The organism is Nocardioides sp. NPDC127503, from assembly GCF_040302165.1.
In the GTDB taxonomy this organism is placed as follows: Bacteria; Actinomycetota; Actinomycetes; order Propionibacteriales; family Nocardioidaceae; genus Nocardioides.
Map to the genome: position 1 here is coordinate 395,834 of NZ_JBEORH010000004.1, position 55,912 is coordinate 451,745.

Consider the following 55,912-nt stretch of genomic DNA (forward strand, 5'->3'; position numbering starts at 1 on the left):
CACCGGTGAAATCGAAGACCGGGTCGGTGACGGCGACCGCGGCCAGATAGGGAACCAGCGAGTAACCGCGCCGCTGCCGGAACTCATCGAGGAAGTCACCGGTCCAGGAGCGGACCTGTTCACCGTCACGGTTGAGCTCGAGAGAGTCGAAGAACATCGAGCCACCGCTCGCCTCGAGCGCCGCCCTCAACTCTGGCGTGAGTACGTTGTCGTCCCAGTAGTCCTCGACGGACTGGAATCCCGACCGGTCGAAGTGGTCGACGAGGTAGGTCGTGTCCTTGGTTCTTGCCAGCCCGACGGTCTGACCGGTGCCGTGCATCCAGGCGGCGACGAGCACGTACGTCGCACCGGCCGGAGAGCTGGGCGCGGTCCACGAGATGCGACCGTCCACCACCTCCTCGGTGAGATCGACAGCGGTATCGGCGTCGAGCACAGGGACCGAGGCCTCCTCCCCTGCCGGCGTCTCGCAGTGCTCGACGCACCGGTAGGCCACCAGACCCTGCAGCACTCGCTCAGTGACGCCCGACGGCAAGGACGTCGTGGGCAAAGCGTCGCTATAGGTCGCGCCGGCGTCGACCCGCTGCCGCCCGAAACTGATCTCCTTGGCCGACCCCACGCCGTCGGGGTCCACCGTCTGTGTCCCGGCCGACCAGCCGGGCGTGTAGATGCCGTCAACCCGGAGACCTTCGGACTTCCCGGCCTCGAAGAGGCTCGTCCAGGCCTCGGTCCATCGTTGCGTACCCCACCCCATGGTTGCGGCGTCGTAGCCCGCAGCCTGCTCGACAGCACCGGCGAGCTGATTGGCCTCGTAGCCGCCGGCACCGGACGACCGGATCTGTTCGGCCTGCTGCTCGACGGATTCGGCGGTCATCAGGCCGCCGGTGTTCCAGAACCGGTAGAGCGGACGGTTGGCGAGGGACGGGTTGGCGAAGGCATCGCCGTCCCGGCCGGTCGAGCGGTCCGTGATGGGGTTGGCGGACGAGCCAGCGGCTGCGGCAGGTGCCGCGGTGGCCAGGCCCCCTGCTGCGACAGCGAGCACGACGAGACCAGCGGTGATACGTCCGGCGGACAGGAACCGGTCGGTGCGGAAGCGAGGCATGGGGTCCCTCTCGTGAAACGATTCATTGACCTTTGGCCAGGCTATGACCAGCGTCACATCAGGTCAATAGTGAACGCGAGTTCCTTACGTGCGTGGCCTCATCCGGCCGCGCCGGCGGCCGCATGGATCGCCGGGGTCCAGATCGCGTGCACGATCTCGGCGATGTCCTGCCCGCTCGGCGGAGTCACATGGAAGAGGAAGCGCTGCAGGAGCAACGCATGCCCGACGTTGACGACGCTCGCCGGGATCGCGCCGGGACCAATCTCACCCTGGTCGCGGGCGTGGTCGATGATCGCCAAGGCCACCCGCACCGGCTCCGTGTCGTCGAACACGACCCGGTCCGCCGCGGGGATGGACGGAAGCTCCGCCGCCAGCGCCCGGGCAACCGACCCGAACGGCCCTTGCAGAAACTCCGCCGTGCCGAGCAGGAGGAGCTCGAGGTTGTCGCCTAGCGAGCCCGACAGGTCCAACGGCCCCGGCACCCGACCGCCCTCGCGCTTGGCAGCCGCGGCGACCAACGTCGCCTTGTTGGGCCACCGCCGGTAGAGCGATGCCTTGCCGGCTCCGGCGCGCGCCGCGACGCGCGGGACGCTGAACGAGGACCATCCGTGTTCGACGATCTCGACCCACGCCGCCGCGAGAATCGCCTCCTCGAGGTCAGCACCACGACGGCGCTGTCGATCGGTGGGCGTCCGCGGCACGATCACGATTCTGCCAGCCGCGCCGCGGAGGGGGCGCAACGATGCCGCATCATCAGGCTTCGGGACGTCATCTCCCATCCTGCCGATCACACCACATCTCCGCGCCAAGAATCCGGCGCTCGAACACGGGTTGGCGTGCGGTCCTGGACGCCCTCGCTACCGAGTGGGGGGACTCCAGCAACACGGGCGCCCGGACCGCACTCGGAAGTGATAGCACGCATCCTGCGTCGAGCGTCGCCAAACCTCTACATCTGGTAATCGATGTTCTCATCCGAGCCGGCTGTGGACGTCTCCAAGAGATGGCCCACGAGCTGGGCCGACGCGTCCTCCTGGAGGAGGTGGCCGGCACCCTCGATCCACGACAGTTGCGCATGCGGAACGCGTTCGTGCAGCCAGTGCGCGTACTCGGGCGGAAGTATCCGGTCCTGACGTCCCCAGATGATGCGTACGGGGAGCGACAGCTCGGCCAGCAGGGGCTCGTACTCGACGGTGTCGGCCTGGTTGATCTGGCTGTACTGGCGATAGAAGGCGGCCTGTCCTTCCGGTCCGCGCCACGGATCGAGGAACGCATCCAGGACACCGGGACGGAAGCCGACCTCCGTCGCGTTCCTCAGGTGGCTCGCGACCAGCGCTTCGTGAGCGTAGGACGGGAGCTGATCGAAGACGTCGGCATGGTTCAGGATGAGGCGGAAGAGACCGCGTTCCCACTCGCCGCCGCTGACCGCGTCGAAGAGAGTGAGGTCGCGGTAGGCGGCGCCTTCGATGAGCAGCGCGCGCAGCGCAATCGCGCCCCCGATGTCATGGGCGACGACGCTGGGGCTGGACAGCCCCCAGTGGTCCAGCAGTCGCGTGAAGTTCTGCGCTTGGGCCGCCAGGCCGAGATCTTGGCCTTCGTGCTTCTCCGAGGCGCCGTAGCCGAGATGGTCGAAGACGTAGACCGTGCGCTGACGTGACAACGCTGGAGCGATGTCGCGCCAGAGATAGGACGAGTACGGGGTGCCGTGCACGAAGACGACTGGATCACCCGTGCCATGTACGGCCCACCGCACCGTCCCACCCGGCGTGAGGAACTCGTTGTCCAGGACCCAATCCACTGCTCTCGCCTCCCGTAACTCGCAGCGGGTGCCTCGTAGCAACTCAGATCGACGTTACCCAGCGGCTCAAGTCAGGGTGAAGGTGCTGGAGCGCCGTCCCGCGGCGCCGCCGATGCTGAGCGCACCACGGTCGTGCTGGAGGTAATCGCCACGGTCCGTGGCCACCTGCAGCGAGATCCCGCCCTTGGCCGGGATCCGGCGGAAGCTGGCCTCAGCTGCGTACGCCGGGCCCGACTCGCCCGGGTCGATCCGGACCGTGCCGCCGCTGACCCGAACGTACCGGTCGGGGAAGTTGACCGACTGCAGCGACTCCGAGCCGTCGCCCGCCAGGCCGGGGACGAAGCGGAACTGGCTGTCGGCGAGATCCTTCGGGGCATGGTCCACCCTGAGGGCGTACTCGTAGTGGCGTACGAACGAGCCCGGCGCATCCAGCGGGCTGAGCCGCACGATCGGCCCGCCCTTCCCGACCGGGACCCCGAACATGGGCGTGCCGTCCGCGTGCCACACCACCTTCTGCACGCGAGCGTGCCGATTCGGGTCGTAGAGGGGATCGCCGGTGATATCGCGGTAGTCCCGGGCGTGGTAGACGAGAACGTCGGTCACGCCGTCCTCGGCGACCGTGAACGAGTTGTGGCCCGGGCCGTACTGCCCGGTCTGCACGTTCGTCGTGAACACCGGATCGGGGCTCTTGACCCACGACGCCGGGTCGAGCAGGTCGGCGTCCGCGGGCGCGGTGAGCAGGCCCATGCAGTAGCGCGAGTCGGTGGCGCTGGCCGAGAACGTCATGAAGACCCGGCCGTTGCGGACCAGCACGGCAGGCCCCTCGTTGACCTTGAAGCCCTGCACCTCCCAGCTGCGGGTCGGAGTCGCGATCCGCGCCGGGAAGGTGCTGATCGCGAACGGGGAGCTCATCTCGGCGATGTAGAGGCTGGTGTTGACCGCGATCTCGGGCTCGCTCTGCGCCCAGACCAGGTAGCGGCGGCCGGCGTGCTCGAACGTGGTGGCGTCGAGGGCGAAGCTCTGCCACGGCGTGATGATCTGCTGTGGTGCGCCCCAGCCCGCGGGGTCGCGCGGGTCGGCGAGCGTCGACTCCATGACGTACATCCGGATCCGGAAGACGTCGTCGGAGTCGCCGGCCGCGAAGTAGACGTACCAGCGGCCGTCGATGCGGTGCAGCTCGGGCGCCCAGATGTGGCCGCCCATCTTTCCGCTGGCGGGGCGGCGCCAGATCACCGACTCGGCTGCGGTGGCGAGGCCGGCCAGCGACGCCGACCCGCGGAGCACCAGACGGTCGTACTCCGGTACGGAGCCGGTCAGGTAGTACATCCCGTCGACGGGCGGGGTGACGAACGGGTCGGCCCGACGCTCGACGAGCGGGTTGAGGGTCGGCACTCCCCAGATCTCGGCGTCGCTCGGCGTCGGCGTGGACGGAGCCGCTGCGGCGGGCACGGCGTACCCTGCGACGGCAGCCGCCGCCCCGAGACCGACCCCGGCCTGCAGGAGGTGGCGCCTGCTGAGGCCGGCCCGGAGACTGAGGTGGTTCAGGTGATCGGACATGGGTGCTCCCCTACCGGGTCTGGATGCGGATGAAGGTCACGGAGTACGGCGCGAAGGTGCGCGTGAAGGTGCTGTCGACGCCGCGGATGGTGCTGGTGACCGGCTTGATGGGCTGCGCCGTGCGGGTGTTCTGGGCCTCCGGGTCGCCGCTGATGACGGTCATCTCCGCCCTCGAGGCGACCTTGACGCCGAGGTCGAGGCGAGTCACCGCCGGCTCGGCCTGGGCGTTGACGACCTTGACGAGCAGGTCGCCGGTCGCCTCGTCACGGGTGACCACCTGCGCGAACGGCTCGGTGACCTGGTCGTCGTCGAACTCCTGGAAGAGCTGGCCGTCGAGGAAGAGCCCGACATGGGTGCCGCGGACCTCGATCCGTACGTCGTAGGTGCGTCCGGTCTCGACCGAGTGGCCCTCACGGGCGACCAGGGTCTCCTTGCCGCCGTTGGTGGCCTTCTCGACGACGGTGCGGGTGTTGTTCCAGCCGCCGATGTTCCACCAGTAGAGGTTGTTGGTGTCCTTCACCCCGAACGCGAGCAGGAAGCCCTCGGAGCCCGACAGCTTCTTGGCCTTGAGCTCGATGTCGTAGTCGCTCGCGGTGATGTCCGAGCCCTTGACCAGGGTGTTCTGGGCGGTCGCGTCGGTCTGGGTATAGGCGCCGTCGACGACCGACCAGGTCCCACTGTTGGCCAGGGAGCTCCAGCCCTCGGCGTTACCGTCCTCGAAGTCGTCGGCGAACAGGGAGGTCCCGTCGGGTGCGGTGACCGACACGTCGTCGTACGCCGCGGAGGTGGCCCAGGTGGAGAGGCCGACGGCGCCGGTGATGGGCTTGGCCTCGATCACCTTGCCGGTCGCCTCGCTGGGTACGACCCGGTCACCGACGTTGTTCATGAACAGCTTCTGGACCTCGTAGCTCGCAGAGCTCCAGGACTGGTCGTTGTCGAACCAGATCATGTCCGGGCGCCACTGCACGTGATCGATGTTGGCCAGCAGCGGGGCATAGGAGGCGAGCTGCACGACGTCGGCGTTGCGCTCGAGACCGGTCATGAACGCCGCCTCGGACAACGCGTTGAAGAGCTTGTTGTCCTGGGAGGCGTACTCGCCGAGGAAGACCTTCGGCCCGTTGCGGTCGTAGCTGTCGTAGCGGTCGTTGTTCTGCAGGAACCAGGTCGGGGAGTTGTAGTAGTGCTCATCGACCATGTCGACGCCGGCGGCCCTGTTCTGCGCCCAGTGCTGGTCGAAGAGTGCGCCCTGGTCGTCGGGACCGGAGTTGCTGATGATCGTGATGTCCGGGTAGCGCGCCTCGATGGCCGCGCGGAACTTCTCGAACCGCTCGAAGAACTCCGTAGGCAGGTTCTCCTCGTTGCCGACGCCGAGATGAGTGAGCCCGAACGGCTCCGGGTGCCCCATCTCCGCGCGCAGGGCGCCCCACTCGGAGTCGACCGGGCCGTTGGCGAACTCGATGAGGTCGAGGGTGTCCTGGATGTAGCGCTGCAGCAGGGCCTCGTCGTCGGTGACTCGGTTCTGGCCGCAGCCGGTGACCAGCGCCGGCACGACCGGCAGCGGCATCGCCCCGACGTCCTCGGCGAACTGGAAGTACTCGTAGTAGCCCAGTCCGTAGGACTGGTTGTAGCCCCAGAAGTTGGCGTTCGTCGCGCGCTCCTCGACCGGGCCGACGGTGTCCTTCCACTGGTAGGACCGGGCGCGCTGCCATCCGGAGGCGGCGTCGTAGCCGGACATGCTGCCGGTGTTGACGAGACAGCCGCCCGGGAAGCGGACGAACTCCGGCTCGAGCGCCGCGATCTTCTCGGCGAGGTCCTTGCGCAGGCCGTTCTCACGGCCCATGAAGGTGTCCTCGGGCATCAGCGAGACCATGTCGAGACGCAGGGTGCCGACGCCCTCCCCCTGCAGCCACAGGCGTGCGGAGTCGGTCTTGGCGTTCGCGGTGAAGGTGCCGGTGTACTTCTTCCAGGTGTCACCGTTCACCTGGATTCGGACCGGATCGGCGTACGAGGTGGCGCCGGACTCGTCGCGCAGCGACACGGTCAGCGGCGTACCGCCGGCGGTGTCCGAGCGCGCCCAGACCGAGAAGTCGTAGCTCTTCCCGGCCTCGAGCGCGACGCCGTTGTTCCAGCCTCCGTTGGAGACGCCGTACGTCCCACCGGCGGTGTTGGCCAGGGATAGCTGCAGATAGGTGCGGTTGCGCTCGTTGAGCCGGGAACCGTCGTTGACGGGGGTCGCGGTGCCGCTGCCTCCGCCCTCTCCTCGCGGGGTCCAGGCGGTCATCCCGGTGTAGGAGCGGTTGTCGGCCGGGAGGAACTCGAAGGACCGGTTCCGCACCAGCTCGGCGTAGAGGCCGCCGTCGGCCGCGTAGTTGATGTCCTCGAAGAAGACGCCGTACATCGAGTCGCTGATCTCGGGTCCGGACTGACCGGCGTGGGCCGTGATCGTGTAGTCGGGTTCGGGCGCAGCGGCTCGTCGGTCCGCGCCGAGGCTGGGCGCGGCGTAGGCCAGGGGCAGTGCGAGGACGGTGGCGGCGGACAGGACGGTCAGCAGACGGATTCTGTGCACGATGGTCTCCTCAGAACACGCGGTAGGCGGTGCGGATGCGGTCCAGCTCGGCCTCGGTCACCGGCAGAACGGTTCCGTGGCGGGGGCGGCTGGGAAGCTGGTAGTCGCTGGAGATCCGGAAGAATCCCGAGTCCAGGTCGGTGGTCTCGAACGGCACGTACCCGCGGCCGCCGAACTCGTCGATGAACAGGTACCACTTGTCCTCGGTGTTGGACTTGAAGATCGTCGGTCCCTCACCGCGGTCGATGCCCGGGTTGTCGGTCGTCGCCTTGCCGATGCACTCGGCGACGAAGCTCCAGTTCAGGTCGAGCAGCGAGGTGGCCTTCTCCTCGACGATGAACTTGCTACAGGGCGTGGTGGAGGTGTTGTTCCGCTCGTCCTTGGTGAACCGGTAGTAGGTCCCCTCGTGCTCGACGACGGTGGAGTCGATCACCGAGTAGCCCGGGTCGATCCACACCTGGGGCTCGCTGAAGGTCCGGAAGTCCCTGGTGGTCACGTAGACCATCCGGTTGTGGGTGTTGCCGGCATGCTCGGGGTCGGACTCGTCGTAGAGCTTGGAGGCCCAGAAGACGACGTACGCGCCGATCCCCTCGTCGTAATAGGCCTCGGGTGCCCACGTGTTCCCGGCCTGCGGCGAGGACACCCGGACGTGTCGCTGCTCGGACCAGTTCACGAGGTCCGTGGACTCCCAGATCTCGATGTAGCGGCTTCCGCGGCGCTGTGCCGCGTCCCAGTCCCCGTTGCCGTGGATCTTCAGGTCGGTGGCGATCAGGTAGAACTTGTCGCCCTCCGGGGAGCGGATGATGAACGGGTCGCGTACGCCCTTGTCGCCGTGCTGCGACCGCAGCACCGGTTGGCCGCCGTTGAGCTCGTCCCAGTGGAGCGGGTCGTTGCCCCTGCTGGCGGCGAGGTAGACCTGCTCGCCGTCGGCCGTCCCCTCGCCCGTGAAGTAGGCGAAGGAGTAGCCCTCGAGCGGCTCCTTCTTCGGTAGCGGCAGGACCGTCAGCCGGAACTGTCGCTTCTCCTTGACCTTGCCGAGGCTCACGGTGGCATTGAGTGCCAGGCGGACGGCCTTCTCACCGTACGCCGGCCGGTCGACCTCGCCGGTCGGGGTCACGACGGCGGGCTCGCTGGACGTCCAGCTGACGGTCGTTCCGTGCAGGCCCTTGGTCGGCAGGGTGATGTTGCCGCGGATCCCGTCGGCGTCCCAGACCTTGAGCGCGGCCGCGGCGCGGGTGACCTTCTCCGCGTCGCTGATGTCGGCCGGCACGTTGATGGTGAAGTCTTCGGACCGGCTGGCGGAGCCGTGGGCTGCGGTGCCGGTGAGCGTCACGGTGGCGTCGGGGCTGCCGTAGGGCGGGCGCGTGACGGCACCGGTCGGGGAGACGACGGCAGGGTCGGAGGAGGCCCAGGTGAAGGTGGAGCCGTTCGGGCCGCTGCTCGGGACCGAGAGGTCACTGACGACGCGGGACGTGTCGCCCAGATCGAGCCAGGCGAGGTCGCGCTCGACGCGCTGCTCGTCGGTGACGTGGCCCATCTCGTGGACCTCTGCTGCCGTCAGCGCGCGGTCGTACATCCGGAAGTCGCGCAGCTGTCCCTTGAGATGGCGGTCGCCGCTGTAGACGGATCGGCCGAGATAGTTCGCGGTCGTGACCCCGTTGCCGATCTGACCGGGAGTGATGGTCACGCCGGTGCGCCGGGCGACCTCGACACCGTCCTCGTAGAGCACCGCGGTGCCGTCGGCGAGCGTGTAGCTGATCGTCTTCCAGGTGTCGCGGACCAGGTTGCGGCCGGCCGTGACCGTCTGCTCGGTGCTCCAGTTGCCGGTGGCGATCGATGTCCGGTAGGCGTTGCCGGTCGTGAACAGGTAGCCGTTGCCCCAGCCGTTGGAGCCGGTGTTGCCGAGTCCCCAGATGAAGTACGGCGTCGCCTGGTCCGCTGCGATCTTCACCTCGAGCGAGACGGTGATCGACGTCAGGCCGGCCATCACGTCGTTCGGCAGCCTGACGTGCCCGTTGGTGCCACCGAGGGACAGCCCCTCACCGCCGAGCCAGGTCGCGTCACCGGCCAGCGTGCCGTTGCGACCGGCGCCCGACTCGTCGACGACCGTGGTGCCAGTGGTCTGGTCGAGGGGGTAGTGGACTACGAGCCCTGCGTCGCTCGCGCCTTGCGCCGGCGCGGTGGCCACCATGCTGGCCAGAATCAGGGGCAACGACGCAAGCGCCGCCAGGGTGCGCCCGAGATGCTTCCGGCGCTGGGTGTGGGGGGTCATGTTCGACTGGTCCATCTGCGCTCCAGGGTCAGCTTTGGACAAACGCCGGGCCATTCATGTGTGACTGCGATCACATGAATGTGAGCGCTAACATAACCAGGGGTTTGACGCTGCCGTCAAGAGTCGTCAGGCAACTCACGTGAGCACTCAGGCCCACTGCTCCCCGACGGGCGCGGTGGACGAAAACGAAGAACCCCCCGCCGTTCCTGCCGTGTTCTGGCTGGTCAGACGAGGGTTTTGGTGGAGCCGCCTGTCGGAATCGAACCGACGACCTTCTCATTACGAGTGAGACGCTCTGCCGACTGAGCTAAGGCGGCGCACCGTCATCCGTTACCGCATGAAGCGGTCCTGGCTGAGCGGACCGGATGAGTGTACCGAGACTGCGCGCTCGACACTAAAACGGTGCGCCTCGACGTGCTCGTCGATGGTGATGCGGGTGGGCTTGCCCTTGCCGATGAGGCGGCCCAAGCGGCGTACGCCGTGCTTCATTGTTGCTTTGCTCTTCTCTGAACGCGGGTCAACCACCGACTGCGGACACAGGGGTGGTGATTCAATGATGACCGCTGACGATTCATAGAGGTAGACGATCTTTCCTTGGAAAGTCATAGGATGTCTCTATGTTGTCGCTGCACCAGCTCCGCGTGTTCCTCGCGGTCTACGAGCATGGCTCGCTGACCGCGGCGGCCGAGGAGCTCGGGTATGCGCAGCCGTCGATCTCGGAGCAGGTCAGAAGCCTGGAGCGTACGCTCGGCGTCCAGCTCTTCCTGCGCGTCGGGCGCGGGGTGGTGCCGACCAGCGTGGCCGACGAGCTGAGGCCGCACGCGGAGCGTTCGGTCGCGGCCGCCGAGGACGCGCGCAAGGCCGTGCAGGCGGTGAAACAGTTCGAGACCGGAACGATCCGGTTCGGGATGTTCGGGATCGCGCGACTCTACGGCGGCGCCGGCCTGGTGGCCGACGTGCTCGATCGATACCCGGGCGTACGAGTCGAGCTGATCGGGCAGAACTCCGCCGAGGTCCAGGACGACCTGCGGCGCGGACGGCTCGAGGCGGCGATGCTGCTCGTCGGCAGCGTCTCCGGTCCGGGACTGAAGGTCACGCCCGTGGCTCGCGACGAGCTCGTCTACATCTCGGCCGACCCCGCCCACCTGGCCACGCCGGTCACCCCGCACCGGCTCTCGCTGGCCACGCTGGTCATGTCCGACACGAGCTGGAGCTCGGAGGATCCCACCCGGGTCACCATCCGCAACCTGCTCCACGAGACCGGCCGCAATCCACCCAGCCGGGTCGAGGTCGAGGACATCGAGACGGCCGTGGAGCTGGTGGGGATGGGCTACGCCGACAGCGTCATCGCCAAGGGAGCAGCCGAACAGCTGCTCCCCCGGCTGGCACCGAAGGCCGGCTGGGTGTCACTGCGCCCCCGGACGTACGACACCTTCGCCGTCGTCCATCGCACCGACGCCACCCTCTCCCCCGCCGCCACGTTGATGATCGAGCTGGCCACCAAGCGGATCCAGGCCATCGCGGACCCGGTCCACCGGCGCTAGCAGTTCCTCCAGCAGGGTATGCAGCCGAAGGCTCACATCCCGTGCGGAGTTCCGCTGGGGATGTGAGCCCCGGCCTACATACCCTTCGACAAGCTCAGGACACCGCCTTGACGAAGGCTCCGGGTCACTCGCAGCCGTAGCCGTCGTTGTCGGCGTCGAGGCGCCACGGGTCGGAACCGTGGACGCGTACGGGCTTCTTGTAGCCGGGGATCTGGCCGCAGTCGAGGTCGTTGGTCGAGGTGGCGTTGTAGACCGTTGCGCCGTTCTTGTAGGTGTAGTCCAGACTCGATGCGGTGCTGGTTGTGCCGCGCTTCTTCAGGTAGAACGACGCGGATACATCGGCCTTCCTGATGGTGTCCCCGCGGAACTTCCAGCGGTAGTAGCGGCTGGCCGCCGGGGTCGTGATCACCGAGCACTTTCCGTACGTGTTCGTCACGCAGGACGTCACGTTGCTCCAACTGCCGCTGTACTTCTTCTGCAGATAGATCCGCTTGCCCTTGACCGCATTCCCACCCGCGGTCAGCTTTCCGACGACGCGATACGACTTGGACCCGTACTTGCTCACGGACACCTTGACGACGGACGTGGTGATCTTCGGGACATAAACCGCGGAGCTGTACTTGCCCCCATAGGTGAACCTGTACGTCGCGCCGCGTACGCCGACCGCGGAGACCCAGCCAGTTGAGCTGGTCGTGCGGTGCGCCACCGTCTTCCAGGTGGTCCCGGACTTCCGCTGGATCGCGACCGACCTGCCGACAACAGGCGTGCCGTAATCCTTCACCTGCGACTTGATCGTCGTGCCCGACCGGCTAGCCGAGAGGGTGTAGCTGTGGGCGGCCCGGATCGTGAACGCATCGGTGACCTCGGCCGAGTCGGTCCAGGTGCCCTCCGCGTCCGAGGTGAAGACGAAGGCGACGGCTCGATAGCTTCCGGCCGGAAGCAACGAACAGAGGTCGCCATCGGCCGATCCTTCGGCGAAGCCACCACCCTCGATGTAGTTGGTCACGTCGTCTCCGTCGGAATCGAAGACGGTGACCTCCCAGCTGACAGTGGGGTTGGTGAACTCGTCGCTGTAGTTCTCGCCGAACGAGACGTCCACCGAAACCGGGATGTTCGTGCCCTTGACCCCGTAGAGGTCACAGTTCTGGGCCTTCGTCACGTCGTTGACGGTAAGTGTGGCGGCGCCACCGATGTACGGCAGTGGGGCCGTATCAGCGTGTGCTGACTGCGTACCAATCACAGGCGCTACCGCGACCGCCAGAGAGGCGACTGCGGTGGCAGCGAAGGCTCTCGTCATTGAACGGATTCGCTGACTCATGATCACTGGATAGTGACCCTTCTTCTCGAAGTTAAATTCCGAGAAGTGATCCTCTGAGTCAGAGGCGTACTGCGGTCGGACACGCCGAGAACCCACCCCACATCGGGTAAATCCGTGAAGTCATCGGCCGAGTCGTCACCTGGGTGACGACTCGGCCGACGTGGTTGACGTCTCGGCTTACGTGGGTGACGTCTCGGCGAGCGGGGTCAGCACTCCAGGCCGTTGTCGGGGACCTTGCCGTCGACGAGGTAGTCGTCGATGGCGTCGTCGACGCAGCCGTTGCCCTGCATGTAGCCGGTGTGGCCGTCGCCGTCACGGGAGACGAGTACGCCGTTGTCGAGAGCCTTGGCGAGGTCCTCGGCCCACTCGTAGGGGGTGGCCGGGTCGCGGGTGGTGCCGACGACGACGATCGGGTTGGAGCCCTCGGCGTCGATCTCGGGCTCGGGCTCGGTGGCCTTGAACTTCTCCGCGGCGCAGCCGTTGAGCATCCAGGCGAGAGCAGCACCGAAGGTGGGGGCGGCCTCCTCGAAGGCGGGCAGCTGCTTGCGTACGTCCTCCGGGCTCATGCCGGAGGAGTCGTCGAGGCAGTTGATCGCCCAGTTGGCCTCCATCGTGTTGTTGATGTAGCCGCCCTCGGGGTCACGGCCCGCGTAGTTGTCCGAAAGGCTCATCAGCTGGGAGCCGTCGCCCTTCAACGCCGCCTGGAGGGCGTCGGTGAGGTAGGGCCAGTAGGACTCGACGTAGAGCGGGGTGATCAGGCCGTAGAGGGCGTTGCCGGCGGTCAGCTCGCGGTCGCCGGCGGGCAGCGGCTCGGCGTCGATGTCGGCCATCAGCTTCTGGACGCGCTCGACGCCCTCGTCGACGGAGTCGCCGAGGAAGCAGCTGCCCTCGTCAACGCAGTTCTTGACGTAGGAGCGGAGCGCGACCTCGAAGCCCTTCGCCTGGGCGAGGTTGGCGTCGAGGACGCTCAGCCCGGGGGCGATCGCACCGTCCAGCACGAACCGGCCGACCCGGTCGGGGTAGAGCTCGGCGTAGGTCGAGCCGAGCTGGGTGCCGTAGGAGGCGCCGAAGTAGTCGAGCTGGTCCTCACCGAGCGCAGCCCGGAGTACGTCCATGTCCCGGGCCGCCTCGACGGTGCTGACGTGGTCGGAGATGCCGTCCTTCTGGGCTGCGCAGCCGTTGGCCATCTCGACGCCGGTGTCGACGTACGCCTTCTCCTCGGCCGGGGTGTCGGGGTCGGGGTCGACCGCGACGTAGGCGTCCAGGGTCTCGTCGTCGAGGCAGTCGACCGGGGTGCTCTGACCGACACCGCGCGGGTCGAAGCCGACGATGTCGTAGGAGTCGCGGACGGTGGAGCTGAAGGACTGGTTGTTGTAGAGGGCGTACTCGATGCCCGACCCGCCCGGGCCACCCGGGTTGATCGCCAGCGAGCCGATCTTCTCCTTGTTGGCCGGGTCCTTGATGACCGAGACCTCGATGGTGCGGCCGGTGGGGTCGGAGTAGTCGAGCGGGACCTCGAGGGTCGCGCACTCGAAGGCGCCGTTGCACTCCTTCCAGTCGAGCTTCTGGTTGTAGAAGGTCTGCAACCCCTCGCTCGGGGCCGCGGTCGCCTCCGCGCTCGGACTCACCTGGTCGGCGTCGGGGGTGCCGCCGTCGGCACCGCAGCCTGCGGTGATCACGGTCAGAGCGGTCAGCGCGGCGGCGCCGGTCACTGCTTTGAGTTTCACTGATCTCCTCCGGGCGGCAACAGCGCCACCATCATGGCTTCCAGCACCAACTGGGGCTGCACGTTGAACTCCAGCAGCTGCTCGCGGGCTTCGAAGATCGCCCCGATCCGCTGCAGGTTGAGCTCGGGGGTCGAGGCCGCGACGAGCTGCTCGATCTCGCGCCGGTGCTCCTCGTTGACCAGGGTCACCGGAGCGCCGGCGGCGATCGTGATCGCGTCTCGATAGACCGAGACCAGGTCCATCAGCCCGCGGTCGATCACGTCGCGGTGGCGGCGGGTCGCTCGGCGCTTCTGGTCCTTCTCGAGCGCGGACAGCGCGGGACCGTATTCACGCGGCCGACGGCCTCGATCGACCACTCCGTAGCCCGCGTCGAGGTCGGCCTTCTCCCGGGCGTCGAGGTCGGCGGTGACCGCGTCGGCCTCCTCCTTCGAGACCGCGGCGAGCTCGCCGGCGGCTCTGAGGGCGTCAGCGAGGGTGTGCAGCCGGGCCGGGTAGGCGACCACCTGCTCGCGCCGGCGCCGAGTGTCGTCGTCGCGGGCCAGCGCCTTGGCCCGTCCGATGTGGCTCTGGCTCGCGCGCGCCGCGTAGGCCGCGCGCGCCTCGTCGACACCGAGCGTGCGCTGGAGGAAGGCGGTCACGTCGGGCGCTGACGGGGTGGTCAGCGTGACCAGCCGGCACCTGGACCGGATGGTCGGGAGTACGTCCTCGACCGTCGGCGCGCAGAGCATCCAGACCGTGCGGGCGCCGGGCTCCTCGACGGCTTTGAGCAGCGCGTTGTTGGCCTGCTCGGTGAGCCGGTCGGCGTCCTCGATGATCAGGATCTGCCAGCGGCTCCCGGCCGGGCTCAAAGCGGCCTGGCGGACGAGGTCGCGGATCTCGTCGACGCCGAGGGTCAGCTTCTCGGTGCGGACCAGGTTGACGTCGGCGTGGCTGCCCGCGAGGACGGTGTGGCAGGCGTGGCACTGGCCGCAGCCGCCGTTGGGGCACTGGAGCGCGGCTGCGAAGGCGATGGCGGCGTTGGACCGTCCGGAGCCCGGAGGGCCCGTGAAGAGCCAGCTCTGGGTCATGCCGTGGCCGGCCGCGGCGGTCTTCAGCGTGGAGATGATGTGGCGCTGGCCGACGAGGTTGTCCCAGACCGAGGTCGTGGCGACGTTCATGCGCTCACCGCCTGGGTGAGCAGCGGCTCGAGGCGCGCCAGCACCGCGGCGTGGATCTCCTCGACCGGAGCGCGGGCGTCCAGGACCAGGTAGTGATCGGGATTCCGCTCCGCCAGCCCGACGAACGCGGATCGCACCCGCTGGTGGAACTCGACCGACTCCTGCTCCATCCGGTCGCGCTCCTCGAACCGGGTGAAGCCGGCCGTCGGATCGAGATCGAGCAGCACGGTCAGGTGGGGTCGCAGGTCGGCTGTCGCCCACCGCGCGACCTCCTCGAGCTGCGCGGCGTCCAGCACCCGGCCGGCGCCCTGGTAGGCCAGCATCGAGTCGACGTAGCGGTCGGTGATGACCACCTCGCCGCGCTCCAGCGCCGGACGGACCATCGACTCGATGTGCTCGGCCTTGTCGGCGGCGAACAGGAGCGCCTCGGTCCGGTCGTCGAGGTCGCCGGTCTCCGGGGACAGCACGATGCGGCGTACGTCCTTGCCTACGGCCGTGTCGCCCGGCTCGAAGGTCAGCAGGACCCGGTGGCCGCGGGCGGTCAGGGCCTCGTGGAGCAGCCGCGACTGGGTCGACTTGCCCGACCCCTCGCCGCCCTCGAAACAGACGAAGACGCCGTGCTCTGCGTAGACACCCGGAAACCTCACGAGGCAAACCTACGGGGTGGGACCGACAACACCTGAGTACGCCGCCCGCGGGTGGAGCGATTCAGGCTGTCGAAGCTCGCACCACCAGGTTAAGGTTCGGGTCGTCCTCACGCTGAACCAAGGAGTCTCCGGTGATCTACGTCCTGATCGTCCTGCTGCTGGCCGCCCTCGCGGTCGCGGCCTACCTGCTCTGGAAGAGCCGGCAGCAGCCGACGGCGCAGAAGGAGCCCGACGACTTCATCGGCGACCAGCACAAGCACGCCTCCGACCAGCTGCGCCAGGTGCGCAACGGCGACGTCATCGAATACCTCGGCCACAACTGGTTCGTCCGCGGACGGATCGACTTCGACGAGCACGGCTACCGCTGGACCGAGCACATGCTCGACGACGCCGAGGGCAAGAAGTGGCTCTCCATCGAGGACGACGAGAGCTTCGAGGTCTCGCTGTGGCACGCGATCCCGCTCGGCGACATCGAGCAGGGCGCCGTCGGTGACCGCGACATCATCGTCGGCGGCGTCGCCTACCGGCTCCAGGAGAAGGGCTCCGCCGCCTTCACCGCCACCGGCGCGACCGGCACCGCGCCGTCGGGCACGGCCGAGTACGCCGACTACAAGTCGGTCGACGGCAAGCTGCTCGGCTTCGAGAAGTGGGGCAGCAACTGGGAGCCCTCCCTCGGCGAGGTGCTGCAGCCGTTCGAGCTGACCGTCTACCCCTCCACCGACCGGCCCGCGACCCTGGACGACGAGTGACGCTTCTCGACGTCCCGTTCGCGGACGTACGCGGCGACACCCTGCGCTGGACCCTCGCACCGATCCCCTGCACCCCGCTGGCCTCCCGGACGGTGAACCTCGGGAGCAGCCTCACGGTGACGCTGAGCGTCCTGGGCGCCAGCCACCAGGTCGTCGTACGCCGCCACGACCGCCCGCTCCTGCACGAGACCATCGCATGCGGGATCGCCGAGGCCGCGCCTCTTCCCGAGGCGCACGCGGCCGGCGGCTACCGCCTTGCCTCGCACGTGGAGGAGATGGGACCCGAGGAGCTCGCGGCGCAGGCGTCGCGGCTCGTGGAGCGGCTGAGCGGGCGTACGGATGCCGTCGTCGCGCACTTCCCGGGTGACCCGCACGCGGTGACCGCGCTGGCCTTGGACCGGTCCGGCGACGGGGAGATCGTCTGGAACACCTGGCACACCTACCCACAGACCGGCGAGATCGTCGCCACCACCACCAGCTACCGGCCCGAGGAGGGCACAAGTGTCTGAACCAAGCGGCTCCGGCGGCCCGAACCGCAAGCTGATCGGCTGGGCGATCGTCGCGGCGTGCGTCGCGCTCGCCATCATCATCGCCATCGCCGTGTCCGGCGACGGGAACAGCCCCGAGAAGTACCTGCGCAAGAACTTCGACCACGTCAGCGGCACCGACCCCGACAGCGAGGCCGGGATCGTCTTCGAGGACGACGGCACGGTGAGCTCGGTCGCCAATCAGATCGACAGCGGCACCGACGCGGACGAGAACCGGGCCGAAGGATCCAGCCACTACCTGCGCTACGACGACGACTGGCTGGTCGTCGTGGAGCCGCGTACGCCCTCGGGTTCGACGATCACGCTCTACGAGTACGACCGCGGCTACCGCCACCACGCCACGGTGATCGGGCTGTGGGGCTGGAACAGCTACTACGGCCGCAACAGCGGTAGCGGCAGCAGCGGCGACTCCTTCCGCGGCGGCGGCAGCGGATCCGGCAAGTGACCACCCTCAGACTGGAGAGATGAACCGATGACTGACCTTGTGAGCGGACTGCTGTCCACCGTCGCCTTCGCCGCCCTCGGGCTCGTTCTGCTGATGATCGGCTTCTACGTGATCGACCTGCTGACGCCGGGCCGGCTGGGGCAGCTGATCTTCGTCGAGCACCGCCGCGACCCGGCGCTGCTGCTCGGCTCCTCGGTCGTCGCGATCGCGACGATCGTGGCCACCTCGATCTACACCGCGGAGGCCGACACCCTCCAGGGGCTCGCCGAGACCGCTGCGTACGGCCTCATCGGGATCGCCCTGCTCGCGTTCGCGTTCGTGATCCTCGACCTGCTCACCCCGGGCCGGCTCGGCGAGCTGATGACCGACGACAAGGACGACCCGGCGATCTGGGTCGCCGTCGCGGTGCAGCTGGCCGTCGGCGTGATCGTGGCGGCCTCGATCACGTGAGCCTGACTCTCCCCTCGTTGTCCGCGCTGCCCGAGGGACGGGCGGCCCGTCTGCTCGTCCTCGCGGCGGTGTTCGTCTGCGCGGCGTGCGGCCTGGTCTACGAGCTCGCACTGGTCACGCTGGGGAGCTATCTGCTCGGCAACTCGATCGCGCAGACGTCGCTGGTGATCGCGGTGTCGATGTTCGCGATGGGCATCGGCGCGGTGCTCGCCAAGCCGCTCATCGCGCGGCCGCTGCGCTCGTTCGTGGGCGTCGAGATCGCGCTGGCCGCGGTCGGCGGCGCCTCGGTGCCGGCGCTCTACGCGTCGTTCGCGTGGCTGCACCTCTACACCCCGATGATGCTGCTGGTGACGTTCCTGATCGGCGCGCTGGTGGGTGCCGAGATCCCGCTGCTGATGGAGCTGCTGCAGCGGCTGCGGCGCCAGCAGGCCTCGCACGCGGTCGCCGACATCAACGCGGTCGACTACGTCGGGGCGCTCATCGGCGGACTCGCGTTCCCGTTCCTGCTGCTGCCGACCTTGGGGCTGCTGGTGGGGACGGTGGCGACGGCCGCCCTGAACGTGATCGCCGCCTGGACGGTCGGGGTCGCCTTGGCCGGCTCGCGCCGGCAACGTGGGGCGGTCACGGCCGTCTGCGGCGCCCTCGCGGTCGCCCTCGGCATGACCGCGGTGACGGCCGACTCCTTCGAGCTCAACGCCCGGCAGGCGCTCTACCGCGACCCGATCATCCACTCCCAGCGCTCGGACTATCAGGAGATCGTGGTGACCCGCGGCGCTCCGGTCGGGCCGGCGTTCGACGACGTACGCCTCTTCCTCGACGGTGACCTGCAGTTCTCCTCGCTCGACGAGTACCGCTACCACGAGATGCTCGTCCACCCGGCGATGAACGGGACGCACCAGCGGGTGCTGATCCTCGGTGGCGGTGACGGGCTCGCCGCGCGGGAGGTGCTGCGCTATCAGTCGGTCTCGTCGGTGACGCTGGTCGATCTCGATCCTGCTGTGGTGTCGTTGGCGCGCTCCTTCGAGCCGGTCTCGTCGCTGACGTCGGGTTCCTTGGAGGACCCCCGGCTGACGTACGTCGCCGACGACGCGTTCTCCTGGGTGCGCGACTACTCGGGGGCTCCGTTCGACGTGGTCATCGCCGACTTCCCCGACCCGGACTCGACCGCTCTGGCCAAGCTCTACTCCGTCGAGAACTACAGCATGATCGCGCGGCTGCTCGCCCCGTCCGGGCGGATGGTCGTGCAGTCGGGCAGCCCGTTCTTCGCGCCGGACGCGTTCTGGTCGGTACGTCACACCCTCACCGAGGCCGGCTGGCAGACCACGCCCTACCAGGCGGACGTACCTTCCTTCGGGAACTGGGGCTACGTCCTCGCCTCCCGCGACGGGTCGGCCCCTGAGCTCGCTCTCGACGACGAAGCGCCGGGCGGGCTGCGCTACGCCAGCGACGCCGTGCTCGCCGCCGCCACATCGTTCCCGCCGGACCGTGCCGAGCGACCGACCTCGGTCACCACGCTGCTGGATCCGGCGATCCTGGACTACGCCCGGAAGGGCTGGGTGGGCTACTGATGTTCTTCTTCATTCGACTGGCCCGGCGCACCTCGCGGCACTACGCCTGGGTGCTCCCGCTCGCGATCATCGGCTTCGTCTTCGTCACCGGCTGGATCGCGATGGCGCTGGCCCAGCCGGGCAGCGACATCGTGCGCCCCACCAACTACTGGTGGTGGTTCCTGGTCACCGCGACCACGGTCGGCTACGGCGACCTATTCCCGGAGACCACCGGTGGCCGGCTCGTCGGGGCGTACGTCGTCTTCGGCTCCATCACCACCCTCGCCATCTTGTTCAGCCGGATCTCAGCAATCATCGAGAACGCCAAAGGACGCCGCATGCGTGGAGAGATCAGCTTCAGCGGACAGAACCACATCGTGTTGCTCGGCTACACCGCCGGGCGCACCGAGCGGATCTTGGAAGAACTGCTCTCCGAGCCCGAACGGGAGGTCGTGCTCGCGACCTGGGAGGACCAGCTCTCCGAGCACCCGATGCCCGGGGAGGACCGCCTTCAGTTCGTACGTGGCGACATCACCGACCTCGACGTGCTCGCTCGCACCGGGCTCACCGGCGCGCACAGCGTGCTGATCGACGCACGTGACGACAACGAGGCGGTCACGCTCACCGTCGCCGCCAACACTGCGGCTCCTGCGGTGCACACGATCGTGGCGCTGCGGGATCTGCGGGTGCAGCGCACCATCTTCCGCGTCGACACCACCGTCCACTGCGTCCAGTGGCACAACACGCAGCTGATCGGCGAGGAGCTCAGCGACCCCGGCATCGCGGAGGTCTACCAGGAGCTTGCCACCGCGGGCGGCAAAGGCACCTACTCGCTCACGGTGCCCCCTTCGGCCGCGACCGTGGACGTCGGTGCCTGGCAGGCCGCCCTCGGCCGCTCGCACGGCGCCACGCTCCTGGCCGTACGCACCGTCGACGGCATCCAGGTCAGCCCGCCCTGGGACCTGCCGGTCTCCCCCGGCGCGCGGCTCTTCTACATCGCCGCCGACCGGCTGGACTACGACGAGGTCGTCGGGTCGCTCGGCTGACGGGGACCTCGCGATGGACTGCTACAACTGCCGCAACAGCGCCCTCGAGTCGCTGCCTCCGCGCGAGTCGATCGTCCGTACGCAGCACTGGCGGGTCTGCCACGCCTTCAACGTCACGCTCCCCGGCTGGCTGGTGATCGCGCCGATCCGGCATGTCACCGCTCTCGACGAGCTGCCCGCCGAGGCACATGCCGAGCTCGGCACGCTGCTCGGCTCGCTGTCGGGGGCGCTGCGTGCCGTGACCGGGTGCGTGAAGACGTACGTCATGCAGTTCTCCGAAGCCGAAGGCTTCGAGCATCTCCACGTGCACCTGGTTCCGAGGATGGCCGACCAGCCGGCGAGCCTCAAGGGGCCGAACGTGTTTGGCTACCTCACCGACGACGAGACCCAGTGGCTGCCCGAGACCGAACGCGACCGGCTGGCACTGGAGCTGCAGGGAGCTCTCGGCTGACAGATTCCCGCCAAGGCGGGATTGTGCGGGGCTCTACGACCTCGAGCGGCGGCAGAACCCCGCCATGGCGGGAAAGTGCCCCGCGCCCCAACCCCAGACAGCGACAGAACCCCGCCATGGCGGGGTTCTGTCAGTTGAGCCGCGGCGTACGGCTCACGACTTCTTGGTCGCGGCCTTCTTGGTCGTCTTCTTGGCGGTCGACTTCTTCGCCGGGGACTTCTTGGTCGTCTTCTTGGCGGTCTTCTTCGTCGCCCGCTTGGTGGTCTTCTTCGCCGGGCCCTTGGCGCGCTTGTCGGCGAGAAGCTCGGCGGCACGCTCGGCGGTCAGGGTCTCCAAGTCATCGGCGGCCCGGAGGGTGGCGTTGTATTCACCGTCGGTGACGTAGGGACCGAAGCGACCGTCCTTGACGACCATCGGCTGCCCGGAGACCGGGTCGGGGCCGAGCTCCTTGAGCGGCGGCTTGGCGGCGGCACGGCCGCGCTGCTTCGGCTGGGCGTAGATCTGCTCAGCCTCCTCCAGCGTGATCGTGAGCAGCTGGTCCTCCGAGCTCAGGGTCCGGGAGTCGGTGCCCTTCTTCAGGTAGGGCCCGTAGCGGCCGTTCTGGGCGGTGATCTCCTCGCCGTCGGCGCCGGTGCCGACGACCCGGGGCAGGGTCAGCAGCTTGACGGCGTCCTCGAGCGTGATGGTCTGCAGGCTCATCGACTTGAAGAGGCTCGCGGTGCGGGGCTTGGCGTTCTTCTTCGCGTCCTCGGGGAGCTGCTCGGTGACGTAAGGACCGAACCGGCCGCTCTTCGCGACGACGGTGAGACCCGTCTCCGGGTGGACGCCGAGGTTGAGCTCCTCGCCGGCCGGGTTGGCGAAGAGCTCCTTGGCCTTCTCCAGGGTGAGCTCGTCGGGCGGCAGGTCGTCGGGGACGTTGGCCCGCACCGCGAACGGGGTGCCGTCGTCGCCGGGGCCCTCGATGTAGGGACCGTAGCGGCCGACCCGGAGGTTGACCCCGGCGTCCGGAGAGCCGACCGGGAAGGTCGCCAGCTCGCGGGCGTCGATGTCGCCGAGACCGTCGACCAGCGGCTTGAGGCCCATGACCCGCTCGGAGCCGAAGTAGAACTCCCCGAGCTCGGTGGTCATGTCCTTGTCGCCCTTGGCGATCTCGTCGAGGATCTCCTCCATGCTCGCCGTGAACCGGTAGTCGATCTGGCGCGGGAAGTGCTCCTCGAGCAGCCTGACCACCGAGAACGCGACCCAGGCGGGAACCAGCGCGGTGCCCTTCTTGAAGACGTAGCCGCGGTTGATGATGGTCTGGATGATGCTCGCGTAGGTCGACGGACGGCCGATCTCACGCTCTTCGAGCTCGCGGACCAGGGTCGCCTCGGTGTAGCGAGCAGGCGGCTTGGTCTCGTGGCCGTCCGAGGTGAGGCTCGCGGCGTTCACCCGGTCGCCCTCGTTGAGGTTCGGGAGGCGGGTCTGCTGGTCGTCGGAGGTCTGGTCGGCGGAGTCGGTGCCCTCGACGTACGCCTTCAGGAAGCCGTGGAAGGTGATCACGCGCCCGGTCGCGGAGAAGACGACGTCCTCGCCCGTGGCCGCCGAGGCGCCGAGGCGGATCGCGACCGAGTTGCCGACCGCGTCCTTCATCTGGGAGGCGACGGTGCGCATCCAGATGAGCTCGTAGAGGCGGAACTGGTCGCCGGTCAGCCCGGTCTGCGCCGGAGTGCGGAACGAGTCACCCGCGGGGCGGATCGCCTCGTGGGCCTCCTGGGCGTTCTTGACCTTGGAGGCGTACGTCCGGGGTGCGTCCGGCAGGTATTCGGCACCGTAGAGCTCCCGGACCTGAGCGCGGGCCGCGCTGACGGCGTCTCCGCTCAGGGTCGTGGAGTCGGTACGCATGTAGGTGATGAAGCCGTTCTCGTAGAGACGCTGGGCGACCGACATCGTGGTCGACGCGCTCATCCCGAGCTTGCGGCTCGCCTCCTGCTGCATCGTGGTGGTGCGGAAGGGGGCGTACGGACTGCGCTTGTAGGGCTTGGACTCGACCGAGCGGACCTCGTAGGTCTGGCCCTCGAGGCCGGCGACGAGAGACTCGGCGCGGGTGCGGTCGAGGTGGACGACCTTGTCGCTCTTCAGCAGGCCGTCGGGGCCGAAGTCGGTGCCGCGGGCGACGCGGCTGCCGTCGACGGAGGTGATCCGGGCCGGGAACATCCGCGGCTCGTGGTCGGAGCCGGCGTCGAAGGTGCCCGCGAGATCCCAGTACGAGGCGGTCCGGAAGGCGATCCGCTCACGCTCGCGGTCGACGACGAGCCTGGTGGCGACCGACTGGACGCGGCCCGCGCTCAGGCGGGGCATGACCTTCTTCCACAGCACCGGGGAGATCTCGTAGCCGTAGAGACGGTCGAGGATGCGGCGCGACTCCTGGGCCTCGACGAGGTCCATGTCGAGCTCGCGTGGGTTCTCGGCGGCGGCCAGGATCGCGGCCTTGGTGATCTCGTGGAAGACCATCCGCTTGACCGGGATGCCCTTCTTCGGCTTCAGCTCGTCGAGGAGGTGCCAGGCGATCGCCTCACCCTCGCGGTCCTCATCGGTGGCGAGGTAGAGCTCGTCGGCGTCCTTGAGGAGCGACTTGAGCTTGGCGATCTGCTTCTTCTTGTCGCTGGGCACGACGTAGTAAGGGGTGAAGCCGTTGTCGACATCGACGCCGAAGCGCCCCCACGGCTTGTCCTTGATCTTGGCAGGGGTGTCTGCCGCGCTCTGCGGAAGGTCGCGGATGTGCCCGACGGATGCCTCGACGACATACCCCTGTCCGAGGTATCCGCCGATCTTCTGAGCCTTCGCCGGGGACTCGACGATCACCAACTTGTGTGCCACTGACGTCCTTATCTCACTGCAGCAGAGCCTGGCACCACTGACAAGCTCTGGCGAGACACGTTAGCGCGTGTCTCCAGCCGGCATGGGTCCAGTCACCGCGGTTCATGCGGCACTGAGCTCTCGGACAACATGGCGTGTTGCCTTGGGCGCCGCGAAGACAATACCTAGCACGCTGGGGAGCGGGAGCGTGAAATCGGTGTCTCATCCGGCCATGTCCAAAAACTGTCGGTGCCCGTCCGTATGGTGGCTTTCGAGGACGGCGAGACCAATCCGAACCGAGAGGTCTCTGCTGATGATCGACGCCGAATACATCGACTACATAGAGGGTCTGGCCACGCCCCCGGAGCACCTGGTCTGCTCCGAGTGTGCGCAGCTGCTCACCCGGACCAACGTGATCCTGGAGCGCCTGGAGGCCGAGCTGACCCGGCCCCGCTGGGCGGAACCGGACACGCCGCCACGACCCGACCACGAGGTGGCCCTGGACTGGCTCGCCGCGCTGTGCGGCGGCCACGAGGCGGTCACCGCGCTGGATGCCGCGCCGCTGGTCGAGGACGGGCTGGACCTGCCGGTCGTGGAGGATCCGGCGGGACGTACGCAGTTGGAGGCGGTTGCCGCGCTGCTCGACGAGGTCGCGGCCGACTTCCCGGTCGCGGAGGTGGGCTTCGCGCTGCGGCGGGCGCTGCTGCGGCTGTGGGAGATCGACCCGCTGGTCGTCGACCGGCCCACCCAGCCGGCCCAGGTGGCGGCTGGGATCGTGTGGACGGTCCTGGGCGCCAACGGGCTCGCCGGGCCGGGCGGCCTGGTCACCGCGACCGAGCTCAAGGAGCGGCTGGGCGTGAACTCGACGCCCTCGGCCTACGGCAAGCAGCTGGCGGCCGCACTCCGTGGCTTCTGGCCGTGGCAGACACAGCGGCCGTGGGGCATGCGCGACCTTCCCGATCTCGAGCCGCTGGGCTATCCGGACCTACTGGTCTCGAGCGTGCGCAGGCGCCTGATCAGGCTGCGGGACCAGGCGTGCCTTGCGCGGGACGGAGGAAGCCCTCGTTGACCAGCTCCTGGGCGATCGGCAGATAGCTGCTGCGCACGACCGCGGGGTCGCGGTCGAGGATCTGTGCGAGCGCGTCGAGGATCTGGCCGACGGCCAGGTCACCGTCGCACGCGCCCGCGAAGGCCGCCTCGATCGTGTCCGCCTGGCGCGCGCGGCGCAGGCCACGCTGCTGGCGCAGGATGACGGTGCTGGGGTCCTCGGCGCCGGGCTGGCCGAGGGTCTCCTGCTGGATGTCCTCGATGAGCACCAGCGTGGAGTCCTCGGTGACCTCGACGCGGGCTGCCTCGCCCCACGCCGCGAGCGCCGGGGCGATCGGCTGCTCGACGTCGTAGGGCCACTCGAGAAGCTCGCGCTTCGGGTTGGCTGTGTCTGTGCGGTGCAGGTTGATCCAGCCGAACCCGACGCCCTCGATCTTCTGCTCCTCGAACCAGGACAGCCAGGTGTCGTAGCGGGTCAGGTAGTCCTGGGCGCCGTGGTGGCCGGAGTCCTTGAGCCAGAGCTCGACGTACGCCGCGGGGTCGAGCACCTCACGCTGGACCACGAACGCGTCGACCTCGTCCCCGAGCCATCCCTCGAGACGGTCGTCCCAGGGCTGGTCCTCGGAGATGATCCAGTTGCCCAGGATCTGACACCAGCCGCCCTCGGTGAGCATGCCGGGAGCGGCCCTGACGATGTCCTCGACCACCCGGTCGCCCGGGAGCCCGGAGTCGCGGTAGACGAGGCGCTCACCGGTCGCCGGGCTGATCACGAACGGCGGGTTGGTGGCGATCAGGTCGAAGCGCTCACCGGCGACGGGCTCGAAGAACGACCCGTCGCGTACGTCGATCCGGTCCGCCACGTCGTTGAGGGCGGCGTTGAACGCGGTGATCCATAGGGCTCGCTGGTTGACGTCGGTCGCGACCACCCGGTCGCTGTGGGTGGCGAGGTGGAGGGCCTGGACACCGCAGCCGGTGCCGAGATCGAGCGCGGTGCCGACCTGGTCGCGGATGGTCAGCTGGGCCAGGGAGGTCGAGGCAGGGCTGATCCCGAGCACGTGCTCGGGGCCGACGCGCTGCGGGCCGCCATCGAGCCCCGGCGTGAGGTCGGAGACGACCCAGAGGGCGGTGTCATCGGTGGCGTACGGACGTACGTCGAGGCGGGCCGCGACTTCGCCGACAGACTGCTCCAGGATCCCCTCGACGGCGAGCCGGTCGACGAGCCCGGGCAGGGCTGCCTCGGCAAGGTCCAGGGGGACGGTCGTCTGCAGCAGGAAGAGCCGGATGAGGGTCTCCAGCGGAGTGCCTCCGTGAGTGCGCCGCCGGCCCGGCAGCGTCTCGTTGCGACTCAGTGCGCTGTGCGCGGTCGGACCGAGCAGCTCGGCGACGGAGTCGTAGGAGAAGTCGGCCTGCTGGAGGGCGTCACGGAGCCGGTGCGGGAGGTCACTCACACCTGGAGCCTAATGTGGGCTCGGGTCAGCCCGCTGCCGCGCCCTCGGCGCTGGCATGGATGTCGAAGACCTTGGCGAGGCCGGTGATCCGGAAGATCTTGAGCAGCCGCTCCTGGGTGCAGACCAGGCGGAGCATGCCGTTGTGCTGGCGCACCTTCTTCAGGCCACCCACCAGGACGCCGAGGCCGGTCGAGTCGAGGAACTCCACGGCTTCGAGGTCAACGACGATGTCGTAGTGACCGCGGGCGACGAGCTCGGTGATCTTGTCCCTCAGCTTCGGCGCGGTATAGACGTCGATCTCGCCGCCCACGGCCACGATGGTGGCCGAGTCGAGCTCGCGAGTCGCAAGCGTCAGATCCACTTCGAAGTTCTCCTGCCAAGGAACGTGAGACAACCAGCTCCGGTCGGCATGCCTGGTGTCCGATACCCGGAGTCGATCGTAATGTAACCACGGCTCACCAGGATGCGCGCAAGAAACTCGCAACGTCTCGGCCACGATGCGGGGCCGTGAGCGTGGCGGCCACCAGGATTCTGGGAGAATAGATAGGTGTTGACGACAGCGACCGGTGATCTCATACGCCGGCTCGCGGACGTCCCAGGCCGCGAGGACCGGCTCGCCCACCTCGAGCAGGTCCCGCCGCGAGAGGCCGTCTTCGCCGACTGGCCGACGTGGGCTTCGGCCGATGTGGTCGCCGCCTTCGCCGCTCGTGGGATCGAGCGTCCTTGGCAGCATCAGGCGGTGGCCGCCGAGGCCGCCCACGAGGGCAGCCACGTGATCGTCTCGACCGGCACCGCCTCCGGGAAGTCGCTGGCCTATCAGCTGCCCGCGCTGACCGCGATCCGAGACGGACGTGGTCCACGTGGTGAGCGCGGCGCCGGCGTCCTCTACCTCGCACCCACCAAGGCGCTCGCCCAGGACCAGCTGACCGGGCTGCGCGAGCTGGGCGTCGACGTGCGCGCGGTGACCCACGACGGTGACAGCACCCGCGAGCAGCGAGACTGGGCACGCGACTTCGGCGAGTACATCCTGACCAACCCCGACATGCTCCACCGATCGCTGCTTCCCGGTCATCAGCGGTGGACGTCCTACTTCCGCTCGCTGCGCTACGTCGTCATCGACGAGTGCCACCACTACCGCGGCGTCTTCGGGGCGCACGTCTCGCACGTGCTGCGGCGGCTGCGGCGCATCTGTGCGCTCTACGGGTCATCGCCGACGTTCATCCTCGCCTCGGCGACCGTCGCGGAGCCGTCGATCGCCGGCGAGCGGCTCACCGGCCTTCCGGTCCTGCCGGTGACCGCCGACGCGTCGCCCCGCGGGGAGCTCTCGATCGCCCTGTGGCAGCCGCCGCTGACGTCGCACGCGGGCGAGAACGGCGCTCCCGTACGCCGCGCGGCCTCGGCCGAGACCGCCGACCTCCTCGCCGATCTGGTCTCCTCGGACGTACGCACCCTGGCATTCGTACGCTCCCGGGTCGGCGCCGAGCAGGTCGCCCTGACCGCGGCCGCCGAGCTGGAAGAGGTCGACCCCTCGCTGCCCGGGCGGGTGGCGTCCTACCGCGGTGGCTATCTGCCCGAGGAGCGCCGGGCGATCGAGGCATCGCTCCGCTCCGGCGAGCTGCTGGGACTGGCGGCGACGAACGCGCTCGAGCTCGGCATCGACATCAGTGGCCTGGACGCCGTCGTGCTGGCCGGCTACCCCGGCAGGCGCTCGGCCTTCTGGCAGCAGATCGGCCGAGCAGGGCGGGGCGCCGGCGACGCGCTCGGCATCCTGGTCGCCCGCGACGACCCGCTGGACACCTATCTCGTCACACATCCGGAGGCGCTTCTCGGTCAGCCGGTCGAGGCCACCGTCTTCGACCCGGCGAACCCGTACGTCGTCGGCCCCCACCTGTGTGCCGCCGCGCAGGAGCTGCCGCTGACCGAGCCGGACCTGCCGCTCTTCGGACCGGGCGCCAGGGAGATCCTGGACAACCTGGTCGCCTCGGGACTGCTGCGTAAGCGGCCTCGTGGCTGGTACTGGACCGACCGCCGCCGCGCGGCCGACCTCGCCGACATCCGCTCCTCGGGTGGGTCTCAGGTGCAGCTGATCGAGGCCGATACCGGCCGGGTCGTCGGCACGGTCGACGCGGCGAGCTCACACGCGAGCGCGCATGCCGGCGCCGTCTACGTCCACCGTGGCGAGACCTATCTCGTGCATGAGCTCGACCTGGACGAGAACGTCGCGGTCATCTCCCGCGACGACCCCGGCTACTCCACCTTCGCCCGCGAGATCACCGAGATCTCGATCGTCGCCGAGCGGGAGCAGGTCGCGTGGGGAGATTGCCGCCTGGCGTACGGCGACGTCGACGTCACCCACCAGGTCGTCTCCTTCCTGCGCCGGCGACAGCCGAGTGGCGAGGTGCTGGGTGAGGAGCTCCTCGACCTCCCCGAACGTACGCTGCGCACCTCCGCCGTCTGGTGGACCGTGCCCGCCTCGGCTCTCGAGGCGGCCGGCCTGGAGAGCGCGGACATCCCGGGTGCCGCCCACGCCGCCGAGCACTGCTCGATCGGACTGCTCCCGCTGATCGCGACCTGCGACCGCTGGGACATCGGTGGCGTCAGCACCGCGTCCCACCCCGACACCGGCATGCTCACCGTCTTCGTCTACGACGGGCATCCCGGCGGGGCGGGATTCTCCGAGCGCGGGTTCCGTGCGGCGCGGGAGTGGCTCAGTGCCACGCTGGAGACCATCGAGGCGTGCGAGTGTGACGACGGCTGCCCCTCCTGCGTGCAGTCGCCCAAGTGCGGCAACCAGAACAACCCTCTCGACAAGCAGGGCGCGATCGTGTTGTTGCGGCTGCTGCTGCAGAAATAGGCATACGCTGGGGAAATGCTGATCTTGGGTCTTGTGCTGATCGTCGTTGCCGCAGTTCTCATCGTTCTGGGTCTCTTCACCACCGGCAACGGTGATCTCGACGATCCGACCGCCACCCTGCTCGGTCTCCCGGTCGGTTCGACCACGATCTTCGTGATCGGCCTCGTCGCCGGCGTCCTTCTCCTCTTCGGGTTCTCGCTCACCAAGTGGGGCGGCAAGCACCAGGTGAAGTACATGAAGCAGAAGCGCCAGATGCGGGACATGGCCAAGACGCTGCAGGACGCCGAGACCAAGTCCGACACCGAGGCCGACACCAAGGCCGAGCCCAAGATCGCGCCCGAGCCCAAGTCCGAGGACGCCTAGTCCGATCGTAAGTCCGTCGGGCCGGCCCTCGCCTCGGCGGCCGGATCCCCCGGCTGACCGAGCCAGCGCGGTCCCTCGACCCGCACGGTGACGGTGACGTCCTCCCCGGCGATCTCGCACGACTCCAAGGTGGCGCCGTTGCGGTCGGTGATCGTCGTCGCTGCCGCACACGCGTCCTCGGAGACCTGGAGCGCGTTGGCCCCCGCCAACGCGGCCAGGTCGGCTGCGGACTGTGCGGTGCGGTGGGCGACGAAGACCGCGCCCACCACACCCAGCGCAGCACCGAGGAAGAGCAGCAGCCCGATGGCGCCGACAGCGAACGGGGCTGCCGACCCGCGCTCGTCCTTGCTCGGCCGGACCGTGCTCACTGCTCCCCCTGCGCGGTGTCCTGAGCCTGTCGAAGGGTCGCTTCGGTAGCGGCGACTGCCTCGCCGCGTACGGTCACTCCCGGCATCCAGCTGAAGATCCCGCCCGGCCCGGTCACCCGGGCTTGGGCGGAGGCGACGACCTCCTCGGCACCGGCGCTGACACTCACCTGCGTGCCCGCAGGCCCGACCCGACGTCCGCGGGCGGCAGCGGCGCCGCTGTCGTCCCCTCGCGCGACAGCCCGGGCAGTCTCCCGGGCCGCGTCGACCACCTGGATCTGTGCTGCTCCCACCGACAGCAACCACACCAGCCCGATGGTCACGGCCACCAGGAGCGGGATGACCATCACCAGCTCCGCGGTGGCCGCGCCCCGCTCGTTCCGCTCGCCCCGCTGCCCACGGACCATGGTCAGATCCCGAGCAGACTGAGGACGTGCTGGAACAGCCTGTTGAGCAGGTCGTTGCCGAAGCCACCGGTGAGCAGCTTGTAGAGCAGGCCGGCGAGCCCTGCACCTGCCGCCGTGCCGACGGCGTACTCAGCCGTCGTGATCCCCTTCTCGTTCTTCCGAAGATGTGCCTTGGCCATGGTTGGTCCTCACTGGTCGATGGCCGTCCGTACGGCCGTTCAAGGACGACAATGACCCGCTCCGCCGACCTTCGCGACCGTCATGTCGCCGGCTGTGGACAACCCGATCCCGAACCGGCCCTGTGGATGACAAACGGCCCGCTGATCAGCGGAAACAACGCCGCCGAGACGTCACGTACGTCGGCCGAGTTGGCAGTCGAATGCCAACTCGGCCGACGCGGGTGACGTCTCAGCCGACGGAGGCGACGCCTCGGCCGACCGGGGTGACGCTTCGGCAGGTGGGGGCCGCCTCGGCAGGTGCGTCAGATGCCGAGGTTGGAGAGGAGGCCGCCGACAACGGGGACAACGCCGAGCAGCAGGAAGGCGGGGAGGAGGCAGATGCCGAGCGGGACGGCGGCCTTGACTCCCACGGCGCGGGCGCGGTCCTCGACCTCGGCGCGGGCATTTCTGGTCAGGTCGTCGGCAAGGCGCTCGACCGTGGTGGCGACCGGGGCGCCGGTCGCCTGAGCTCGGGCCAGGGCCCGGCCCAATGGCGCCAGCGCGGGATCGTCCACCAGCGTGCGCCACGTCTTCTCCGGATCGGCTCCCAGGCGGAGCCGCGAAGCCGCTGGTAGGAGTCGGGCGGCTGCCGGCCCGGGCAGTGCTGCCGCAACCGCCACCAGCGCCTCGGCAGGCGCCGCACCGGATGAGAGTGCGGCGGAGAGCAGGCGGACCAAGGCAGGCAGCTCGGCCTTCGCAGCCTCCCGCTCACGGCGGATCTCGGCGGGCTCGACCCGGCCGATGACCAGCCAGCAGACGACACCCGCCGGAGCGGCCAGAACGGCGCCCGCCGTGCCGCCGACGAAGGAGTAGACCGCGCCGGCGGCGAGCAGCGCCAGCAACGGGCGCCAACGCATCATCCAGCCGCCGGGATCACCCCGATCCGCAACAACTGCGACCCTGTCGGGAAGCGGTGACGCCGGCGCCGGCAGCAACGCCGCCGCCAGCCCGAGCGCGACCGCAGCGAGCCAGATGCTCATGTTGCCTCGACCCCGCGCGCGATGCCCTCGATCCACCACAGCCCGAGCCAGCCGAGCAGCAGTCCGAGACCGAGGCAGGCCAGGCCCACCGGCGAGCCGAAGAGGAACGCCAGCGGGTCGCCACCGACGCCGCTGCCCATCGCCAGGGCAGCCACCGGCAGGCCTGCGATCAGGCGCGCGGTGGAGCGGGCCGATCCGAGCTCGCCGTCGACCACCCGCTGAGTAGCGGCCGCTGCCCGCAGGTCGAGCGCCACCCGGTCGAGCGCGTCCGCCAGACCGCTCCCGGTCTGATGGGCGATCTGCCAGGCAGCGGCGACCACGCGGAGCGATCCCGCTCCGGGCACCTCGGCGACCTTCCGCCAAGCGGCAGGGACGTCGGAACCCATCCGCTGCGCCTCGGCGACCGGCTCGATCACCGGCCACTCCGTGGCGAGCTGCGTCAGCGCCGGACCGGGCGGGTGCCCGGCTGCCAGCTCGGCCGCCATCTGCTCGCAGGCCTCGACGACGCGGTTGGCCGTACGCCCCGCCTCGATCCGTTCGCAGCGGCGCCGCCACAGGGCGACACCACCGAAGGTGGCGATCCCGAGCAAGACAGCCGCAACGACCGCCTTGCCCGGGAAGACGATGGGGATCAGGGCGACGAGGAGGAACGACCACCGCGGCACCCGCCACGCAGTCGACCGTGATCCGACCGCGGCTCGCGGGCGGAGCATCAGCGCGGCGGCGGCACCCGCCAGGCAGGCGACCAGCCCGAGGCTCAGCCCGCTCACCGCTCGGCTCCCAGCAGCGCCTCGAGCTGATCCGCAGCCGGTCCGGCGATCACGCCGCCATCGGCGGCCACCGAGAAGACGGTCTCCATCCGGACCAGCCCATCGGCACCACGCAGAGGGACCGCGATCTCGGTCAGCACTCGGCGGCCATCACGTCGCCGCAGGTGCACGACCACGTCGACACCGGAGGCGAACTGGCTGTGCGCCGCCTCCCTGCCGAGGCCGGCGGCGAGCGCCAGGGCCTCCACCCGCGCCGGGACATCGGCGGCGGAGTTGGCGTGCAGCGTGCCGCAGCCACCCTCGTGGCCGGTGTTCAGCGCGGCGAGGAGGTCGACGACCTCGGCGCCACGCACCTCCCCCACGACCAGCCGGTCCGGCCGCATCCTGAGCGCCTGGCGGACCAGCGTGTGGAGCTCGACGGCGCCGGCGGCCTCGATGTTGGCCGGGCGCGCCTCGAGGCCGACCACATGCGGATGGTCCGGACGCAGCTCGGAGGCATCCTCGACCAGCACCAGCCGCTCCTCCGGTGGCACCAGCGACAAGAGAGACGCCAGGAGAGTCGTCTTCCCGGTGCCGGTGCCTCCCGAGACGAGGAACGCCGACCGCGCCAGCACCAGCCGTCGCAGAAGATCGGCCACCGCGGGAACGACCATCCCCGAAGACTCCAGCTCGGAGAGGGTGAACGCCCGCGCCGAAGGCACCCGCAACGAGATCACCGTGCCCGGTCGCGCCAGCGGCGCGAGCACCGCATGAAACCGGCTGCCGTCGCCCAGCCTCAGGTCGACGTAGGGCGAGGCATCGTCCAGGCGGCGGCCGGCTCCGGCCGCCAGCCGCTGCGCCAGTCGCCGAACCGCATCGTCGTCAGGAAACGCGACCGGAGCGGGCTCCAGGCCGGCTCCGCGGTCGATGAAGACCTGATCGGGCCCGTTGACCAGGACGTCGGTCACCCCCGGCAACCGCAGCAGCGGCTCCAACGGCCCCGCGCCGACCACGTCGCGGCGCAGCATCTCGAAGACCGCCAGCACGGTCGCATCACCGACGATCCGCCCCTCCGCACGGAGCGCCTCCTGAACCCGGTGCGGGGTGAGCTCTCCCGGCGTACGCGCCAGGTGGTCGCGGACGAGGTCGACGACCTGGGGCGCGATGTCGACCGCGCCGATCATGCGGCCATCACCCCCGGGCGGACCCGGCAGCGCATCAGCACCTCGGCAGCAGCACGAGCCAGCGGCGCCCGCTTCGACCGGATCGGCCCCAGGCCCAGGTCGATGGCCTCCGAGAGCCCGCGCTGGTCGGACATCGACGCGATCACCGGGAGCCCGAGCGCACGCCCGACGGCCTCCGGTTCGGCCGCGCGGCCGCGTACGACGATCCGCACCCGATCCCGCTCGGGAAGGCGAGAGATCAGCCGGGCCGCAGACGCCGTGCCAGTGACGTTCGCGCGAACGACGACGAGGACGACGTCGCATCCGGTCAGCAGCGCCTCGGCTCCGGCGTCCGACTCGCGTGGCAGGTCGACCACGACCAGGTCATGGCCGCGACGGGCGGCGGCGAGCACCTCGCGCACCACCTCCGGCTTCGGTGGCACCACATCGCCACCAGGCCAGCCCAGCAGACCCAGCGACCCGACGTGTGGCACTGCCTCACGCAGCGCCCGGGCACCCAGCCGCCCGGCGGTCTGCCCGAGATCGCCCCAGGTCACCCCGGGGATCTCATCGAGACCGAGCACCCGCCCGGCTCCGGGACCGAGCCGGTCGGCGTCGATCAGCAGCGTCGACCCACGGTCGGCTCCCAAGCTGGCCAGGGCCGCGGCGTACGTCGTCGCACCGGCACCGCCCGATCCGGCCAGCACTCCGACGACCATGCCGTCGCCACCCTCACCGTCGCTGACGTCGGCGAGCAGCCCGGCGACCACGGTCTCGGCCGCCGGCAGCTCGAGCAACGTCTCGGCGCCAACCTCCAGCGCGGCGCGGAGCAGAGGCTCGCCGGTCGAGCCCCAGCCCACGACGTACACCCCGTCTCTTCGGGGTGGGCGCAGCGACGCAACCTCTGCCAGGAGATCGGCGCCGACGAGGATCAGTGGTGGTCGTTGCCATCGGCGCAGGGCGCCGACGGCGTCGGTGCACTCCTCGACGGTGACGCCCGAGGCGGCGGCCAGACGAGCCGCCTCAGCGGCGAGCAACGAGTCCGAGGTGATGACGAGAGGTTCCGAGGTCATGGCAGCAGGATCCGCCGCGACGCCGACAATTCCACCCGCAAATCCGGAGCCTGTGGATAACCCGGTCCCGAACCCGCCCTGTGGATGGCGATCGGCCCACCCAACAGCCGTCTACGATGTGCCCATGACACGCATCGCTGCGTTCTTCGACCTCGACAAGACGATCATCGCGAGGTCGAGCACGCTTGCGTTCTCCAAGCATTTTCAGGCCGGCGGCCTGATCACCCGTGCGGCCATGATCCGCTCGGCCTACACGCAGTTCGTCTACGTCGTCGGCGGGGCCGACCACGACCAGATGGAGAAGATGCGCAAGGCGCTCTCCGAGATGGTCACCGGATGGGACGTGGCGACCGTCAAGGAGATCGTCGCCGACACCCTCCACAACGTGGTCGACCCGCTCGTCTACGAGGAGGCCGTGCAGCTCATCGAGCAGCACCACGCCCAGGGCCACGACGTCATCATCGTCTCCGCCTCCGGCACCGAGCTGGTCGAGCCGATCGGCGCGATGCTCGGCGCCGACCACGTCGTCGCCACCCAGATGAAGATCGAGGACGGCCGCTACACCGGCGAGATCGCGCTCTACGCCTACCGCGAGGAGAAGGCCCGCGCGGTCCAGCAGCTGGCCGAGCGCTTCGGCTACGACCTCGAGCAGTCGTACGCCTACTCCGACTCCGTCACCGACCTCCCCATGCTGGAGGAGGTCGGTCACGCGTTCGCGGTCAATCCCGACAAGGACCTCCGCAAGGCCGCCAAGGAACGCGGCTGGGACATCCTGGTCTTCAACAAACCGGTCGCACTGCGCAGCCGCGTGCTCAGCCCGTCCACGCCGACCCTGGCTGCACTGGCCGTCGGGGGCGCCGTGGCGATCGCCGGCGGCGTCATCTGGGCGGGCACGAAGCGCCGTCGCCTCGGCGCCTGACTCGATTCTGCAGAAGCGACATGATCCTCCTCATCCTGCAGAAATTCCAGCCTTGTATCTGGCCGCCGATCAGCGTAGAAACAGAGGTGTAACAAGACGAACACGAGCGACAGGCACCCACGCGGCGATCCACCCATCTCATGGGGTGCTGTAGCCGGGGAGAAATCCCGACGCAGTGACCAGACCTTGCACGCTTGGTAACCAGAAACGCTCGTGTCAGCGGTGGCACCCGGTGCTCACAACCCACCGGGTGCCACCTGCTTTTGCCCTCGTCTACTCGGCCGCGTCCAGACGCAGCGGCGAGGCCTCGGCCCCCGCAGCGAACGCCTCGGCCGCGTAGAGCAGCCACGAGTGCGCTCCCGCCTGGCCCCCCTCGCGGAAGCCGCGCAGGTTCGACTCGTAGGCGGCCCGCAGCGCCAGGTGGCCGGCCTCAGGCACGACCAACGACTTCTCGTCCACGCCGCGCGCGACCAGGATGAGCCGCTCTGCGGCACGCGCGACCAGACCGTTGTGGGATGCGAACGGAGCAGCGGTCGCCAGATCGGCGTGTACGAACGCCGCCACGACCAACGCCGGCGCGGACGTCGGCGCGAGCAGCAGATCGGAGAGACGCCGCAACCGCTCGGCCGAGTCGGCCGACCGCGGACGGCCCAGCTCCTCCGCCTCCAGCGACCCCGCGGCCGCCAGCGCGTGCAGCCGCGCGAACGCCTGCAGCGGCGCGTGCTTCACCACCGGCACCAGCGAGAGGAGCTCGGTCGAGAGCCGTACCGCGTCCTGCGCGATCGCGTCCCCGCCGGAGTCCCGCACCTCACCCAACGTAGAGCCGGATCCCTCCAGCACGGCAGAGGCGTGTGCACCGCGCAGCAGCGACTCGGCGGTGGTCTCCGGAGACGTACGCCGCAGTCCCCGGTCACGCAGCATCACGTCGATACCGTCACGAGCTGCGGCGAACCCCGAGGCCACACCTTCGAGCGACACCAACCGGGCAAGCGGATCGTCCTTCACGCGTCAACCTTATGGCCTTATCCGCCGAGCAGCGACGTCGCGAGCGTCACGAGACGGGTGTGATGGCAAGGCGACGCCGCGAGGGCATACCGGGCGTCTGTTGAGCGGCGTCAACGCCGCCAGCGCGCCCGTATCGTGGCGCGCAGCAGGCGGGGCTCGGCGGATATGGCCATTGCGCGCGTTACCCTGACCGAGATGACGGACCCAGCCAACCCCGACCCCGCGCGCTCCTTCGGAGGCGTGGCGGACAGCTATGACCGCGGGCGCCCGTCCTATCCGGTGGATGCGGTGAAGTGGCTGGTCGGCGAGGAGCCGTGCTCGGTCCTCGAGCTCGGAGCCGGCACCGGCAAGCTGACCGAGGTGCTCGTCGGCCTCGGCCACGACGTCTTCGCGACCGACCCGGACGACGCGATGCTCGACATCCTCTCCGGGAAGCTCCCGGACGTACGCGCCACCAGCGGCACCGCCGAGCAGATCCCGACCGGCGACAGCCTCTACGACGTGGTCGTCGTGGGCCAGGCATTCCACTGGTTCGACCACGCCAAGGCGCTGGCCGAGATCGGGCGGGTGCTGCGTACGGACGGACGACTCGCCGTGGTCCAGAACGAGCGTGACGAGCGGATCCCGTGGGTGCGCAAGCTCGGCAAGCTGATCGGCAAGCAGACTGGGCTGACAGATGAGGGCGGCTTCGACCCGACCCCGATCCTCGACGACTCCGGGTTCTTCTCCGCCGTGGAGGCCCAGACGTTCCGGCACTGGCAGGTCGTCGACCGCCACTCGATCCAGGACCTGGCCCAGTCGCGCTCCAACATCGCGACCCTCCGGCAGGAGGCCCAGGACCAGAAGCGGCGCGAGGTGCTGGCCTTCTACGACGACTATGGCCGCGGCATGGACGGCATGCAGCTGCCCTACAACTGCCGTGCCTGGCGTACGCAGGTGCTCCCGCACGCGCAGATGGTCTCGACAGGCTCGACCACCGGCGCGCACGAGGTCGTCGAGATGGAAGAGGAGCCGCAGGTACCGCTGGCCAAGCGCACCGACACCGCCGTACGCCTCCCCCGCGTCATCACCGACCCTGAGAACGGCGACGACGACCTGCTCATCGACTTCCGGTGAGCGGGTCTCGCGGGCGCGTCGTGAGCGCGTCGCGCTCCGGGTCCATCAGGTCGAAGCTCTGGATGATCCAGAAGATCGCGAAGCAGGCCAGCAGCGAGACCTCGGTCGCCAGCAGCCAGTACGTCCAGCCGGTCAGGCCCAGCACGATGCCGGCCACCAGCAGCGCCACCATCGCCACGACCAGCGCCCAGTAGGTCTTGTCCAGCCGCGTACGCGCCTTGTCGGCCTCCTGCGCGACCTTCCGCACGCCCCAGTCGGTGTTGAGCACGACCGCCAGTGCAAACGGCGTGAAGGTGAACAGGGCCGCGAGCCCGTGCGCCTTGGTCGCAAAGGTCTCCTGGTCGATCAGCAGCCAGCCCACGCCGACGACCCACGCCGCCGCGACGGAGACCAGGCCGATGGCACCCCAGCGCGAGGGCCAGGCGCCGGCGGCGGCGCGCTTGCGGAGCCCGAAGATCAGCACGACCACCCAGCCGATCGCCATCACCGCCAGATAGCTCCAGGCGTTGTTGACGATGGCGGCCTTGTCGATCTCCTGCCCGATCTCCGGGGTCGGCACGAAGCCGACCATCGGGGCCGAGAGCCCGGCGAGGTTGAGCGCGGTGTCCTCCGCGTCGGTATAGCCGCGCAGCACCACCAGGCACACACCCAGCGAGCACAGCACCGCGGTGAAGACCGGGCCCGCAGGCGTGTAGTAGTAGGACGAGATGGAGGTCTGCCACTCCCCGCTCGTGATCGTCTCGGCGCCCACCGAGATCGCCAGCCCCGCGAGCAGACAGCACAGAGCGAAACGGACATAGCGGTACGTCGTCACCTCGGTCGTCATACTTCCCGAACGTAGCGGGATCCGGCCACCCTCGGGGCCCTATTCGGCAGCGCGTCCGAGACCCGCGCCAATCGTTCACCGAACAATGTCGAGGAACGCATAGCGTGACGAACACCACATCAGATAACGTAAATCGAAGCCGGATCCTCGCCGGTTTCGATAAATCCTCCGTCGCTCCCTACGATGCGCGCGTGAAGATGACGATCAAGTGAAATCCTTCGCCCCGAGACGACGATGTCTTGGGATGCGCCCGCGGACGCGTTAGCGTCCGGACGAAGCCGCATATCTCTGCCGTAGCCCCACCACCATCACCGCTCGGGCGATGCCTCCTGCGGAAAAAGTGAGGTCGACATGTCCAACGTGACATACCTCGAGGACGGCCCTTCCGTCCTCTCCCTGTACGAAGGTTTCTTCGCCGGTGGCGCCCGGATCCTGCACACCGCAGTCGTCCGCGCGCTCGACGCCACCACGCCTCAGCGACACAGCGTGCTGAGCCTCAGCGACCGCGTACAGCGCGAGTTCACCGCGCAGCGGATCTCCTCCGACAACTCCTACCGCCGCCTGACCTCGGCCGGCGTGCCGGTGCGGGCATTGAGACGTACGCCTTCGGGCCCGATCACCACCAGCCAGCTCAAGCGCGTGGCGCAGTCGGTGGCGAAGGCCGACGTGGTGCTCTCCCTCAAGGAGCAGCCGCTCACGGTGCTGGGCAGGGTCGGCACGTCGGGAACTCCGCTGATCACCTGCCTGCACCGCTCCGACCCGGAGCACCAGGGTGCCGGGGTGCAGGAGCTCATCGACCTCGACCGCGCCGGGCTGCTGACCGCGGCAGTGTGCTGCGCGGAGTCGACCCAGCGGGCCTACCACGAGGCGACCGGGATCCCGCTGGAGCGGCTGCCGGTCCTCCCCAACGGGGTCGATCTCTACAAGTTCCGCACCGATGCCGAACTGAGGGCCGGCAAGCGGGCCGAGCTCGGGGTGGACGGCGACGCACCCGTGGTGATGATCGCGGCGCGCTTCGACGAGATGAAGAACATCCCGCTCTTCGTCCGGGCCGCGCGCCGGTTCGTCCGAGAGCACCCCGACGCCCACCTCGTCATGTGCGGCGCCGGGATGACCGCGGACAACCCGGCCTTCGCCCAGCTCATCACCGAGGAGCTCGGCTCGTGGCCGGCGCTGGAGACCAACCTGCACGCCCTCGGGATCCAGAGCCAGATGGCGCCGCTCTACAACGCCGCCGACCTGATCACGCTCACCTCGGCCTTCGGCGAGGCCGCCCCGCTGTGCCTGCTCGAGGGGATGGCCTGTGGCGCAGTCCCGGTGACCACGCCGGTCGGGGACGCTCCGGCCATGGTCGGTGACCTCCGTCTGGTCTCGAGCTTCGACCCGGCCGAGATGGCCGAGTCCTGGAAGGCCGCCTTCGCCCAGCGCGAGGAGCACTTCGAGCGGATCTTCCGCAACCGGCAGCGCCTCTCCGAGCAGCGGCTCTTCGATGCGTACGCCCGGCTCATCAAGGACTCCGCCGACTCGGCACTCATCCCGGTCGCAGTCTGAGACGATCGCTGGTCGAGCCCCATCAGCGGGGCTCGACCAGCGATCGGGCGGCTCAGTAGATGCTCACGCCGTAGGCGTTGACGGCCTCACGAACAGGCTGGAAGAAGGTCGTTCCGCCCGTCCTGCAGTTGCCGGAACCACCCGAGGTGATGCCGAGGGCCTTGGTGCCGTCGTAGAGCGCGCCGCCGGAGTCGCCCGGCTCGGCGCACACATTGGTCTGGATCAGACCGCTGACCCGGCCGGAGCCCTGATAGCGGACGGTGACGTTGAGCGCCTGGACGGTGCCGGTGTGGACTCCGGTGGTGGAGCCGTCGCGGGTGACCCTCTCACCGACGTACGCATCGGCGACCGAGAAGCCGCCGGGGTGCGAGAGCGAGGGGTTGTCGTAGCGGACCAGGGCGTAGTCGTTGCCCGGGAAGCTCGAGGAGACCGTCGGCCCGATCAGGGTGGACTGGGCCGAGTTGGCGTACCAGGTCGGAACCTCGTCACCGCAGTGACCGGCGGTGATGAAGTAGTAGCTGCTGCCGCTCTGCACGTTGAACCCCAGCGAGCAGCGGTAGCCGGAGCCGTAGATCGCGTCGCCGGCGCCGAGCAGCGTGGTGAACTTGCCGGCGGTGCGGTTGATCGTGAGCGCGTCGGCGTCGGCACCGGCGGCCTTGGTGACCTTGGCGAGCTCTGCCTTCGAGACTGTGGAGTCGGCGGTGACGACGACCTTGCCGGTGGCGGCGTCGGTGTACCAGGCGATGCCGGACACGGCTGACTTGTCGACGGCGGAGTTGACCGCTGCCAGCGCCTTCGGACTGAACTCCTTGTGGTCTGGTGCGGCGACAGCCGGCGTGGTGGCAGCTGTGGCTGCCAGGCCAAGACCGGCGAAGACTGCGGCCAGACGGGTGCGGGACGTGGTGAACCTCATGTGTTCCTCCTACGAACGACCAGGCACCCGCGTGGTTGCAGGCGCCAGGAGAGCCCGACCACCGCGATGTGCCCGAGCACGCCTTCTCGGGAGTATGTCGGCGGGTCGATCGGTCGGCTATGCGGAGGAAGAAAATTTCACCGCCAGGCGGAAATGGTTACCAAATAGGGCGAAGTGGTCTGAACCACTTCGCCCTGTTCGAGCCGCGTATCAGTAGATGTTGACGTCGTAGGCGTTGACGGCTTCGCGGACCGGCTGGAAGAAGGTCGTGCCGCCCGAGTCGCAGTCACCGGAGCCGCCCGAGGTGATTCCGAGGGCCGTCGAGCCGGCGTAGAGCGGGCCGCCGGAGTCACCCGACTCGGCGCAGATGTCGGTCTGGATCATGCCGCGTACGGTGCCGGACCCGCGGTAGCGGACCGAGACGTCGAGCGCCTCGACCCGGCCGGAGTGCACGCCGGTGGACGAGCCGTCGCGGGTCACCCGCTGGCCGACGCGCGCGTCACCGACGGAGTAGCCGCCCTGGTGGGTCAGCGAGGTGTTGGCGTAACGCACCAGCGCGTAGTCGTTGCCCGGGAAGCTCGACTTCACCGTCGGTCCGATCCGGGTGGTCCGACCTGAGTTGGTGTACCACGTCCCCACCTCTTCGGCGCAGTGACCGGCGGTGAGGAAGTAATGGGTGCCACCGCTGCGTACGTTGAAGCCGACCGAGCACCGAACGCCCTCGCCGTAGATGGCGTCGCCGGCGCCGATGAACGGCTTGAACTCGCCCTTGGCGCGCTTGATCGTGATCGCGTCGGCATCGGCGCCGACGGTCCGGGTCAACTTGCTCAGCGCGGAGGCGGGGACGGTGGAGTCGGCGGTCACGACCACCTTGCCGGTGGCCTCGTCGGTGTACCAGGCGATGCCGGACAGCGCGGATCTGTTGACCGCGGAGTCGACGGCGGCGTAGGCGGCGGCCAGCGCCTTTGCGCGGGCCCCCGCCTCGGGGGGCGCGGCGACCGCCGGCGTGGCCGCGGCGGTAGCCGCCAGCCCTAGACCGACCGCTGCCGCGAGCAGCCGGCTGCGTGACCTGGTGAGCCTCATGCGTTCCTCCTGGGACGACCAGGCGCCCGCTTCGGTAGCGCGCGCCACGTGCACGACCACCGCGATGTGCCCGAACACGTCACTGTGAGTATGTCGTTGTAGACACCTCATCGGCCAGTCGTCGACAAAAAACTTTCGCAGTTCGATCAAAATTCGTACGCCGCGGGGCAAAGTGGCCCAAACCACCTCACCCCGCGGCGTACCTGTGATTGATCAGCTGTGCTTGATCAGTCCGGGCTTGGTCAGCAGCGCTTGATCAGTAGATCGTGGCGCCGTACACGCTGAGCGCCTCGGTCACCGGCTGAAAGAAGGTCGTTCCGCCGGTGGAGCAGTTGCCGCTGCCGCCGGAGGTCAGACCCAGCGCGGTCGAACCGGAGTAGAGCGCGCCGCCGGAGTCACCGGGCTCGGCGCACACGTTGGTCTGGATCAGGCCGCTGACGGTTCCCTCGGCGTAGCGGACGCTGGCGTTGACCGCCGTCACGGTGCCGGTGTGGACACCGGTGGTCGAACCGTCACGGGTGACGCTCTGGCCGACGCGAGCGGTGCCCGCGGTGAAGCCACCGGACTTCGAGATGGTCGAGTTGTAGCGGACGATGCCGTAGTCGTTGCCCGGGAAGCTCGAGCCGGCGGTCGAGCCGAGCAGCGTCGTGTTCGACGAGTTGGCGTACCAGGTCGAGACGCTGTTGGTGCAGTGGCCTGCGGTCAGGAAGTAGTCGGCGCCGCCGACCTTGACGTTGAAGCCGAGCGAGCAGCGGGAGCCGCCGCCGTAGATGGCGTCGCCGGGGCCGATGAGCGGGCTGAACTCACCCTTGGTGTGCTTGACCGTCACGGCCTCGTCGCCCTGGCTCGTCTTCTCGGCGGCAGCCTCCTTGACCTGGGCGATCTCGGACGCTGACACCGTCTCGTCGACGGTGACGACGACCTTGTTGGTGGCCGGGTCGGTGTACCACGACGAGCCGACCGGAGCGGACTCGGCGACAGCCGACTTGACCGACGCGACCTCGGCCTTGCTGAACTCGGCGTCCGCGGCGGCAGCCGGGACGGCGACGGCGGCGGAGGCCGCGAGACCCACACCCGCGGCAAGCGCGGCGATCGTGCGGGGACGGAAGGTGGTGCGTTGGAACCTCATACGTCTCCTCCTGGGGGAAAGGCCCACGTGTTGCGGGCTTCCGCCCCCGAATCCACGGGTTTCGCGGCTTACCGGGGGCGGGTAACTGAGTTTCGTGTTCTTTCCGTTTTCCCGCACCACATTCGATTCCCCAAGAATCTGCATTGCAAAGACTCGTTCTTCGGATTCTTGCAATGCAGCAACACGCGATTCCGCAGGGTTTTCGGCACCTCGCCCGAAGAAGAGGATTGGGTAAGCATTGCCAAGTTGTAGGTGCCCGGCTCGCGGGCCGCGTACGGTGGGTATCCGTGTTCATCTCGCTGCACGAGCGGGGATTCGGGCGGTATTTCGTCCGTCTTCCAAACCTTCGGCGTGGCGACCGTTGATAGATGGTAGACAAACCCCATGCCGTATCCGCCGCCCCCAGGCTCCCCCGGTTCGGGCGCGCCTGACGAGGAGCCGCAGAAGCAGCCTGCCCCTTTCGACTACAACGAGCGCCTGATCGGGCTCTCCGAGGAGATCGGCGGCAACCGGCCGGCCTTCAACGCCCGCAAGGAGCGCGCCGCCCAGGGCGGCCCGCTGCGCCAGGTGCTGACGATCGCCGTCTCGCTCGGGCTCGTGGTCGTGTGCGGGGTGGTCGTCTACGCCCTCTTCACCCGTGGGGACGATGCGGCCACGACCGCCGGATCGCCGACGGCGAGCGACTCGCCCTCGGCCGGCAGGACACCGAGCGATTCGGCGAGCCAGGGCGGCGGAAGCACTGACGTCGGCGGCGAGTCCAGCGGCAAGCCCGCCTGGCCCGGCACCAGCTCCCCGGCCGACCCGAGCGACGGCGCCACCACCTCGCGTTCGACCATCGGCCCCGAACACCTCTCCAAGGCCGACGTCCCGCGCCCCTGGGAGTTCACCTACGGCGACGTCACGCTGAAGGCCCGCTACCTGAGCGGCAAGGACTACTCCGGCTGCAAGGCGACGCTCAAGCCGGCGATCCGTGACCTCGGTTGCGACTACGCCGTCCGGGTCTCCTACAAGGCTCAGCGGGGCAACCTGCGGATGACCCACTTCATCTACGACTTCAGCACCGTCGAGGCCGCAGGCAAGGCCGCCACGAAGATCGAGCCGGAGCACGTGATCCCGCCCAAGGAAGCCTCCCTGCCCAGCTACACCCAGGGCTGGTTCAAGGTGAAGGACTACGGCAAGTACGTCGTCTACACCATGGTCACGGCCAGCGACGGCATCACCGTGGCCCAGGGCAAGGAGTACACCTCCTACGGCAACACCGACCTCGGCGCGGAGATCCTCTTCCGGATGTGAGCCCGCTCAGGTGAACCCGGTCAGGGGGTCGCCTGATCCCCTGCTTCGGGTGAGGCTCCTACCGTGGGCGAAGGCTGGGTCGAGGCGCTGCCGCTCTCGCTCGGCTGCGCCGACGGCGTGGCGCTCGAGCCGGTCGAGGTCGACGGCTCGGCGCTCGGCTCCTCCGGCGCGGCCGACTCCGACGGCTCGGCCGACTCCGAGGGCTCGGTGCTCGTGCTCGCGGACTCCTCCGGAGACGCGGTGCTGCTCGGCGACGGATCCTCGCCCCGCGGCTCGTCACCCTTCTCCGAGCCACCGCCGGTCACCCGGGAGATCGTCGTACCGCCATCCCCGCCGCGCGTGATCGAGCTGACGCTGCGTCCGGCCAGCAGCTCGAAGACGGTGATCACGGCGATCACGACCACGAACATCGCCAGCGACAGCAGCGCGATCCGCTTCCAGGGCAGAGTCTTGAGGCGCTCCTGCCACGACGGCATCGGCTCAGCGTCGCCGTCCTCGGCCATCTCCGCCGCCTCGGCCACGGAGTCCGACGCCGGCTCTGTCGCGGGCTCCGAGCCGCTCCGTACGCTGGCGAGACCGGCCGCCCGCCACCGGGCCAGGGCCTGGACGCTGGTCACCTTCTGGTGGCTCTTCGCGAGCCACTGGGAGTAGAGGTTGGTGCCGACCGTGGCCGCGACGCTGCCCATCGCCGCGCCGACGAGGGTCCCGACGGCACCGAGCGTGGAGAGCAGCAGGGCGGAGGTGACGGCAGCGAGGGCGCCTGCGGAGGTTGCGATCCAGTCGATGCGCGTTGGTTTCGTTTCTCGGGAATCGCTGGAGGGCGGGGTGTTGCTCATTAGGCCCAGATTAACTCGCGACCCGAGGCTACCGGCACCAACTTGACGCAGATCACCCGTGGATCAGGTCACGCTCCAGAGCCGCTGCGCCGGACATCAGGGTGGCGACGACGCTCGGCAGCGATTCCTTGTCGTAGCGGACGCTGGGCATGGAGATCGACATCCCCGCGACGACGTCGCCCCCGGCGCCACGGACGGGGACGCCGATGGCGACCACGCCACGCTCTGAGCGGCCGTCGTTGAAGGCGAAGCCGTTGCGGCGTACGCGCTCGAGATCGGTACGCAGCGCCTCGATGTCCGGGCGATCGGCCACGTGGTCGGCGTACCTCTCCCGGGAGTAGATCGACGCGAGCTCGTCGTCGGAGATCTGGGCCAGGAGCAGGAGGCCGGCGGTGGTGCGGTGGGCGGGGAAGACCATGCCCTCGCGGGAGCCGACCTTGAGCGACTGTGGCGACTCGACCGAGGCGATGAACCGGCAGGTGTCGCCGGTGCGTACGGCAACGTTGGCGGACTCACCGAGCAGGTCGACCAGGCGCTGCAGATGCGGCAGCGCGACCTGGCGGAGCCGGGATGCGGTCGAGCGGGAGTGGGCGGCCAGCTCCAGCACCGGGCCGGCGCGGTAGACCTTGTCCTCGTCCTGGACCGCGAAGTCGCGGTAGACCAGCATCGCGAGCAGCCGATGGGCGGTGGAGCGAGCGACGTCGAGCCGAGCCGCTGCCTCCGAGACGGTCATGCGGCCTTCGACCTGGAGGATCGCCGCCAGCTTGAGTGCGTGGTCGACGCTGGTGATCGCATACGGGGGCCGGGTCTTGAGCGGCTTGTCCATCCCACCTCTTCCTGATCACACCAAACCAAGCATCTATCGCTCGCCTCCGCAGGAGATTGACCGAGCTTGGGGCGGCGCTGTGACAATGGCCACGTCTTCGAGGCGATGCGTCCCGACCGCACCCAGATCGACCGCCGAGCGGACAGGCACCCTCACCAACACGATCGTGAAAGGCTGAACGCGATGTCCGTCCTGATCGGCACCACCCCGACGCGTACGTTCGACGACTCCCGACGCTGGGTCACCGAGGGCACCGCCCTGCTGACCGGCGCCATCGACGGTCTCGACAGCTCCGCCTTCGACAGTGACTCGCAGCTGCCGGGCTGGACCCGCAAGCACCTGGTCGGCCACGTCGCCGCCAACGCCGACGCCCTCGGCAACCTGATCTCCTGGGCCGAGACGGGCGTGGAGAAGCGGATGTACGCCTCCACGGAGCAGCGCAACGCCGACATCGAGGCGGCCGCGACGCGACCGGCCGAGGAGCTCCGCGCCTGGTATCACCGCGGCGCGGCAGAGCTCGACGAGGCCATGGACCGGCTGACCCCCGAGCAGTGGGAGCACGGGGTGATCACCGCCCAGCTCGTCACCCGGAAGGCGAGCGACGTCCCGTGGATGCGGGCCCGCGAGGTCTTCATCCACGCCGTCGATCTCGGCGTCGGGATCACCTTCGCCGACCTGCCCGACGACTTCCTGCTCGCGCTGGCCGACGAGATCCGTACGAAGCGGGGCCTCTCCGACGACGACCTGATCGGTGTCGAGGGCCCGCTTCCCGAGGTGGCTGCCTGGCTCGCCGGGCGACCGCACGACCTCATGGACGCGCCGACGCTCGGGCCGTGGCTGTGACCGTTCCTGGGATCAGCTCCAGCGGGCGAGCTTGTCCGGGTTCAGGACGATCCAGACGTCGGTGACCCGGCCGCCTGCGACCCGCAGGTTGGCGACCCCGCGGTGAGCGCCGTCCTCGACGAACGTGAAACCGAGGCCGTCGGCGGTGGCCTCCGTCCGGATCGCCCAGTCCGGCCGCTTCGTGAGTACGCCCAGCAGGAACCGCGCCACCTTCTCCGGCCCGGCGATCGGGTTGCGGGCCGCGCTGACCCGGCCGCCGTCGGAGCGGAGCGTGACCGACGGGTCCAGCAGCGTCACCAGTCGGCCGAGATCGCCGCCGGCGGTGGCCGAGACGAACGCGCGGACGACGTCGTCGTGCTCCGGCAGCGGGGCGACGTCGTCGCGCTGCTCGGCGACCCGGCGTCGGGCCGAGGCGGCGAGCTGCCGCACCGCGGCCGGTGAGCGGCCGACCACCCCGGCGATGTCGCCGAACGGGACGGCGAAGATGTCGTGGAGCACGAATGCGACCCGCTCGGCCGGGGTCATCGCGTCAAGCACGACGAGCAGCGCGGTGCTCACCGTGTCGTCCAGGGTCGCCCGGTCGGCCGGATCCTCGGGGGCGGCGAGGAAGCCCGGGCGGACGGGCTCGGGCAGCCAGGGGCCGACGTACCTCTCCCGGCGGCTGCGCGCCGACTTGAGTACGTCGAGGCAGACCCGGCTGGTCACGCGGCTCAGCCAGCCGGAGGGGTTGTCGATCGCCGCCCGCTCATCGTCGGAGAGGCGGTACCACCGCAGGTAGGTCTCCTGGACCGCGTCCTCGGCCTCCTCGACCGTGCCGAGCAGACGGTAGGCGAGCGCGATCAGACGGCGGCGCTCGACCATCACCTCGCCCAGGTCGTCCATGTCAGGCATCGTGGCATCTCCTCCGGGGTTCACCCAGTGTGACGAGCCAGACATCGCGATTGTGAGGTGGCGACCTCACATTCGCATCCGCCGCCTCGTCAACCTGACGAGTGCCCGCGCTGTGGCGGGCCCGACCCGAAGGACCCAGATGCTCGCCAACGTCAACGTGACCAAGCTGTTCCCCGCTGCGTACAAGGCTCAGATGGCCGTCGAGGAAGCTGTCGAGGAGGCCATCACCGTCGCCGGCCTCGACCGGCTCACTGTCGACCTGGTCAAGCTCCGCGCCTCCCAGATCAACGGCTGCGCCTTCTGCCTGCGGATGCACACCCAGGACGCCATCAAGAACGGCGAGACCACCGACCGTCTCGCCCTCGTCGCCGCGTGGTGGGAGTCGCAGTACTTCACCCCCGAGGAGCAGGCCGCGCTCACCATCGCCGAGCAGATCACCCGCATCGGCGACCTGCACACCGCTGCCACCCCGAAGGTCGATGTCGAGAGCATCCTCGACGCCAAGCAGATCGCCGCCCTCACCTGGGTCGCGATCTCCATCAACGCCTGGAACCGGATCGCGATCTCCAGCCACTACCCGGTCGCCCCGTGATCGGGAGGGCGTGAACGAGGTAGTCCGGGACGTTTCTGCCTATTACCTGCGGGTAGAGGGGCGGAAACGTCCCGGACTACTTCCGGCCGCTACCGATTGCTGTCGCGGCCGAGCAGGTAGCCGACCGCCAGCGCGACGATCGCCAGCGCCACCGGATAGCTGTGCAGGAATGACCGGAAGATCACGTCGGCCATGAAACCGAGCAGCTCGAGGATCACCCAGATCGCCAGGACCGCGCCGGCCGCGATGAGGAACTTCCACTTGGTCTCCATCTACTGGCTCACATAGAAGACGGCGGACGTGGTCGATCGAGGACGCATGGGGATCCTTTGTGCGGAGCGTGATGGGCCGAGATCGCGCCCACCCGTTGGCGCATCGCAGAAAGTAGCAGCGGGGATGGGGGCGTAGGAGAGAATCGTGGAACCGCGTGGGAACGTTTCTCCTACGTGAATCTTTACTCGGCCAGGGGGTCCGATGACTACGCCGACACCACCACCGCCGCCGGACGGGTACGGCGCGATGCCTCCTGCGCCGAACCTCCAGCCTGGCTGGCCGGCGAACGAAAATTCGTTCGGCTCGGAAGGGCCACCGCCGCCGGAGAAGCCGCACAACCCGTGGCCCATCGTCATCGGGCTCGGGGCGATCGCCGGGATCCTGATCATCGGCGTGATCATCACTGCGGCCATCGTCGTTCTCCGCGGCGAGGAGGACCCGACGGCGAAGCCGGGGCCGCTGACGGTGACCGCCACGCCGAGCACGTCGGCCTCCCCTGCTCCCGGCGGGCTGGCCGCGGACCTGTTCGAGGGTGACTGGAAGTTCAAGCTCGGCGACGTGAGCATGAACGCGACGTACGTGGCCGCTCAGGACTATCCGGACTGCGGGCCGATTGCGTCGGCGGCCCTGGAGAAGAAGGGCTGCGGCTATGCCGCGATGGGGATCCACGACGCCGAGGGCGGCAAGCTGCGGATGCTCCGGGTGATCTACGTCTTCGACAGCGAGGCGGAAGCGACGGCGGCCGCGGAGTCGGTCAAGGAGACCGACTTCGACCTGCCCACCGGCAGCCTCATCGCGGACGATGTGATCGGGAAGTGGGTCGCCAAGGACTCCTCCAAGGCGGTCGTCGTGGGCTTCGTGACCGCACAGAAGGGCGTACCGGAGACGACGGTCGACGACTACCTCCACTACGGCACCGCCGACATCGCGGGTGCCCTGATCTTCATGGACCTGTAGGCCGAACGAGGCGGCGATGACCCTCCAGCACCGGATCCAGTACGTCCTGGACGAGCTCGTCGCCAGCGGGACCGAGACCGGGCTGCAGGTCGCCGTCGACCACCGCGGCCACCGGGTCGTGGACGCCGTCGCCGGTCTCGCCGACAGCGGGACCGGCCGGCCGATCGGCCCGGAGACGCTGTTCTTCAGCTTCTCCACCGGCAAGGGGATGACCGCGTTGATCGCCCACCTCCTGGTCGGCAACGGCCTGGTCGGCTATGACACCCCGGTCGCGGACGTATGGCCGGAGTTCGGGGTGCGCGGCAAGGAGTCGGCGACGCTGGGGCACGTGCTGACCCACACCGTCGGCGTGCCCGCGATGCCGGGCGGACTCGGCCCCGGCGACCTGGCCGACTGGTCCCGGGTCTGCACGGCGATCGCCGGCGCGGAACCGCTGTGGCGACCGGGCACCCGGACCGGCTACCACTCGTACACCTTCGGCTTCCTGGTCGGCGAGATCGCGCGCCGGGTCACCGGGATGCCGATGGGACAGCTGCTGAACGACTGGGTCGCCACACCCCTCGGGGTCACCGGTGAGCTCTACTTCGGCGTCCCGCCGAGCGAGCTCACCCTGCTCGCCAGGCTCGAGGACGCCGAGCCGCCGGCACCCGAAATACCGGAGCCGGAAGGCATCCTGGCTCCCTGGGAGGGGCGACCCCGGGCATCGATGGGCAACGACCCGCAGCTCCTCCAGGCCGACGTCCCGTCGGTGGGCACCTTCACCGCGCGTGGGATCACGACCGCGTACGCCGCGATGCTGGACGGCCGGCTGATCGCCCCGGACCAGATCGAGGAGCTGTCGGCGGTCGCCTTCGAGGGCACCGACCAGGTCTTCGGCAACCCGGCCCGGCTGGCTCTGGGGTTTCCGTTGGGCCGCATCGGCGCCACGGCCGGCGAGGATCCGACCGCGCTCGGCTGGCCCGGCGGAGGAGGCAGCTATGCCTACGCCGACCCGGCCACCGGGATCTCGTTCGCGGTCACCAAGAACCGCCTCACTCCCGACTTCAGCACCGCCCAGCGCCTCGCGGACCTCGTGACCGCCGAGATCGGGCCGCCGGCCTGACCCGTCGCCGGAGTTCACCCGAGGTTTCTGAGTATTCGAAAGCGTTTGGTTCAGCGCACATGGCGGACTCATACCGTCGGTAGGCGTGTCCCCCAAGCAGCTCGTCTCGGGCAAGCTCCTGCGCGCCGTCGTTCCCACGATCGCGTTGTGCGGCGTCCTCGGCGCCGCCCTGAGCTTCCTGGTCCCGACGACCGCCTCGGCCGGCCCGACCGTCAAGGTCGCCCAGGCCGCACCGGTGCAGCCCGGCTTCCAGCGCTTCGCCTGGCTCAACGCCTGGGCCGACCACCACACCGCGCCCGGAGGCGCTGCCGCCGGACGGCTCGACGGCGTGCCGCGGATGCGGATCGTGGTGGGTCACCTGCGGCGTACGCTCATCGACTTCGGCGTCCTCGCCGAGGTGGAGGCGCCGCAGCGGGAGGCCTTCGAGTCGTTCGGGCGGGAGTACGCACTCGTCTCCACGCCCGACGCCACCGACGACGCGGTCTTCTACCGACGCTCGGTGTTCCGGCTGGTCAGCAAGGACACGGTCACCATGTACTACCGCCACGGCGCCCAAGTCAGCACGCCTGTGGTCGTGCTGGAGGAGCGTTCCTCCGGCCAGCGCGTAGGGGTCCTGCCCGTGCACTTCCCGGCGAGCCTGCCGTCCGCCCCCAGGCAGAAGCAGTGGCGCAACATCAACGCTCGGATCGTCAAGGAGGCGGTCGCCCGCGCCGAGGTGCCGATGGTCGTCGCCGGTGACTTCAACCAGCGCAACGACATCCTGTGCGACCTGACCTCACCCGGCACCGGTCTGGTGAGTCCGCTCGCGACGCACGAGAAGTGCGCCACCGCCCGCCGGGCGCCGATCGACCAGGCCTTCCTCAGCCCGTCGCTGCGGCCCGACCGCTACCAGGTCTACTCCGGCCCGTCGGCCCGCCGGGCCACCGACCACGGCGCGTTCTACCAGGTCAGGGTACGACTCTCCGACATCGCCTGAGTCCTCAGAAGTACGTCTGGACCAGCTCGGTCACGGTGTAGTCGAGGTCGACGACCGGGATCAGCCGCCACTTGTCGAACGCCGTGCACGGGTGCGAGATCCCGAAGCTGACCAGGTCGCCCGGCCGCAGCCCGGCGTCGGTGCGCAGGAAGGCGTGCTGGTCGGCCAGCTTCTCGACGGTGCCCTCGAGCGGCTCCGCGCCGCCGAAGCCGTTGCGCCGCACCGCGAGCGGGACGGGCAGTCCGCTGTCATAGGGCGCGTCCCGCCTGCCCATGCCGACGATGACCAGCCCCTCCTCAGGCGCCGAGACGACCTGCGCCCACACCTCGATGGCCGGGTCCAGGGTGCCCTCGATGCGGTTGTAGGGCGTCCTCCCGGCGTAGAGCCCGTGGTCGTGGGTGACGTACGTCCCGCTGCGCAGCACCTTGCGAGGCGTCATCCCGTCCGGCCAGCCGGCGGACCAGCGCTCGGCGAGCACGTCGAAGAAGGCGCTGCCACCTGCGGAGACGATGGCGTCGGCGGCGATCAGGCCCAAGGTGTACAGCCTCGAGGCGAGCTCCTTGAGGCGGTCGAAGTAGTCGCCGACCTCCTCCGCCGTCCGCAGCCCGCCCTCGTAGCCGGCGACCCCTGCCAGGAGTACGCCAGGCGTGGAGTCGACCACCCGCGCGAGCTCGACGGCCTCCTGGACGGAGCGACAGCCGGTGCGCCCGCCCGGAAAGCCCAGGTCGATCAGCACGGCCAGCGGCCGGTCCTCGACGCCGACCAGGGCCGACGCCTCGGCCGCTACCTCGACGCCCTCCGCCGAGTCGACCCAGTGCAGGTGAAGGAACTCCGGGTCGGCCGCGCGCTCGGAGGCCACCCAGCTCAGCGCACTGTGATCGAGGATCTCGTTGGCGACCAGGACCCGGCGTACGCCGGCATGGCGCGCGACCAGGGCCTGGCTGGGTGAGGCGACCGTGATCGCCCAGGCGCCGGCGTCCAGCTGTCTCTGGTAGAGCGACGGCGCCATCGTGGTCTTGCCGTGCGGCGCGAGCAGCAGGCCGTGCTCCTCCGCGAAGCCCGCGAGGGTCGCGATGTTGTGCTCCAGCGCGCTCTTCTTGAGCACCATCACCGGCCAGGTGAACGAGCCGTCGAAGAGGTTGCGGCCGGAGGCAGCGTACGTGGTGAGATCGACGGCTTCTCCCGGCTCCCAGAAGCCCTTGTCCGCCCAGGTCACATGATCGTCCATCGGGACAGAACCTACCGAGGGCCCATCTTCGGGGCATCGGGTTTCGAGAAAACTTGGAAATCCCCAGGGAGGTACCGGCGTCGCTTATCGTGACGCCATGGCCAACCGTGCGGCTCAGAGGGCGATGACTCGCCAGCTCCTGCTGGACGCAGCAATGGACCGGTTCGTCGCGAGCGGCTACGCGGCCACGACGATCGACGAGATCGCCTCGGCGGCAGGCACCACCCGGGTGACGTTCTATGCCTACTTCCCCTCGAAGTCCGAGGTCATCAAGGCCTTGATCGCCGAGCGCCTCGAGGACGAGCTGGTCCAGCTCCGCTCCCCACAGGGGAGTTCGCGCGGCGGCCTCGCCGACGCGGTGGCGGTCGGCACCCGCGAGCAGCTCGGTGCCTGGATCCGGCGGGCCGTAGCCGGGTGGCCGGGGGTGCGTCCGATCGTCACGATCGCCCGGGCCGCCCAGGCCGTCGATCCCGACCTCACCCGCATCGTCGACTCCTGGACGGACGAGACGATCGAGGACGTCAGCGTTGGTCTGGACAAGGCGGACCGGTTCGACGCCGACAGCCGGCGGCTGCGCGGCGCACTCGCGGTCGGCCAGCTCGACTATCTGTTCCAGCGCTGGACGGACGGGTTCTGGGGCGTCGAGCACGACCGCATGTGCGAGCTGCTCACCGAGAGCTGGTTCCAGCTGCTGGGCGAGTGACCCGGCAGGTCACAGGAAGGTCTGGCCCTCGCCCCGGTAGGTCGGCGCGACGGTGATGATCGAGTCGCCCTCGATCAGCTGGAGCGTGTCGAGCCGCTCGCAGACCTCGCCCGCCTTCGCGTGTCGGAACCAGACCTTGTCACCGATCGCAAGCTGGTCGGCGGCATGCCCGCGCAGCGGCGTCTGGACCTCCCCGGCGCCTTCGGTGCCGACGTACTCCAGACCGAAGGGGTAGGTCGGGCTCGGCACGCGGTCGAGTCCGGGCGGGCCCGAGGCGATCCAGCCACCACCGGCGACGGTGACGATGCCGGGCCCGGGGCGGCGGACCACGCTCAGCCCGAAGTACGCCGCGGGGTGGGGCGTGAAGCCGTCGTAGCGATCGAAGAGGGTCGGGCCGTAGAGCCCGGACCCAGCCGCGATCTCGGTCACCGAGGGGTCGGCGTGGGTGGACTCGATCGAGCCCGTGCCGCCGCCGTTGACGAACTCGAGGTCGGTCAGGGAGCGTACGGCGGCGACGATCTTTCCGCGGCGCTCGGTGATCTCGGCGATGGAGGCCTTCTTCATCCTCCTGATGACGGCCGGGGGCGGGTTGCCACCGAGCGGACGGTCGACGGTGCCGGCGACCTGGCCCTCGTAGGCCATCAGCCCGACCAGCTGGAAGTCCGGGTCCTCGGCGACGATCCGGGCGAGGGCGACGGCGTCCTCGGGGGTGCGGACCGGGGAGCGCCGGGCGCCGAGCCAGATGCGGCGGGCGATGACCAGCGCGGCGTCGAGGTCGATGGCCACGCGTACGGGGGCAACGGGGGTGCCGATCGCGGCCTTGACCAGCGACAATCCCTCGGCGCTGTCGATCATCAGGGTGACCCGGGCGAGCTTCTCCTCGTCCTTCGCGAGGGTGGCGAGCGCGGCTCGGTCGGCGGTCGGGTAGCCGACCACGACGTCGTAGTGCGTCTCGGCCAGCCACAGCGCCTCGAAGAGCGTGAAGGCCAGGATCCCCTCGTATCCCTCGCGAGCGAGCACCCGGTCGATCAGGGCCCGGCAGCGTACGGACTTGCTGGCCACTCGGATCGGGGTGCCGGCGGCACGGCGTACGAGGTCGTCGGCGTTGGCGTCGAACGCCGCGAGGTCCACCGCCCCGACGGGTCCGTCGAGACGGGCGGTCGCCCGGTCGAGCCGTTCGTGCTGCTGGGCGGAGAGATGGTGGGAAGTCGTGACCACGACGCAAGTGTCTATGCCCCACGCGGCGCTCGCGTCAACGGGAGGTGACCAACTGTGCCGCCGCGCGGGCCGTTCGATGCGGGCGAAGGCGTTGACCGGGCGGCTCCGAGGCGACACCCTTTCCCGCGTGAGCGAGTGGCAGAACTGGGCAGGCAACCAGCACGCGGGCGCGATCGAGGTCGTGCTGCCTCGCGACGAGGCAGAGCTCTCGGCGGTCGTCGTGGCCGCGGCGGAGGCCGGGCGGAGGATCAGGCCGATCGGCGCTGGCCATTCGTTCACCGCGATCGGGTCGCCGGTCGACCTCCAGGTCAGCCTGGACCGTCTCTCTGGGATCGTCCGGGCGGATGCGACGACCGGCCTGGTGACGGTACGCGGCGGTACCCGCCTCAAGGTCCTCAACCGCGCGCTCGAGGCGCTCGGTCTGTCGATGACCAACCTCGGTGACATCGAGGAGCAGTCGATCTCCGGGGCGATCTCGACCGGCACCCACGGCACGGGCGCGCGGTTCGGCGGCCTGGCGACCCAGGTACGCGGCCTGCGACTGCTCCTCGCCGACGGCTCCGTGATCGCCTGCTCGGCTGAAGAGAATCCCGAGGTCTTCGACCTCGCTCGCGTGGGGCTCGGTGCGCTCGGGATCATCGTCGAGGTCACGCTCCAGACCGAGCCTCTCTACGCGCTGAACGCACGCGAGGGCAACGGGGAGCTCGCCGAGGTGATGGCGTCGTTCGAGGAGCACGCGTCGGGCACCGACCACTTCGAGTTCTACTGGTTCCCGCACACCACCCGGGTCCTGACCAAGCACAACACCCGGCTGCCGTTGCCCGAGACTCCGCTGGCGCCGGTGGGCCGGGTCCGCGGGTGGTTCGACGACGAGCTCCTCTCCAACCAGGCGTTCGGCGCGACCGTCGGTCTCGGTCTTCGGGTCCCCGGTCTGGTGAAGCCGCTGGCCCGTTTCGCCGCCTCCGCCCTCTCGCCGCGCGAGTTCACCGACATCTCCTACCGCGTCTTCACCTCGCAGCGGAAGGTGCGGTTCGTGGAGAGCGAGTACGCCGTCCCGCGTGCCGTCGGCATGGAGGTCCTCGCTTCGCTGCAGCGCGCCGTCGAGGCTTCGTCGTGGAACATCTCCTTCCCGGTCGAAGTACGGGTGGCCGGCGCCGACGACATCCCGCTGTCCACCGGGTTCGAGCGCGAGAACGTCTACATCGCCAT

General features: G+C 69.3%; 54 protein-coding genes and 1 tRNA gene (2 of these 55 cut by a window edge). 22 read left to right on the plus strand and 33 right to left on the minus strand.

Annotated elements, in window-relative coordinates:
* The 8 genes from ABTW65_RS11820 to ABTW65_RS11855 form a co-directional block, all read right to left on the minus strand.
* A protein-coding gene (locus tag ABTW65_RS11820) for a glycosyl hydrolase (RefSeq protein ID WP_350660278.1) crosses the window boundary here: on the minus strand, nt 1–1,099 show its beginning. It extends 1,997 nt beyond the left edge of the window; the window shows 1,099 of its 3,096 coding nt (coding positions 1–1,099); its start codon is at nt 1,097–1,099; its stop codon lies beyond the left edge, outside the window.
* A gap of 98 nt (nt 1,100–1,197) precedes the next feature.
* Nucleotides 1,198–1,800 carry a TetR/AcrR family transcriptional regulator gene (locus tag ABTW65_RS11825; protein WP_350660279.1) on the minus strand — a complete coding sequence of 201 codons (603 nt, stop codon included), beginning with the start codon at nt 1,798–1,800 and terminating at the stop codon, nt 1,198–1,200.
* Nucleotides 1,801–2,045: 245 nt separating this feature from the next.
* Complete coding sequence (locus ABTW65_RS11830) at nt 2,046–2,894, minus strand: alpha/beta fold hydrolase (RefSeq protein ID WP_350660280.1); 849 nt, start codon at nt 2,892–2,894, stop codon at nt 2,046–2,048.
* Between the two features lie 66 nt (nt 2,895–2,960).
* Nucleotides 2,961–4,451 (minus strand): family 43 glycosylhydrolase, encoded by a 1,491-nt coding sequence (locus ABTW65_RS11835; protein ID WP_350660281.1) that lies wholly within the window; start codon nt 4,449–4,451, stop codon nt 2,961–2,963.
* A gap of 10 nt (nt 4,452–4,461) precedes the next feature.
* Nucleotides 4,462–7,017: an alpha-L-arabinofuranosidase family protein gene (locus tag ABTW65_RS11840; RefSeq protein WP_350660282.1), complete on the minus strand. Its 2,556-nt coding sequence runs from the start codon at nt 7,015–7,017 to the stop codon at nt 4,462–4,464.
* Between the two features lie 10 nt (nt 7,018–7,027).
* Entirely contained in the window at nt 7,028–9,304 is a 2,277-nt protein-coding gene (locus ABTW65_RS11845; protein ID WP_350660283.1) for an immunoglobulin-like domain-containing protein, read from the minus strand.
* Between the two features lie 226 nt (nt 9,305–9,530).
* Nucleotides 9,531–9,606: transfer RNA gene (locus tag ABTW65_RS11850), tRNA-Thr, on the minus strand.
* Between the two features lie 13 nt (nt 9,607–9,619).
* Complete coding sequence (locus ABTW65_RS11855) at nt 9,620–9,895, minus strand: hypothetical protein (RefSeq protein ID WP_350660284.1); 276 nt, start codon at nt 9,893–9,895, stop codon at nt 9,620–9,622.
* A gap of 11 nt (nt 9,896–9,906) precedes the next feature.
* Between ABTW65_RS11855 and ABTW65_RS11860 the strand changes: the two genes are divergently transcribed.
* Entirely contained in the window at nt 9,907–10,833 is a 927-nt protein-coding gene (locus tag ABTW65_RS11860; protein ID WP_350660285.1) for a LysR family transcriptional regulator, read from the plus strand.
* A 124-nt stretch (nt 10,834–10,957) separates the two neighbouring features.
* Here ABTW65_RS11860 and ABTW65_RS11865 read toward each other — a convergent pair whose 3' ends face one another.
* The 4 genes from ABTW65_RS11865 to tmk all read right to left on the minus strand — a co-directional run bounded on the left by ABTW65_RS11865 (nt 10,958) and on the right by tmk (nt 15,682).
* A complete protein-coding gene (locus ABTW65_RS11865; protein ID WP_350660286.1) occupies nt 10,958–11,992 on the minus strand; it encodes a flagellin family protein in 1,035 nt (344 codons plus the stop codon).
* 365 nt (nt 11,993–12,357) lie between these two features.
* A complete protein-coding gene (locus tag ABTW65_RS11870) occupies nt 12,358–13,878 on the minus strand; it encodes an alpha/beta hydrolase (protein WP_350660287.1) in 1,521 nt (506 codons plus the stop codon).
* Nucleotides 13,875–15,035 (minus strand): DNA polymerase III subunit delta', encoded by a 1,161-nt coding sequence (locus ABTW65_RS11875; protein ID WP_350660288.1) that lies wholly within the window; start codon nt 15,033–15,035, stop codon nt 13,875–13,877. Before ABTW65_RS11875 ends, ABTW65_RS11870 begins: the two co-directional genes overlap by 4 nt.
* Nucleotides 15,032–15,682 carry a dTMP kinase gene (gene tmk / locus ABTW65_RS11880; RefSeq protein WP_350660290.1) on the minus strand — a complete coding sequence of 217 codons (651 nt, stop codon included), beginning with the start codon at nt 15,680–15,682 and terminating at the stop codon, nt 15,032–15,034. Before tmk ends, ABTW65_RS11875 begins: the two co-directional genes overlap by 4 nt.
* Before the next feature lie 131 nt (nt 15,683–15,813).
* Here tmk and ABTW65_RS11885 point away from each other — a divergent pair, with 131 nt between their 5' ends.
* The 7 genes from ABTW65_RS11885 to ABTW65_RS11915 are packed head-to-tail and all read left to right on the plus strand — an operon-like array spanning nt 15,814 to nt 20,918.
* Entirely contained in the window at nt 15,814–16,431 is a 618-nt protein-coding gene (locus ABTW65_RS11885; protein ID WP_350660291.1) for a DUF4178 domain-containing protein, read from the plus strand.
* Nucleotides 16,428–16,940 carry a DUF2617 family protein gene (locus ABTW65_RS11890; protein ID WP_350660292.1) on the plus strand — a complete coding sequence of 171 codons (513 nt, stop codon included), beginning with the start codon at nt 16,428–16,430 and terminating at the stop codon, nt 16,938–16,940. Before ABTW65_RS11885 ends, ABTW65_RS11890 begins: the two co-directional genes overlap by 4 nt.
* On the plus strand, nt 16,933–17,424 hold the full coding sequence (locus tag ABTW65_RS11895) for a DUF4247 domain-containing protein (RefSeq protein WP_350660293.1): 492 nt from the start codon (nt 16,933–16,935) through the stop codon (nt 17,422–17,424). Before ABTW65_RS11890 ends, ABTW65_RS11895 begins: the two co-directional genes overlap by 8 nt.
* A 27-nt stretch (nt 17,425–17,451) precedes the next feature.
* A complete protein-coding gene (locus ABTW65_RS11900; protein WP_350660294.1) occupies nt 17,452–17,874 on the plus strand; it encodes a DUF350 domain-containing protein in 423 nt (140 codons plus the stop codon).
* The gene (locus ABTW65_RS11905; protein WP_350660296.1) at nt 17,871–19,442 is read left to right on the plus strand and encodes a polyamine aminopropyltransferase; all 1,572 of its coding nucleotides are present in this window, start codon (nt 17,871–17,873) and stop codon (nt 19,440–19,442) included. The genes ABTW65_RS11900 and ABTW65_RS11905 overlap by 4 nt, the downstream gene beginning before the upstream one ends.
* Nucleotides 19,442–20,467, plus strand: coding sequence for an ion channel (locus ABTW65_RS11910; RefSeq protein ID WP_350660297.1), 1,026 nt, complete (start codon nt 19,442–19,444; stop codon nt 20,465–20,467). The genes ABTW65_RS11905 and ABTW65_RS11910 overlap by 1 nt, the downstream gene beginning before the upstream one ends.
* A 13-nt stretch (nt 20,468–20,480) precedes the next feature.
* Nucleotides 20,481–20,918: an HIT family protein gene (locus ABTW65_RS11915; RefSeq protein WP_350660298.1), complete on the plus strand. Its 438-nt coding sequence runs from the start codon at nt 20,481–20,483 to the stop codon at nt 20,916–20,918.
* A 153-nt stretch (nt 20,919–21,071) separates the two neighbouring features.
* Here the strand turns inward: ABTW65_RS11915 and topA are convergent, their stop codons facing one another.
* A complete protein-coding gene (gene topA, locus ABTW65_RS11920; RefSeq protein ID WP_350660299.1) occupies nt 21,072–23,777 on the minus strand; it encodes a type I DNA topoisomerase in 2,706 nt (901 codons plus the stop codon).
* A gap of 292 nt (nt 23,778–24,069) precedes the next feature.
* Here topA and ABTW65_RS11925 point away from each other — a divergent pair, with 292 nt between their 5' ends.
* Nucleotides 24,070–24,825, plus strand: a complete 756-nt coding sequence (locus ABTW65_RS11925; RefSeq protein WP_350660300.1) for a hypothetical protein — start codon at nt 24,070–24,072, stop codon at nt 24,823–24,825.
* Here the strand turns inward: ABTW65_RS11925 and ABTW65_RS11930 are convergent.
* Together ABTW65_RS11930 and ABTW65_RS11935 are read right to left on the minus strand one after the other, a co-directional pair.
* Nucleotides 24,773–26,251: a DUF7059 domain-containing protein gene (locus tag ABTW65_RS11930; RefSeq protein WP_350660301.1), complete on the minus strand. Its 1,479-nt coding sequence runs from the start codon at nt 26,249–26,251 to the stop codon at nt 24,773–24,775. The two genes, ABTW65_RS11925 and ABTW65_RS11930, sit on opposite strands and share 53 nt — an antisense overlap.
* Nucleotides 26,252–26,276: 25 nt before the next feature.
* Nucleotides 26,277–26,612: an anti-sigma factor antagonist gene (locus ABTW65_RS11935; protein ID WP_091044749.1), complete on the minus strand. Its 336-nt coding sequence runs from the start codon at nt 26,610–26,612 to the stop codon at nt 26,277–26,279.
* A 186-nt stretch (nt 26,613–26,798) separates the two neighbouring features.
* On the opposite strand from ABTW65_RS11935, the gene ABTW65_RS11940 reads away from it, so the two are divergent.
* Nucleotides 26,799–29,105 (plus strand): DEAD/DEAH box helicase, encoded by a 2,307-nt coding sequence (locus ABTW65_RS11940; RefSeq protein WP_350660302.1) that lies wholly within the window; start codon nt 26,799–26,801, stop codon nt 29,103–29,105.
* 15 nt (nt 29,106–29,120) lie between these two features.
* The gene (locus ABTW65_RS11945; RefSeq protein WP_350660303.1) at nt 29,121–29,468 is read left to right on the plus strand and encodes a hypothetical protein; all 348 of its coding nucleotides are present in this window, start codon (nt 29,121–29,123) and stop codon (nt 29,466–29,468) included.
* On the opposite strand, the gene ABTW65_RS11950 is transcribed toward ABTW65_RS11945, so the two are convergent.
* The 7 genes from ABTW65_RS11950 to ssd all read right to left on the minus strand — a co-directional run bounded on the left by ABTW65_RS11950 (nt 29,465) and on the right by ssd (nt 34,423).
* The gene (locus ABTW65_RS11950) at nt 29,465–29,836 is read right to left on the minus strand and encodes an Rv3654c family TadE-like protein (RefSeq protein ID WP_350660304.1); all 372 of its coding nucleotides are present in this window, start codon (nt 29,834–29,836) and stop codon (nt 29,465–29,467) included. The two genes, ABTW65_RS11945 and ABTW65_RS11950, sit on opposite strands and share 4 nt — an antisense overlap.
* On the minus strand, nt 29,833–30,240 hold the full coding sequence (locus tag ABTW65_RS11955) for a TadE family type IV pilus minor pilin (protein ID WP_350660305.1): 408 nt from the start codon (nt 30,238–30,240) through the stop codon (nt 29,833–29,835). The genes ABTW65_RS11950 and ABTW65_RS11955 overlap by 4 nt, the downstream gene beginning before the upstream one ends.
* Before the next feature lie 2 nt (nt 30,241–30,242).
* Nucleotides 30,243–30,419, minus strand: coding sequence for a DUF4244 domain-containing protein (locus ABTW65_RS11960; RefSeq protein WP_141801821.1), 177 nt, complete (start codon nt 30,417–30,419; stop codon nt 30,243–30,245).
* A gap of 302 nt (nt 30,420–30,721) precedes the next feature.
* Nucleotides 30,722–31,438 carry a type II secretion system F family protein gene (locus ABTW65_RS11965; protein WP_350660306.1) on the minus strand — a complete coding sequence of 239 codons (717 nt, stop codon included), beginning with the start codon at nt 31,436–31,438 and terminating at the stop codon, nt 30,722–30,724.
* The gene (locus tag ABTW65_RS11970) at nt 31,435–32,208 is read right to left on the minus strand and encodes a type II secretion system F family protein (protein ID WP_350660307.1); all 774 of its coding nucleotides are present in this window, start codon (nt 32,206–32,208) and stop codon (nt 31,435–31,437) included. The genes ABTW65_RS11965 and ABTW65_RS11970 overlap by 4 nt, the downstream gene beginning before the upstream one ends.
* Nucleotides 32,205–33,371, minus strand: coding sequence for a TadA family conjugal transfer-associated ATPase (locus ABTW65_RS11975; RefSeq protein WP_350660308.1), 1,167 nt, complete (start codon nt 33,369–33,371; stop codon nt 32,205–32,207). Before ABTW65_RS11975 ends, ABTW65_RS11970 begins: the two co-directional genes overlap by 4 nt.
* Complete coding sequence (ssd, locus tag ABTW65_RS11980; protein ID WP_350660309.1) at nt 33,368–34,423, minus strand: septum site-determining protein Ssd; 1,056 nt, start codon at nt 34,421–34,423, stop codon at nt 33,368–33,370. Before ssd ends, ABTW65_RS11975 begins: the two co-directional genes overlap by 4 nt.
* 124 nt (nt 34,424–34,547) lie before the next feature.
* Here ssd and ABTW65_RS11985 point away from each other — a divergent pair, with 124 nt between their 5' ends.
* Nucleotides 34,548–35,342 carry an HAD family hydrolase gene (locus tag ABTW65_RS11985; protein WP_350660310.1) on the plus strand — a complete coding sequence of 265 codons (795 nt, stop codon included), beginning with the start codon at nt 34,548–34,550 and terminating at the stop codon, nt 35,340–35,342.
* A 273-nt stretch (nt 35,343–35,615) separates the two neighbouring features.
* Here ABTW65_RS11985 and ABTW65_RS11990 read toward each other — a convergent pair whose 3' ends face one another.
* Nucleotides 35,616–36,347 (minus strand): Fic family protein, encoded by a 732-nt coding sequence (locus ABTW65_RS11990; protein WP_350660311.1) that lies wholly within the window; start codon nt 36,345–36,347, stop codon nt 35,616–35,618.
* Nucleotides 36,348–36,542: 195 nt separating this feature from the next.
* Here ABTW65_RS11990 and ABTW65_RS11995 point away from each other — a divergent pair, with 195 nt between their 5' ends.
* On the plus strand, nt 36,543–37,463 hold the full coding sequence (locus tag ABTW65_RS11995; protein ID WP_350660312.1) for a class I SAM-dependent methyltransferase: 921 nt from the start codon (nt 36,543–36,545) through the stop codon (nt 37,461–37,463).
* Here the strand turns inward: ABTW65_RS11995 and ABTW65_RS12000 are convergent.
* Complete coding sequence (locus ABTW65_RS12000) at nt 37,447–38,289, minus strand: hypothetical protein (protein ID WP_350660314.1); 843 nt, start codon at nt 38,287–38,289, stop codon at nt 37,447–37,449. The genes ABTW65_RS11995 and ABTW65_RS12000 overlap by 17 nt on opposite strands.
* Nucleotides 38,290–38,640: 351 nt before the next feature.
* Here ABTW65_RS12000 and ABTW65_RS12005 point away from each other — a divergent pair, with 351 nt between their 5' ends.
* Nucleotides 38,641–39,840: a glycosyltransferase gene (locus ABTW65_RS12005; RefSeq protein ID WP_350660315.1), complete on the plus strand. Its 1,200-nt coding sequence runs from the start codon at nt 38,641–38,643 to the stop codon at nt 39,838–39,840.
* Nucleotides 39,841–39,892: 52 nt separating this feature from the next.
* Here ABTW65_RS12005 and ABTW65_RS12010 read toward each other — a convergent pair whose 3' ends face one another.
* The 3 genes from ABTW65_RS12010 to ABTW65_RS12020 all read right to left on the minus strand — a co-directional run bounded on the left by ABTW65_RS12010 (nt 39,893) and on the right by ABTW65_RS12020 (nt 42,965).
* Entirely contained in the window at nt 39,893–40,753 is an 861-nt protein-coding gene (locus ABTW65_RS12010) for a S1 family peptidase (RefSeq protein ID WP_350660316.1), read from the minus strand.
* Between the two features lie 210 nt (nt 40,754–40,963).
* Entirely contained in the window at nt 40,964–41,836 is an 873-nt protein-coding gene (locus ABTW65_RS12015; protein WP_350660317.1) for a S1 family peptidase, read from the minus strand.
* Between the two features lie 256 nt (nt 41,837–42,092).
* A complete protein-coding gene (locus tag ABTW65_RS12020) occupies nt 42,093–42,965 on the minus strand; it encodes a S1 family peptidase (RefSeq protein ID WP_350660318.1) in 873 nt (290 codons plus the stop codon).
* 384 nt (nt 42,966–43,349) lie between these two features.
* Here ABTW65_RS12020 and ABTW65_RS12025 point away from each other — a divergent pair, with 384 nt between their 5' ends.
* Entirely contained in the window at nt 43,350–44,258 is a 909-nt protein-coding gene (locus ABTW65_RS12025) for a hypothetical protein (protein WP_350660319.1), read from the plus strand.
* 20 nt (nt 44,259–44,278) lie between these two features.
* Here the strand turns inward: ABTW65_RS12025 and ABTW65_RS12030 are convergent, their stop codons facing one another.
* A complete protein-coding gene (locus tag ABTW65_RS12030) occupies nt 44,279–45,094 on the minus strand; it encodes a hypothetical protein (protein WP_350660320.1) in 816 nt (271 codons plus the stop codon).
* A gap of 52 nt (nt 45,095–45,146) precedes the next feature.
* Nucleotides 45,147–45,920, minus strand: a complete 774-nt coding sequence (locus ABTW65_RS12035; RefSeq protein ID WP_350660321.1) for an IclR family transcriptional regulator — start codon at nt 45,918–45,920, stop codon at nt 45,147–45,149.
* A gap of 183 nt (nt 45,921–46,103) precedes the next feature.
* On the opposite strand from ABTW65_RS12035, the gene ABTW65_RS12040 reads away from it, so the two are divergent.
* A complete protein-coding gene (locus tag ABTW65_RS12040; RefSeq protein WP_350660322.1) occupies nt 46,104–46,763 on the plus strand; it encodes a maleylpyruvate isomerase family mycothiol-dependent enzyme in 660 nt (219 codons plus the stop codon).
* Between the two features lie 12 nt (nt 46,764–46,775).
* On the opposite strand, the gene sigJ is transcribed toward ABTW65_RS12040, so the two are convergent.
* Nucleotides 46,776–47,654: an RNA polymerase sigma factor SigJ gene (sigJ, locus tag ABTW65_RS12045; RefSeq protein ID WP_350660323.1), complete on the minus strand. Its 879-nt coding sequence runs from the start codon at nt 47,652–47,654 to the stop codon at nt 46,776–46,778.
* A 139-nt stretch (nt 47,655–47,793) separates the two neighbouring features.
* Here sigJ and ABTW65_RS12050 point away from each other — a divergent pair, with 139 nt between their 5' ends.
* Nucleotides 47,794–48,246, plus strand: coding sequence for a carboxymuconolactone decarboxylase family protein (locus tag ABTW65_RS12050; protein WP_350660324.1), 453 nt, complete (start codon nt 47,794–47,796; stop codon nt 48,244–48,246).
* Between the two features lie 89 nt (nt 48,247–48,335).
* Here the strand turns inward: ABTW65_RS12050 and ABTW65_RS12055 are convergent, their stop codons facing one another.
* Nucleotides 48,336–48,518, minus strand: coding sequence for a hypothetical protein (locus ABTW65_RS12055; protein ID WP_350660325.1), 183 nt, complete (start codon nt 48,516–48,518; stop codon nt 48,336–48,338).
* A 202-nt stretch (nt 48,519–48,720) separates the two neighbouring features.
* On the opposite strand from ABTW65_RS12055, the gene ABTW65_RS12060 reads away from it, so the two are divergent.
* The 3 genes from ABTW65_RS12060 (at nt 48,721) to ABTW65_RS12070 (ending at nt 51,554) form a co-directional block, all read left to right on the plus strand.
* Nucleotides 48,721–49,476 carry a hypothetical protein gene (locus ABTW65_RS12060; RefSeq protein WP_350660326.1) on the plus strand — a complete coding sequence of 252 codons (756 nt, stop codon included), beginning with the start codon at nt 48,721–48,723 and terminating at the stop codon, nt 49,474–49,476.
* A 16-nt stretch (nt 49,477–49,492) separates the two neighbouring features.
* Nucleotides 49,493–50,578 (plus strand): serine hydrolase domain-containing protein, encoded by a 1,086-nt coding sequence (locus ABTW65_RS12065; protein ID WP_350660327.1) that lies wholly within the window; start codon nt 49,493–49,495, stop codon nt 50,576–50,578.
* 85 nt (nt 50,579–50,663) lie between these two features.
* Nucleotides 50,664–51,554: an endonuclease/exonuclease/phosphatase family protein gene (locus ABTW65_RS12070; protein ID WP_350660328.1), complete on the plus strand. Its 891-nt coding sequence runs from the start codon at nt 50,664–50,666 to the stop codon at nt 51,552–51,554.
* A gap of 4 nt (nt 51,555–51,558) precedes the next feature.
* Here the strand turns inward: ABTW65_RS12070 and ABTW65_RS12075 are convergent, their stop codons facing one another.
* Nucleotides 51,559–52,782 (minus strand): alanine racemase, encoded by a 1,224-nt coding sequence (locus ABTW65_RS12075; RefSeq protein ID WP_350660329.1) that lies wholly within the window; start codon nt 52,780–52,782, stop codon nt 51,559–51,561.
* A 97-nt stretch (nt 52,783–52,879) separates the two neighbouring features.
* On the opposite strand from ABTW65_RS12075, the gene ABTW65_RS12080 reads away from it, so the two are divergent.
* Nucleotides 52,880–53,485 (plus strand): TetR/AcrR family transcriptional regulator, encoded by a 606-nt coding sequence (locus ABTW65_RS12080; protein WP_350660330.1) that lies wholly within the window; start codon nt 52,880–52,882, stop codon nt 53,483–53,485.
* A gap of 9 nt (nt 53,486–53,494) precedes the next feature.
* On the opposite strand, the gene ABTW65_RS12085 is transcribed toward ABTW65_RS12080, so the two are convergent.
* Nucleotides 53,495–54,703, minus strand: coding sequence for an amino acid deaminase/aldolase (locus ABTW65_RS12085; RefSeq protein WP_350660331.1), 1,209 nt, complete (start codon nt 54,701–54,703; stop codon nt 53,495–53,497).
* A gap of 127 nt (nt 54,704–54,830) precedes the next feature.
* Here ABTW65_RS12085 and ABTW65_RS12090 point away from each other — a divergent pair, with 127 nt between their 5' ends.
* Nucleotides 54,831–55,912 carry the 5' portion of a D-arabinono-1,4-lactone oxidase gene (locus ABTW65_RS12090; RefSeq protein WP_350660333.1) on the plus strand. It continues 226 nt past the right edge of the window, so the window shows 1,082 of its 1,308 coding nt (coding positions 1–1,082); the start codon lies at nt 54,831–54,833; its stop codon lies beyond the right edge, outside the window.

What these genes read in the sequence shown, in the direction of transcription:
- ABTW65_RS11860 (WP_350660285.1), top strand. Translation starts at nt 9,907, where the DNA reads ATGTTGTCGCTGCACCAGCTCCGCGTGTTCCTCGCGGTCTACGAGCAT.
- ABTW65_RS12020 (WP_350660318.1), bottom strand. Translation starts at nt 42,965, where the DNA reads ATGAGGTTCCAACGCACCACCTTCCGTCCCCGCACGATCGCCGCGCTT.
- ABTW65_RS12025 (WP_350660319.1), top strand. Translation starts at nt 43,350, where the DNA reads ATGCCGTATCCGCCGCCCCCAGGCTCCCCCGGTTCGGGCGCGCCTGAC.
- ABTW65_RS11915 (WP_350660298.1), top strand. Translation starts at nt 20,481, where the DNA reads ATGGACTGCTACAACTGCCGCAACAGCGCCCTCGAGTCGCTGCCTCCG.
- ABTW65_RS11955 (WP_350660305.1), bottom strand. Translation starts at nt 30,240, where the DNA reads ATGGTCCGTGGGCAGCGGGGCGAGCGGAACGAGCGGGGCGCGGCCACC.
- ABTW65_RS11995 (WP_350660312.1), top strand. Translation starts at nt 36,543, where the DNA reads ATGACGGACCCAGCCAACCCCGACCCCGCGCGCTCCTTCGGAGGCGTG.
- ABTW65_RS11845 (WP_350660283.1), bottom strand. Translation starts at nt 9,304, where the DNA reads ATGGACCAGTCGAACATGACCCCCCACACCCAGCGCCGGAAGCATCTC.
- ssd (WP_350660309.1), bottom strand. Translation starts at nt 34,423, where the DNA reads ATGACCTCGGAACCTCTCGTCATCACCTCGGACTCGTTGCTCGCCGCT.
- ABTW65_RS12055 (WP_350660325.1), bottom strand. Translation starts at nt 48,518, where the DNA reads ATGGAGACCAAGTGGAAGTTCCTCATCGCGGCCGGCGCGGTCCTGGCG.
- ABTW65_RS11960 (WP_141801821.1), bottom strand. Translation starts at nt 30,419, where the DNA reads ATGGCCAAGGCACATCTTCGGAAGAACGAGAAGGGGATCACGACGGCT.
- ABTW65_RS11925 (WP_350660300.1), top strand. Translation starts at nt 24,070, where the DNA reads ATGATCGACGCCGAATACATCGACTACATAGAGGGTCTGGCCACGCCC.
- ABTW65_RS11835 (WP_350660281.1), bottom strand. Translation starts at nt 4,451, where the DNA reads ATGTCCGATCACCTGAACCACCTCAGTCTCCGGGCCGGCCTCAGCAGG.
- ABTW65_RS12080 (WP_350660330.1), top strand. Translation starts at nt 52,880, where the DNA reads ATGGCCAACCGTGCGGCTCAGAGGGCGATGACTCGCCAGCTCCTGCTG.
- ABTW65_RS12040 (WP_350660322.1), top strand. Translation starts at nt 46,104, where the DNA reads ATGTCCGTCCTGATCGGCACCACCCCGACGCGTACGTTCGACGACTCC.
- ABTW65_RS11910 (WP_350660297.1), top strand. Translation starts at nt 19,442, where the DNA reads ATGTTCTTCTTCATTCGACTGGCCCGGCGCACCTCGCGGCACTACGCC.
- ABTW65_RS12000 (WP_350660314.1), bottom strand. Translation starts at nt 38,289, where the DNA reads ATGACGACCGAGGTGACGACGTACCGCTATGTCCGTTTCGCTCTGTGC.
- ABTW65_RS12050 (WP_350660324.1), top strand. Translation starts at nt 47,794, where the DNA reads ATGCTCGCCAACGTCAACGTGACCAAGCTGTTCCCCGCTGCGTACAAG.
- ABTW65_RS12065 (WP_350660327.1), top strand. Translation starts at nt 49,493, where the DNA reads ATGACCCTCCAGCACCGGATCCAGTACGTCCTGGACGAGCTCGTCGCC.
- ABTW65_RS11985 (WP_350660310.1), top strand. Translation starts at nt 34,548, where the DNA reads ATGACACGCATCGCTGCGTTCTTCGACCTCGACAAGACGATCATCGCG.
- ABTW65_RS11875 (WP_350660288.1), bottom strand. Translation starts at nt 15,035, where the DNA reads ATGAACGTCGCCACGACCTCGGTCTGGGACAACCTCGTCGGCCAGCGC.
- ABTW65_RS11965 (WP_350660306.1), bottom strand. Translation starts at nt 31,438, where the DNA reads ATGAGCATCTGGCTCGCTGCGGTCGCGCTCGGGCTGGCGGCGGCGTTG.
- sigJ (WP_350660323.1), bottom strand. Translation starts at nt 47,654, where the DNA reads ATGCCTGACATGGACGACCTGGGCGAGGTGATGGTCGAGCGCCGCCGT.
- ABTW65_RS12015 (WP_350660317.1), bottom strand. Translation starts at nt 41,836, where the DNA reads ATGAGGCTCACCAGGTCACGCAGCCGGCTGCTCGCGGCAGCGGTCGGT.
- ABTW65_RS11945 (WP_350660303.1), top strand. Translation starts at nt 29,121, where the DNA reads ATGCTGATCTTGGGTCTTGTGCTGATCGTCGTTGCCGCAGTTCTCATC.
- ABTW65_RS11975 (WP_350660308.1), bottom strand. Translation starts at nt 33,371, where the DNA reads ATGATCGGCGCGGTCGACATCGCGCCCCAGGTCGTCGACCTCGTCCGC.
- ABTW65_RS12030 (WP_350660320.1), bottom strand. Translation starts at nt 45,094, where the DNA reads ATGAGCAACACCCCGCCCTCCAGCGATTCCCGAGAAACGAAACCAACG.
- ABTW65_RS12010 (WP_350660316.1), bottom strand. Translation starts at nt 40,753, where the DNA reads ATGAGGTTCACCACGTCCCGCACCCGTCTGGCCGCAGTCTTCGCCGGT.
- ABTW65_RS12075 (WP_350660329.1), bottom strand. Translation starts at nt 52,782, where the DNA reads ATGGACGATCATGTGACCTGGGCGGACAAGGGCTTCTGGGAGCCGGGA.
- ABTW65_RS12060 (WP_350660326.1), top strand. Translation starts at nt 48,721, where the DNA reads ATGACTACGCCGACACCACCACCGCCGCCGGACGGGTACGGCGCGATG.
- ABTW65_RS12035 (WP_350660321.1), bottom strand. Translation starts at nt 45,920, where the DNA reads ATGGACAAGCCGCTCAAGACCCGGCCCCCGTATGCGATCACCAGCGTC.
- ABTW65_RS12005 (WP_350660315.1), top strand. Translation starts at nt 38,641, where the DNA reads ATGTCCAACGTGACATACCTCGAGGACGGCCCTTCCGTCCTCTCCCTG.
- ABTW65_RS11900 (WP_350660294.1), top strand. Translation starts at nt 17,452, where the DNA reads ATGACTGACCTTGTGAGCGGACTGCTGTCCACCGTCGCCTTCGCCGCC.
- ABTW65_RS11855 (WP_350660284.1), bottom strand. Translation starts at nt 9,895, where the DNA reads ATGACTTTCCAAGGAAAGATCGTCTACCTCTATGAATCGTCAGCGGTC.